Source organism: Streptomyces sp. NBC_01717 (assembly GCF_036248255.1).
Taxonomy (GTDB): Bacteria; Actinomycetota; Actinomycetes; order Streptomycetales; family Streptomycetaceae; genus Streptomyces.
In genome coordinates, this window is the sequence record NZ_CP109178.1 from 7,135,001 (window position 1) to 7,192,671 (window position 57,671).

Annotated in this window: 51 protein-coding genes and 2 rRNA genes (2 of these 53 running past the window's edge); 42 read left to right on the plus strand and 11 right to left on the minus strand. The window is 70.2% G+C overall.

The genetic code is table 11. The features are described from left to right. From OHB49_RS32340 to OHB49_RS32355, 4 genes are all read left to right on the plus strand, one after another. Positions 1-2,902 (plus strand): 23S ribosomal RNA (locus tag OHB49_RS32340); it begins 222 nt to the left of the window's first position. Positions 2,903-3,010: 108 nt separating this feature from the next. Beyond that, positions 3,011-3,127, plus strand: a 5S ribosomal RNA gene (gene rrf, locus OHB49_RS32345). Between the two features lie 254 nt (positions 3,128-3,381). Beyond that, on the plus strand, positions 3,382-4,665 hold the full coding sequence (locus OHB49_RS32350) for a hypothetical protein (protein WP_329166688.1): 1,284 nt from the start codon (positions 3,382-3,384) through the stop codon (positions 4,663-4,665). Continuing rightward, entirely contained in the window at positions 4,602-5,357 is a 756-nt protein-coding gene (locus OHB49_RS32355) for a tetratricopeptide repeat protein (RefSeq protein WP_329166689.1), read from the plus strand. Before OHB49_RS32350 ends, OHB49_RS32355 begins: the two co-directional genes overlap by 64 nt. A 58-nt stretch (positions 5,358-5,415) precedes the next feature. On the opposite strand, the gene OHB49_RS32360 is transcribed toward OHB49_RS32355, so the two are convergent. After that, entirely contained in the window at positions 5,416-6,693 is a 1,278-nt protein-coding gene (locus tag OHB49_RS32360; RefSeq protein WP_329164495.1) for a DUF1015 domain-containing protein, read from the minus strand. A 72-nt stretch (positions 6,694-6,765) separates the two neighbouring features. Between OHB49_RS32360 and OHB49_RS32365 the strand changes: the two genes are divergently transcribed. The 4 genes from OHB49_RS32365 (at position 6,766) to OHB49_RS32380 (ending at position 10,981) form a co-directional block, all read left to right on the plus strand. After that, positions 6,766-7,794: an HAD hydrolase-like protein gene (locus OHB49_RS32365; RefSeq protein WP_329164496.1), complete on the plus strand. Its 1,029-nt coding sequence runs from the start codon at positions 6,766-6,768 to the stop codon at positions 7,792-7,794. Between the two features lie 204 nt (positions 7,795-7,998). Further along, complete coding sequence (locus tag OHB49_RS32370; RefSeq protein WP_052189991.1) at positions 7,999-9,009, plus strand: FecCD family ABC transporter permease; 1,011 nt, start codon at positions 7,999-8,001, stop codon at positions 9,007-9,009. A 5-nt stretch (positions 9,010-9,014) separates the two neighbouring features. Next, positions 9,015-10,085, plus strand: a complete 1,071-nt coding sequence (locus tag OHB49_RS32375) for a FecCD family ABC transporter permease (protein ID WP_329166691.1) — start codon at positions 9,015-9,017, stop codon at positions 10,083-10,085. A gap of 77 nt (positions 10,086-10,162) precedes the next feature. Then, positions 10,163-10,981, plus strand: coding sequence for an ABC transporter ATP-binding protein (locus tag OHB49_RS32380; RefSeq protein WP_030977327.1), 819 nt, complete (start codon positions 10,163-10,165; stop codon positions 10,979-10,981). A gap of 157 nt (positions 10,982-11,138) precedes the next feature. Here OHB49_RS32380 and OHB49_RS32385 read toward each other — a convergent pair whose 3' ends face one another. After that, positions 11,139-11,486, minus strand: coding sequence for an SCP2 sterol-binding domain-containing protein (locus tag OHB49_RS32385; protein ID WP_030977326.1), 348 nt, complete (start codon positions 11,484-11,486; stop codon positions 11,139-11,141). 63 nt (positions 11,487-11,549) lie between these two features. Between OHB49_RS32385 and OHB49_RS32390 the strand changes: the two genes are divergently transcribed. The 6 genes from OHB49_RS32390 to OHB49_RS32415 all read left to right on the plus strand — a co-directional run bounded on the left by OHB49_RS32390 (position 11,550) and on the right by OHB49_RS32415 (position 17,551). Then, entirely contained in the window at positions 11,550-11,849 is a 300-nt protein-coding gene (locus OHB49_RS32390; protein WP_199919287.1) for a hypothetical protein, read from the plus strand. A gap of 7 nt (positions 11,850-11,856) precedes the next feature. Next, complete coding sequence (locus tag OHB49_RS32395; protein WP_030977321.1) at positions 11,857-12,672, plus strand: TlyA family RNA methyltransferase; 816 nt, start codon at positions 11,857-11,859, stop codon at positions 12,670-12,672. Then, positions 12,669-13,574 (plus strand): NAD kinase, encoded by a 906-nt coding sequence (locus tag OHB49_RS32400; protein WP_329164499.1) that lies wholly within the window; start codon positions 12,669-12,671, stop codon positions 13,572-13,574. The genes OHB49_RS32395 and OHB49_RS32400 overlap by 4 nt, the downstream gene beginning before the upstream one ends. 118 nt (positions 13,575-13,692) lie before the next feature. Then, complete coding sequence (gene recN / locus OHB49_RS32405) at positions 13,693-15,438, plus strand: DNA repair protein RecN (RefSeq protein ID WP_199919286.1); 1,746 nt, start codon at positions 13,693-13,695, stop codon at positions 15,436-15,438. An 87-nt stretch (positions 15,439-15,525) separates the two neighbouring features. Further along, a complete protein-coding gene (locus tag OHB49_RS32410; RefSeq protein WP_443079585.1) occupies positions 15,526-16,287 on the plus strand; it encodes a hypothetical protein in 762 nt (253 codons plus the stop codon). A gap of 166 nt (positions 16,288-16,453) precedes the next feature. Continuing rightward, positions 16,454-17,551, plus strand: a complete 1,098-nt coding sequence (locus tag OHB49_RS32415) for a glycosyltransferase family 4 protein (protein ID WP_329164501.1) — start codon at positions 16,454-16,456, stop codon at positions 17,549-17,551. A gap of 90 nt (positions 17,552-17,641) precedes the next feature. Here the strand turns inward: OHB49_RS32415 and OHB49_RS32420 are convergent, their stop codons facing one another. The 3 genes from OHB49_RS32420 to OHB49_RS32430 all read right to left on the minus strand — a co-directional run bounded on the left by OHB49_RS32420 (position 17,642) and on the right by OHB49_RS32430 (position 22,735). Beyond that, positions 17,642-19,285 (minus strand): PucR family transcriptional regulator, encoded by a 1,644-nt coding sequence (locus OHB49_RS32420; RefSeq protein ID WP_329164502.1) that lies wholly within the window; start codon positions 19,283-19,285, stop codon positions 17,642-17,644. A gap of 95 nt (positions 19,286-19,380) precedes the next feature. Further along, the gene (locus tag OHB49_RS32425) at positions 19,381-20,790 is read right to left on the minus strand and encodes an FAD-binding oxidoreductase (protein WP_329164503.1); all 1,410 of its coding nucleotides are present in this window, start codon (positions 20,788-20,790) and stop codon (positions 19,381-19,383) included. 142 nt (positions 20,791-20,932) lie between these two features. Next, entirely contained in the window at positions 20,933-22,735 is a 1,803-nt protein-coding gene (locus OHB49_RS32430) for a glycoside hydrolase family 15 protein (protein WP_329164504.1), read from the minus strand. 408 nt (positions 22,736-23,143) lie between these two features. Here OHB49_RS32430 and OHB49_RS32435 point away from each other — a divergent pair, with 408 nt between their 5' ends. From OHB49_RS32435 to OHB49_RS32500, 14 genes are all read left to right on the plus strand, one after another. After that, positions 23,144-24,817, plus strand: a complete 1,674-nt coding sequence (locus tag OHB49_RS32435; protein ID WP_030917899.1) for a CTP synthase — start codon at positions 23,144-23,146, stop codon at positions 24,815-24,817. Positions 24,818-24,906: 89 nt separating this feature from the next. Further along, on the plus strand, positions 24,907-25,533 hold the full coding sequence (locus OHB49_RS32440; RefSeq protein ID WP_030977305.1) for an NUDIX domain-containing protein: 627 nt from the start codon (positions 24,907-24,909) through the stop codon (positions 25,531-25,533). Between the two features lie 201 nt (positions 25,534-25,734). Further along, positions 25,735-27,795 (plus strand): tetratricopeptide repeat protein, encoded by a 2,061-nt coding sequence (locus OHB49_RS32445; RefSeq protein ID WP_329164505.1) that lies wholly within the window; start codon positions 25,735-25,737, stop codon positions 27,793-27,795. Between the two features lie 144 nt (positions 27,796-27,939). Further along, positions 27,940-29,055: an alanine dehydrogenase gene (ald, locus tag OHB49_RS32450; protein WP_329166693.1), complete on the plus strand. Its 1,116-nt coding sequence runs from the start codon at positions 27,940-27,942 to the stop codon at positions 29,053-29,055. Positions 29,056-29,424: 369 nt separating this feature from the next. Beyond that, entirely contained in the window at positions 29,425-30,543 is a 1,119-nt protein-coding gene (locus OHB49_RS32455; RefSeq protein WP_030917911.1) for a ParA family protein, read from the plus strand. Beyond that, entirely contained in the window at positions 30,540-31,142 is a 603-nt protein-coding gene (locus tag OHB49_RS32460; RefSeq protein ID WP_030977299.1) for a hypothetical protein, read from the plus strand. The genes OHB49_RS32455 and OHB49_RS32460 overlap by 4 nt, the downstream gene beginning before the upstream one ends. A 106-nt stretch (positions 31,143-31,248) precedes the next feature. Continuing rightward, complete coding sequence (locus OHB49_RS32465; protein WP_329164506.1) at positions 31,249-32,442, plus strand: segregation and condensation protein A; 1,194 nt, start codon at positions 31,249-31,251, stop codon at positions 32,440-32,442. Beyond that, the gene (scpB, locus tag OHB49_RS32470) at positions 32,439-33,089 is read left to right on the plus strand and encodes an SMC-Scp complex subunit ScpB (protein WP_030977295.1); all 651 of its coding nucleotides are present in this window, start codon (positions 32,439-32,441) and stop codon (positions 33,087-33,089) included. The genes OHB49_RS32465 and scpB overlap by 4 nt, the downstream gene beginning before the upstream one ends. Further along, positions 33,089-34,204 (plus strand): pseudouridine synthase, encoded by a 1,116-nt coding sequence (locus OHB49_RS32475; RefSeq protein ID WP_030977290.1) that lies wholly within the window; start codon positions 33,089-33,091, stop codon positions 34,202-34,204. The genes scpB and OHB49_RS32475 overlap by 1 nt, the downstream gene beginning before the upstream one ends. 131 nt (positions 34,205-34,335) lie before the next feature. Next, positions 34,336-34,989, plus strand: a complete 654-nt coding sequence (gene pnuC, locus OHB49_RS32480) for a nicotinamide riboside transporter PnuC (protein WP_030977288.1) — start codon at positions 34,336-34,338, stop codon at positions 34,987-34,989. After that, positions 34,986-36,065, plus strand: a complete 1,080-nt coding sequence (locus OHB49_RS32485) for an AAA family ATPase (RefSeq protein WP_329164508.1) — start codon at positions 34,986-34,988, stop codon at positions 36,063-36,065. The genes pnuC and OHB49_RS32485 overlap by 4 nt, the downstream gene beginning before the upstream one ends. After that, positions 36,062-36,796 carry an NUDIX hydrolase gene (locus OHB49_RS32490; RefSeq protein WP_030977285.1) on the plus strand — a complete coding sequence of 245 codons (735 nt, stop codon included), beginning with the start codon at positions 36,062-36,064 and terminating at the stop codon, positions 36,794-36,796. Before OHB49_RS32485 ends, OHB49_RS32490 begins: the two co-directional genes overlap by 4 nt. Further along, positions 36,793-37,815 carry an ADP-ribosylglycohydrolase family protein gene (locus OHB49_RS32495; protein ID WP_030917932.1) on the plus strand — a complete coding sequence of 341 codons (1,023 nt, stop codon included), beginning with the start codon at positions 36,793-36,795 and terminating at the stop codon, positions 37,813-37,815. Before OHB49_RS32490 ends, OHB49_RS32495 begins: the two co-directional genes overlap by 4 nt. A gap of 3 nt (positions 37,816-37,818) precedes the next feature. After that, positions 37,819-38,631 (plus strand): nucleotidyltransferase domain-containing protein, encoded by an 813-nt coding sequence (locus tag OHB49_RS32500; protein ID WP_329164509.1) that lies wholly within the window; start codon positions 37,819-37,821, stop codon positions 38,629-38,631. Between the two features lie 25 nt (positions 38,632-38,656). On the opposite strand, the gene OHB49_RS32505 is transcribed toward OHB49_RS32500, so the two are convergent. Further along, positions 38,657-39,361 carry a nucleotidyltransferase domain-containing protein gene (locus tag OHB49_RS32505; RefSeq protein WP_329164510.1) on the minus strand — a complete coding sequence of 235 codons (705 nt, stop codon included), beginning with the start codon at positions 39,359-39,361 and terminating at the stop codon, positions 38,657-38,659. Between the two features lie 228 nt (positions 39,362-39,589). Between OHB49_RS32505 and OHB49_RS32510 the strand changes: the two genes are divergently transcribed. From OHB49_RS32510 to der, 8 genes are all read left to right on the plus strand, one after another. Continuing rightward, positions 39,590-40,030, plus strand: a complete 441-nt coding sequence (locus tag OHB49_RS32510) for a YidB family protein (RefSeq protein ID WP_329164512.1) — start codon at positions 39,590-39,592, stop codon at positions 40,028-40,030. A 76-nt stretch (positions 40,031-40,106) separates the two neighbouring features. Further along, complete coding sequence (locus tag OHB49_RS32515; protein ID WP_329164513.1) at positions 40,107-40,469, plus strand: DUF1304 domain-containing protein; 363 nt, start codon at positions 40,107-40,109, stop codon at positions 40,467-40,469. 4 nt (positions 40,470-40,473) lie between these two features. Further along, the gene (locus tag OHB49_RS32520; protein ID WP_329164515.1) at positions 40,474-41,067 is read left to right on the plus strand and encodes a TetR/AcrR family transcriptional regulator; all 594 of its coding nucleotides are present in this window, start codon (positions 40,474-40,476) and stop codon (positions 41,065-41,067) included. 140 nt (positions 41,068-41,207) lie between these two features. Next, the gene (aroH, locus tag OHB49_RS32525) at positions 41,208-41,570 is read left to right on the plus strand and encodes a chorismate mutase (protein ID WP_267005931.1); all 363 of its coding nucleotides are present in this window, start codon (positions 41,208-41,210) and stop codon (positions 41,568-41,570) included. Next, complete coding sequence (locus OHB49_RS32530; RefSeq protein ID WP_030977271.1) at positions 41,567-42,652, plus strand: prephenate dehydrogenase; 1,086 nt, start codon at positions 41,567-41,569, stop codon at positions 42,650-42,652. The genes aroH and OHB49_RS32530 overlap by 4 nt, the downstream gene beginning before the upstream one ends. Before the next feature lie 123 nt (positions 42,653-42,775). Further along, a complete protein-coding gene (gene cmk, locus OHB49_RS32535; protein WP_030977269.1) occupies positions 42,776-43,492 on the plus strand; it encodes a (d)CMP kinase in 717 nt (238 codons plus the stop codon). Positions 43,493-43,557: 65 nt separating this feature from the next. After that, positions 43,558-44,145: a lysophospholipid acyltransferase family protein gene (locus OHB49_RS32540; RefSeq protein ID WP_376259814.1), complete on the plus strand. Its 588-nt coding sequence runs from the start codon at positions 43,558-43,560 to the stop codon at positions 44,143-44,145. A gap of 67 nt (positions 44,146-44,212) precedes the next feature. Beyond that, the gene (gene der / locus OHB49_RS32545) at positions 44,213-45,682 is read left to right on the plus strand and encodes a ribosome biogenesis GTPase Der (protein ID WP_030977265.1); all 1,470 of its coding nucleotides are present in this window, start codon (positions 44,213-44,215) and stop codon (positions 45,680-45,682) included. 110 nt (positions 45,683-45,792) lie between these two features. Here der and OHB49_RS32550 read toward each other — a convergent pair whose 3' ends face one another. After that, positions 45,793-46,125, minus strand: a complete 333-nt coding sequence (locus tag OHB49_RS32550) for a hypothetical protein (protein ID WP_329164519.1) — start codon at positions 46,123-46,125, stop codon at positions 45,793-45,795. Positions 46,126-46,262: 137 nt separating this feature from the next. Further along, positions 46,263-47,045 carry a hypothetical protein gene (locus tag OHB49_RS32555; protein WP_329166695.1) on the minus strand — a complete coding sequence of 261 codons (783 nt, stop codon included), beginning with the start codon at positions 47,043-47,045 and terminating at the stop codon, positions 46,263-46,265. A gap of 571 nt (positions 47,046-47,616) precedes the next feature. Between OHB49_RS32555 and OHB49_RS32560 the strand changes: the two genes are divergently transcribed. Next, positions 47,617-48,576, plus strand: coding sequence for a helix-turn-helix transcriptional regulator (locus tag OHB49_RS32560; RefSeq protein WP_329164521.1), 960 nt, complete (start codon positions 47,617-47,619; stop codon positions 48,574-48,576). Between the two features lie 408 nt (positions 48,577-48,984). After that, positions 48,985-49,200, plus strand: coding sequence for an I78 family peptidase inhibitor (locus OHB49_RS32565; protein WP_030977257.1), 216 nt, complete (start codon positions 48,985-48,987; stop codon positions 49,198-49,200). A gap of 127 nt (positions 49,201-49,327) precedes the next feature. Here OHB49_RS32565 and OHB49_RS32570 read toward each other — a convergent pair whose 3' ends face one another. Beyond that, the gene (locus OHB49_RS32570) at positions 49,328-50,341 is read right to left on the minus strand and encodes a phosphatase PAP2 family protein (RefSeq protein WP_329164522.1); all 1,014 of its coding nucleotides are present in this window, start codon (positions 50,339-50,341) and stop codon (positions 49,328-49,330) included. Between the two features lie 496 nt (positions 50,342-50,837). Between OHB49_RS32570 and OHB49_RS32575 the strand changes: the two genes are divergently transcribed. Beyond that, the gene (locus OHB49_RS32575; protein WP_329164524.1) at positions 50,838-52,553 is read left to right on the plus strand and encodes an MFS transporter; all 1,716 of its coding nucleotides are present in this window, start codon (positions 50,838-50,840) and stop codon (positions 52,551-52,553) included. Between the two features lie 73 nt (positions 52,554-52,626). After that, entirely contained in the window at positions 52,627-53,877 is a 1,251-nt protein-coding gene (locus tag OHB49_RS32580) for an acyl-CoA dehydrogenase family protein (RefSeq protein WP_329164526.1), read from the plus strand. Positions 53,878-53,916: 39 nt separating this feature from the next. On the opposite strand, the gene OHB49_RS32585 is transcribed toward OHB49_RS32580, so the two are convergent. Continuing rightward, on the minus strand, positions 53,917-54,363 hold the full coding sequence (locus OHB49_RS32585; protein WP_030917985.1) for a cell division protein SepF: 447 nt from the start codon (positions 54,361-54,363) through the stop codon (positions 53,917-53,919). Between the two features lie 308 nt (positions 54,364-54,671). Between OHB49_RS32585 and OHB49_RS32590 the strand changes: the two genes are divergently transcribed. Continuing rightward, on the plus strand, positions 54,672-55,946 hold the full coding sequence (locus OHB49_RS32590; protein ID WP_329164527.1) for a DUF5685 family protein: 1,275 nt from the start codon (positions 54,672-54,674) through the stop codon (positions 55,944-55,946). A 33-nt stretch (positions 55,947-55,979) separates the two neighbouring features. Here OHB49_RS32590 and OHB49_RS32595 read toward each other — a convergent pair whose 3' ends face one another. Continuing rightward, positions 55,980-56,927 (minus strand): ABC transporter substrate-binding protein, encoded by a 948-nt coding sequence (locus OHB49_RS32595; protein ID WP_329164528.1) that lies wholly within the window; start codon positions 56,925-56,927, stop codon positions 55,980-55,982. 500 nt (positions 56,928-57,427) lie between these two features. Between OHB49_RS32595 and OHB49_RS32600 the strand changes: the two genes are divergently transcribed. Then, on the plus strand, positions 57,428-57,671 hold the beginning of the coding sequence (locus OHB49_RS32600; RefSeq protein ID WP_030977247.1) for an amino acid ABC transporter permease. Its footprint extends 635 nt past the window's final position; the window shows 244 of its 879 coding nt (coding positions 1-244); the start codon lies at positions 57,428-57,430; its stop codon lies beyond the right edge, outside the window.

Sequence of the window (57,671 nt, forward strand, 5' to 3'; positions counted from 1 at the left end):
GAAAACAACCGTGATTCCGGGAGTAGTGGCGAGCGAAACTGGATGAGGCCAAACCGTATGCGTGTGATACCCGGCAGGGGTTGCGCATGCGGGGTTGTGGGATCTCTTTTTCACAGTCTGCCGGCTGTGAGGCGAGTCAGAAACCGTTGATGTAGGCGAAGGACATGCGAAAGGTCCGGCGTAGAGGGTAAGACCCCCGTAGCTGAAACATTAACGGCTCGTTTAAGAGACACCCAAGTAGCACGGGGCCCGAGAAATCCCGTGTGAATCTGGCGGGACCACCCGCTAAGCCTAAATATTCCCTGGTGACCGATAGCGGATAGTACCGTGAGGGAATGGTGAAAAGTACCGCGGGAGCGGAGTGAAATAGTACCTGAAACCGTGTGCCTACAAGCCGTGGGAGCGTCGCTGTTGTTCTTCGGAGCGACAGTCGTGACTGCGTGCCTTTTGAAGAATGAGCCTGCGAGTTTGCGGTGTGTTGCGAGGTTAACCCGTGTGGGGAAGCCGTAGCGAAAGCGAGTCCGAATAGGGCGTTTTAGTAGCACGCTCAAGACCCGAAGCGGAGTGATCTAGCCATGGGCAGGTTGAAGCGGAGGTAAGACTTCGTGGAGGACCGAACCCACCAGGGTTGAAAACCTGGGGGATGACCTGTGGTTAGGGGTGAAAGGCCAATCAAACTCCGTGATAGCTGGTTCTCCCCGAAATGCATTTAGGTGCAGCGTCGTGTGTTTCTTGCCGGAGGTAGAGCACTGGATAGGCGATGGGCCCTACCGGGTTACTGACCTTAGCCAAACTCCGAATGCCGGTAAGTGAGAGCACGGCAGTGAGACTGTGGGGGATAAGCTCCATGGTCGAGAGGGAAACAGCCCAGAGCATCGACTAAGGCCCCTAAGCGTACGCTAAGTGGGAAAGGATGTGGAGTCGCAGAGACAACCAGGAGGTTGGCTTAGAAGCAGCCACCCTTGAAAGAGTGCGTAATAGCTCACTGGTCAAGTGATTCCGCGCCGACAATGTAGCGGGGCTCAAGCGTACCGCCGAAGTCGTGTCATTCCAGCATTAAGGGCCAACGCCTGCTGGGATGGGTAGGGGAGCGTCGTGTGCCGGGTGAAGCAGCCGCGGAAGCGAGTTGTGGACGGTTCACGAGTGAGAATGCAGGCATGAGTAGCGATACACACGTGAGAAACGTGTGCGCCGATTGACTAAGGGTTCCTGGGTCAAGCTGATCTGCCCAGGGTAAGTCGGGACCTAAGGCGAGGCCGACAGGCGTAGTCGATGGACAACCGGTTGATATTCCGGTACCCGCTTTGAAACGCCCAATACTGAATCAGGCGATGCTAAGTCCGTGAAGCCGGCCCGATCTCTTCGGAGTTGAGGGTAGTGGTGGAGCCGACGAACCAGACTTGTACTAGGTAAGCGATGGGGTGACGCAGGAAGGTAGTCCAGCCCGGGCGGTGGTAGTCCCGGGGTAAGGGTGTAGGGCGTGTGATAGGCAAATCCGTCACACATGAGCCTGAGACCTGATGCCGAGCCGATTGTGGTGAAGTGGATGATCCTATGCTGTCGAGAAAAGCCTCTAGCGAGTTTCATGGCGGCCCGTACCCTAAACCGACTCAGGTGGTCAGGTAGAGAATACCGAGGCGTTCGGGTGAACTATGGTTAAGGAACTCGGCAAAATGCCCCCGTAACTTCGGGAGAAGGGGGCCATCACTGGTGATTGGATTTACTCCATGAGCTGGGGGTGGCCGCAGAGACCAGCGAGAAGCGACTGTTTACTAAAAACACAGGTCCGTGCGAAGCCGTAAGGCGATGTATACGGACTGACGCCTGCCCGGTGCTGGAACGTTAAGGGGACCGGTTAGCTGACTTTCGGGTCGGCGAAGCTGAGAACTTAAGCGCCAGTAAACGGCGGTGGTAACTATAACCATCCTAAGGTAGCGAAATTCCTTGTCGGGTAAGTTCCGACCTGCACGAATGGCGTAACGACTTCTCGACTGTCTCAACCATAGGCCCGGTGAAATTGCACTACGAGTAAAGATGCTCGTTTCGCGCAGCAGGACGGAAAGACCCCGGGACCTTTACTACAGTTTGATATTGGTGTTCGGTTCGGCTTGTGTAGGATAGGTGGGAGACTTTGAAGCAGCCACGCCAGTGGTTGTGGAGTCGCCGTTGAAATACCACTCTGGTCGTGCTGGATGTCTAACCTGGGTCCGTGATCCGGATCAGGGACAGTGTCTGATGGGTAGTTTAACTGGGGCGGTTGCCTCCTAAAGAGTAACGGAGGCGCCCAAAGGTTCCCTCAGCCTGGTTGGCAATCAGGTGTTGAGTGTAAGTGCACAAGGGAGCTTGACTGTGAGACCGACGGGTCGAGCAGGGACGAAAGTCGGGACTAGTGATCCGGCAGTGGCTTGTGGAAGCGCTGTCGCTCAACGGATAAAAGGTACCCCGGGGATAACAGGCTGATCTTCCCCAAGAGTCCATATCGACGGGATGGTTTGGCACCTCGATGTCGGCTCGTCGCATCCTGGGGCTGGAGTCGGTCCCAAGGGTTGGGCTGTTCGCCCATTAAAGCGGTACGCGAGCTGGGTTTAGAACGTCGTGAGACAGTTCGGTCCCTATCCGCTGCGCGCGTAGGAATATTGAGAAGGGCTGTCCCTAGTACGAGAGGACCGGGACGGACGAACCTCTGGTGTGCCAGTTGTCCTGCCAAGGGCATGGCTGGTTGGCTACGTTCGGAAAGGATAACCGCTGAAAGCATCTAAGCGGGAAGCCTGCTTCGAGATGAGTGTTCCCACCCCCTTTGAGGGGTTAAGGCTCCCAGTAGACGACTGGGTTGATAGGCCAGATGTGGAAGCCCGGCAACGGGTGGAGCTGACTGGTACTAATAGGCCGAGGGCTTGTCCTCAGTTGCTCGCGTCCACTGTGTTGTTCCCGGGTTGCGAACAGTCGCACCGGTTGAACAGCTTCACTACTTAATTGAAAAGTGTGCTTGTTCGCTAGAACCCGATAGGGTTTCGGTGGTCATTGCGTTAGGGAAACGCCCGGTTACATTCCGAACCCGGAAGCTAAGCCTTTCAGCGCCGATGGTACTGCAGGGGGGACCCTGTGGGAGAGTAGGACGCCGCCGAACAATCTTTCAAGGACCCTTGGTCCCAGCGTTCATGCTGGGACCAAGGGTCCTTTTTGTTTTGTCGAAGCGCGTCGGGTGGCCGACTGCGCGAGAATGTGTGTAGTACCCGAAGACAGGAGTTCCACCCATGTCCACCAACTCTCCCGACGATCGTTCGGAGCGCGAGCCGCGTCGCCGGGACGGTGGTGACCGGGGCGGCTTCCGGGGTGGTCGCGACGACCGGTCCGGCAGCCCGCGTCGGGACAACGACCGTGGTGGCAACCGCCGTGACGACGGCCGGCCGACGAGCGGCGGTGCCGGTGGTGCCGGTGGTGGCTTCCGTCGCGATGACCGTGATCGCGGGCCGCGTCGTGATGACAGCCGTGGCGGTGGCTCCGGTGGTGGGTTCCGTCGCGATGACAGCCGTGGTGGCGGTACCGGTGGCAGGTTCCCTCGGGACGACCGTGGTGGCGGTTCCGGTGGTGGGTTCCGTCGCGATGACAGCCGTGGTGGCTCCGCCGGTGGCGGGTTCCGTCGGGATGATCGTGCGCCGCGGCGTGATGACGACCGTGGTGGGCGTCCCGGTGGTGGCTTCGAGCGCCGTGACGACCGGCCGCGTGGGCCCCGCCGGGACGACGACAGCCGCAGCGGCGGCTTCCGCCGCGACGACAGTCGGCCCTCGAGTGGCGGCGACCGAGGCGGGTTCCGCCGTGACGACAGCCGCGGTGGCGGCGCCGGCGGTGGTTTCCGTCGCGATGACAGCCGTGGCGGTTCCGGTGGCGGGTTCCGTCGTGACGACAGCCGTGGTGGCTCCGCCGGTGGTGGGTTCCGTCGGGATGATCGTGCGCCGCGGCGTGACGATGAGCGTGGTGGGCGTCCCGGTGGTGGCTTCGAGCGCCGTGACGACCGGCCGCGTGGGCCCCGCCGGGACGACGACAGCCGCAGCGGCGGCTTCCGCCGCGACGACAGTCGGCCCTCGAGTGGCGGCGACCGAGGCGGGTTCCGCCGTGACGACAGCCGCGGTGGCGGCGCCGGTGGCGGGTTCCGTCGCGATGACAGCCGTGGCGGTTCCGGCGGTGGCTTCCGTCGTGACGACAGCCGCGGTGGCGGTGCCGGCAGGTTCCCTCGTGATGATCGTGCGCCGCGGCGTGACGACGACCGTGGTGGGTACCGTGGGCCGCGGCGTGATGATGAGCGTGGTGGGCGTCCCGGTGGTGGCTTCGAGCGCCGTGACGACCGGCCGCGTGGGCCCCGTCGCGACGACGACAGCCGCAGCGGTGGTTTCCGCCGCGATGACAGTCGGCCCTCGAGTGGCGGTGACCGAGGCGGGTTCCGCCGAGACGACAGCCGTGGTGGCGGTGGATACCGCGGGCAGCGGGACGACCGTGACCGGAGTGGTTCCCGCGGCCGTGACGACCGAGGTGGCTTCGACCGGCGCGACGACCGTGGTGGCTTCGACCGGCGCGACGACCGCGACCGGGAGCCGATCAAGCGGATTCCGATTCCTGACGACGTCACCGGTGACGAGATCGACAAGGACGTGCGTCAGGAGCTGCTGAGCCTGCCGAAGACCCTGGCCGAGGATGTTGCCAGGAACCTCGTCATGGTTGCCCGGCTCATCGACGAGGACCCCGAGCAGGCCTATGCGTACTCGCGTATCGCGCTGCGGCTGGCCTCGCGGGTGGCTGCTGTGCGTGAGGCGGCCGGCTTTGCCGCGTACGCGACGCAGAAGTACGCGGAGGCGCTGGCCGAGTTCCGGGCGGCGAAGCGGATGACCGGTTCCGTGGAACTGTGGCCCGTCATGGCCGACTGCGAGCGTGGACTCGGGCGGCCCGAGCGGGCGATGGCCATGGCCGGCGAGCCCGAGGTGCAGAAGCTGGACAAGGCCGGGCAGGTCGAGATGCGTCTGGTGGCGGCCGGGGCCCGTAGGGACATGGGGCAGATCGATGCCGCCATCGTCACCCTGCAGAGCTCCGAGCTGGCCTCGAACGCCGTGCACCCGTGGACGCCGCGGCTGCGCTATGCGTACGCGGATGCGCTGCTGGCCGCGGGGCGCGAGGACGAGGCTCGTGAGTGGTTCGCGAAGACCGTGGAGGCCGACAAGGACGGCTCCACCGATGCGTCGGACCGGCTCGCCGAGCTGGACGGTGTCGAGTTCGTCGATGCTCTCGGCGAGGACCACGACGCCGACGACGCCGATGGGACGGCCGGTCTCGATGCCGATGATGAAGGCTCGGCGGACAAGGCCTAGGACATGAGAAGAGGGCGGCATCCCGACAGGGGTGCCGCCCTCCTTTTTGTCTCCGGCCTCAGTCGAGGGTGAGGCTGCGCAGGACCAGGCCCGAGGCCGGCTTGGGGCCGAACGAGGTGGACTTGCGCGGCATGGTGACGCCCTGCCGGGCCAGGTCCCGGACGACTTCCTCCCGTACCGGATGCATCAGGACAGCGGTGGCGTTGTGGCGCTCGGCCTGGTCCACGGCCGCCTCGGTGTCGTGTATGTACGCGATGTGTTCCGGGGTGTCCGGGATCTGCCACACATGGTCGAGAAGGGTCGCGTGCAGCACCGTCGCGTCGAGGGCGCGCCAGGCGGGTGGGCGGTCGGCCGGGACGGTGCGGGTCAGCAGCTCCTTGTCCGGGCGGTCGACGAGGTGGAAGCGGCCGTCACCGGCGAGCAGGAAGGCGTTGCCTTCGGCGGCCGCCTCGGCGAGGGCGTCGAGGGCCACGGGGAGCGGCCCCTCGATGTCCCGGATGCGGAAGGCGCCGTTCAGAGCGGCCAGCGCGTCGGCGACCGGGAGGCGGTGCAGCAGTCGGTGGATGGCGCGGACCCGCAGCGGGTAGCGGGCCGTGTCGACCAGGAGGACCAGGCCGAAGTCCCAGGGGCCGGGAACCGTGTGTTCCTGCTGGAGACGGAGGTACGTGGCCCAGCGGTGGTGGCCGTCGGCGATGAGCGCCTGGTGTCGGGCGAGATCGGTTTCGATCTCGGACCGGTCGGCCGGGTCGGTGACCGCCCAGAGCCGGTGGCAGTAGCCGTCCTCCGTGGTGGTGGCGAGCAGCGGCGGCCGGTGGATGGTGCGCTCGATGACGGCGGTCGCGCCGGTCGGGTGACCCTCGCTGCGGTAGGTCAGCAGGAGCGGTTCGAGGTGGGCGGCTGTGGTCCGCATCAGGTCGGCCCGGTCCTCGACGACATGGGCCATCACGTCCTCGTGCGGCAGCACGATGCCGTCGGCGGGGGCGGAGAGCGCCAGTGCCCCGACGATGCCGCGTTGCAGGATCTCGCCGTTGTGCTGCTCGTAGACATAGAGCGCGGGCTCGGGCTCGGGGGCGAGTATGCCCTCGTCGAGCCAGCGGTTCAGGGTCTCGGCAGCCTGCTCATTGCGTGCGGCGGCCGTGTCGGCCTGCGGCAGTATCAGCCGGACGATGTTGTACGGGTCCGCGGATTCCAGGTGGTGCAGCCCGTCGGGGCGCACGACGACGTCGTACGGCGGTGAGGTCACCGCGGCGAGACTGCCTACCCGCTCGGGGACGTAGCGCAGTCCACGGAACGGGATCAGGCGCAGTCCCTGGTCGGCGGGACCTGGTGTGTTCATTTCTGCATCGTATGTGCGTTGCGGGGATGAGCGATGATCGGGGGAGAAGCATGCAATGAGGAGCGTAGAAATATGAGTCAGGCGAGCAGGACCCGGCCGAGCGGGAGCAGCACCGCGCTGAGCGAGGCGTACGACACGGCTCTGCTCGATCTTGACGGGGTGGTGTACGCGGGCGGCGCTGCGATCGCCCATGCCGTCGACTCGCTGGGTGCCGCGCGGGACGGCGGGATGCATCTCGCGTACGTCACCAACAACGCGCTGCGCACACCGGCCGCGGTGGCGGAGCATCTGACCGAACTCGGGGTACCGGCGGAGTCCGCCGATGTGATCACCTCGGCGCAGGCGGTGGCCCGGCTGATGGCAGATCAGCTGCCGGCCGGGGCTCGGGTGCTCGTGGTCGGGGGAGAGGGTCTGAGGGCCGCGCTGCTCGAGCGCGGTCTGGTGCCGGTGGAGTCGGCGGACGACGATCCGGTGGCGGTGGCGCAGGGATACGGGGGCCCCGATATGACGTGGGGGCGGTTCGCTGAGGCTGCGTACGCGATTGCCCGGGGGGTGCCGTGGTTCGCGTCCAACACCGATCTGACGATTCCGAGTGCGCGGGGGATCGCGCCGGGCAATGGTGCGGCGGTCGAGGTCGTACGGATCGCCACCGGTGCCGAGCCGCAGGTGGCCGGGAAGCCGTTGCCTCCGATGCACCGGGAGACGGTGCTGCGGACCGGGGCGAAGCGGCCGCTGGTGGTCGGGGACCGGCTGGACACGGACATCGAGGGTGCGTTCAACGGCGGTGTGGACTCGCTCCTCGTGCTCACCGGGGTCACGGACGCGAGGCAGCTGGTGGCGGCCGAGCCCAGGCACCGGCCGACATATGTCGATGCGGACCTGCGGGGGCTGCTGACCGGGCAGCCCGAGGTGACCGAGACCGCCGGCGGGTTCGGCTGCGGTGGCTGGACGGCCGCGGTGCGCGGCGACGATCTGGTGCTGGAGGGCGACGGGGAGGTGCTCGACGGGCTGCGGGCGCTGTGCGGGGCTGCCTGGACGTACGCGGGTGAGGGTGCCTGCGGGCTGGACGCGGGGAAGGCCGTCGCCAGGCTCGGGCTGTAGGGCGTCGTTTGGGATCCGCTACTCGGCGGGCGCGTCCGGGAGTTCGCCGGGTGGCCGATCCTTGCGGGATGAATCGGGCGTAACCGGCGACGCGTTGTGTGCGCGGGAAGCCACGCGGCTCGCCGGCTTTGGAGGGTAGGCTAACCTAACCTCGTGTTGGTCGAGAGCCCCCCAGAGCCGAGCGCAGGTCCGATAGCCGCGCCGGTGACATCCGCGTCCCCAGGGCGCCCTGCGATACGTGCCGTGGGACTGCTGCTCGCCGTGGTCGCGCTGGTGCTGGTATGCCTCGCGAGTATCGCGATCGGCGCCAAGGCGCTGCCGCTCGGCGATGTCTGGCACGGTCTGTTCCACGCCTCCGGAACCCATGGCGATGTCCTCGTACGTGACGTGCGCATCCCGCGGACCGTGCTCGGGCTGATCGTCGGTACCGCGCTCGGCCTCGCCGGTGCGGTGATGCAGGCCCTGACCCGTAATCCGCTGGCCGAGCCCGGACTGCTGGGGGTCAACGCGGGCGCGTCGGCAGCCGTCGTATCCGCCATCACCTTCTTCGGTGTCACCTCGCTGACCGGATACGTCTGGTTCGCGTTCCTCGGTGCCGCGATCGTGTCGGCGGTGGTGTACCTCCTCGGCGGCAGCCGGTCCGCGACCCCTGTACGACTCGCGCTCGCCGGTACCGCGGCCAGCGCCGCACTGTTCGGCTACGTCAACGCCGTACAGCTGCTGGACGCGGCGGCGCTCGACCGGCTGCGGTTCTGGACGGTCGGGTCGCTGGCCTCGGCGAACATGGAGACCGTCGGCAAGGTATGGCCGTTCATAGCGGTCGGCGTCGTCCTCTCGCTGCTCATCGCCCGGCCGCTGAACGCCCTGGAGATGGGCGACGACACCGCCAGGGCGCTCGGCGCCCATCTGGTCCGCACCCGCGTCCTCGCGATGCTCGCCGTCACTCTGCTCTGCGGGGCCGCGACCGCCGCCTGCGGGCCGATCGTCTTCATCGGGCTGATGATCCCGCACCTGGTGCGCGCCATCACCGGGCCCGACATGCGGTGGATCCTGCCGTACGCGGCCGTGCTCTCGCCGGCGCTGCTGCTCGGCGCGGACGTGGTGGGGCGGGTGATCGCCCGGCCGTCCGAGCTGCAGGTCGGCATCGTGACCGCACTGCTCGGCGGGCCCGTCTTCATCCATCTCGTACGTCGCAAGAGGATGGCCCAGCTGTGAAGGCTATGAAGACCCGTACGAAGGATGGAACCGGCGCGGTCCGGTCGATGCGGGCCGTGCGGACCCGCGGGGGGTTCTCCTTCCGGGTGGACGTCCGGGCGCTCGTGGTGATCGTGGTGCTCGCCGTGGTGGCGGCCGGAGCCGGGATCGTGCTGATCGGCAGCGGCGACTACGCCATGACGCCCGGCGAGGTCGTGAGCACGCTGTTCGGGCACGGCACCTTCCAGCAGGAGTTCATCGTCACCGACCTGCGGCTGCCACGGGTCCTCGTCGGGCTGCTGGTCGGCGCGGCCCTGGGGGTCGGCGGAGCCGTGTTCCAGACCATCTCCCGCAATCCGCTCGGCAGCCCCGACGTACTCGGCTTCGGTCAGGGCGCCACGGTCGGGGCGCTGGCGGTGATCGTCCTCTTCCAGGGCGGCGCTGCCGTGGTCGCGGGCGGCGCCGTGGTCGGCGGGCTGGTCACCGGGGTCGTCGTCTACCTGCTCGCCTGGAAGCGCGGGATGCACGGCTACCGGCTGGTGCTCGTCGGCATCGGCTCGGCCGCGATGCTCACCGCTGCCGCCCAGTATCTGATCACCAAGGCCAACCTGGTCGACGCGACCCGTGCCGTCGTCTGGATGACCGGCTCGCTCGACGGGCGCGACTGGGCGCAGGTCTGGCCGCTGCTGGTGGTGTGCGGCCTGCTCATTCCACTGGTGCTCGGGCACGGGCGGGCGCTGCGCATGATGGAGATGGGCGACGACGCCGCGTACGCCCTGGGTGTACGGGTGGAACGCACCCGGCTCGTCCTGATGGGCTGCGCCGTACTGCTCGTCGCCGTCGCCACCGCCGCGGCCGGCCCGATCACCTTCGTTTCGCTGAGCGCCCCGCAGCTGGCCCGTCGGCTCACTCGCTCGCCCGGACCCAATCTGGCGCCCGCCGCCTTCATGGGCGCCGCACTTCTGCTTGTCGCCGACTGGATCGCGATGGACGCCTTCGGCGACCGGCAACTGCCGGTCGGCGTCGTCACCGGGGTGCTCGGTGGCTGCTACCTGCTGTGGCTGCTCGTCTCCGAGCGCAAGGCGGGGCGGATATGAGGGCCCGCCGGACAGTGAATCCGCCCCGTGACGCCAGTACATCGACGACCCTTCCCACCGACTCCGGGAGTACGACCATGCAGCGCCTCACCGCGGACTCGGTGACCCTCGGCTACGACCAGCGGGTCATCGCGGAGAACCTCTCGGTCGAGATCCCCGACAACTCGTTCACCGTGATCGTCGGCCCCAACGCCTGTGGGAAGTCCACACTGTTGCGGGCGCTGTCCCGGATGCTCAAGCCGAGCCGGGGACAGGTGCTGCTGGACGGCAGGACGATCCATGGCATGCCGGCGAAGAAGGTCGCGAAGACTCTGGGGCTGCTGCCGCAGTCCTCGATCGCGCCGGACGGCATCACCGTCGCCGACCTGGTTGCGCGCGGCCGGTATCCGCATCAGGGGCTGCTGCGGCAGTGGTCACCGGAGGACGAACGCATTGTCGAGGAATCGATGATGTCCACCGGTGTCGCCGAGCTTGCGGATCGCTATGTCGACGAATTGTCCGGCGGGCAGCGACAGCGGGTCTGGATCGCGATGGCGCTCGCTCAGGAGACGCCGCTGCTGCTGCTGGACGAGCCGACTACGTACCTCGACATCCAGCACCAGATCGATGTCCTCGACCTGTGCGCGGAACTGCACGAGACGCGGGGGCGCACGCTGGTCGCCGTGCTGCACGATCTGAACCACGCCGCGCGCTATGCCACGCATCTGATCGCCATGCGCCAGGGCGAGATCATCGCCGAGGGGGCGCCGGGGGACGTGGTCACGGCGGAGCTCGTGGAGCGGGTGTTCGGGCTGCGGTGCCAGGTGATCGATGATCCGGAGACGGGGACGCCCTTGGTGGTCCCGGCCGCGCGCAGCGCGCGGCGCGCGCGGGTGGTCGATTCGGTGGGCGCCTGAACGGCGGCGGGTGTGGTGCTGCGGTGGTTCGCGCGACCCGCGGGCGTGCTTCGTCGTCGAGCGCCGGACGGGCTTGAGGCCGCCCGGCGTGCGCCGTTGGAGCGGGGTGGGGCCGATGCGGGCGGGGGCCTTCTGCCCTCGACCGCCGGCGCCGGGGTCACAGCAGTGTTCTGAGGCGCAGAAGGTCTCGGAAGCCTGCTTCCAGGCGGACTCTGCCCGAGCCCCAGGCCCGCGCGAAGTTCAGTTCGCCGTTCACCATGGCCACCAGGTCGTCGCCGGTCATCGTGAGACGGATCTCGGCCTTCTCCACCGGTGGGCCCTCGATCGTGTCCAGTACCTCGATCCGGCCATCCTTGAGACGGCCGGTGAAGGTGATTGCGAGGTCCTTGATGTGACAGCTCAGCGAGCGGTCCAGGGCGGCCGCGCTGCGCACGTCGCCCTCGGCCGTCGTGAGGTTGTCGGAAAGTCTGTCGAGTGCGCTGCGGCACTCCGCCATGGTCGCCATCGTGATCGACGGTACCTCAGCCCTTCGCGGTAGCGTTTCCGCCCTTCGCGGTAGCGTTTCCGCATGAGCGACTTGATGCCGGAGCCCGCAGCGGTGCCCGGGGAGCAGGATGGGACGGCCGGGCCCGCTCCCGACCCCGCCGCCCCCGGGCCCCTCGGCGTCGTGCGCACGCCCACCGGAAACGCCGAGGTGGACGCGCGGCTGGAGCGGCTGGCGGATGCGGACCACCTCCCGGCGGACGGACACATCGAGGTGTACGAGGATGTACACAGTGGGCTGCGCGATGCGCTGACCGCGCTGGACGCCCGGCCCGCACCCGCACCGGTACCCGCACCGATGCCCTCGTACAACAACAGGAGCTGAACCGAACGTGGCAGGAGTGGCACGTCGCCGCCTCGACGCCGAGCTGGTACGCCGTAATCTCGCCCGCTCTCGGGAGCACGCGAGCCAGCTGATCGCCGCAGGGCGGGTGACCGTCGGCGGCAACACCGCGACCAAACCCGCCACCCAGGTCGAGACCAGCGCCGCGGTCGTCGTCACCAAGGACGACAGCGACCCCGAGTACGTCTCGCGCGGCGGGCACAAGCTCGCGGGCGCCCTCGCCGCCTTCGTACCCCTCGGGCTGAAGATCGAGGGGCGGCGGGCGCTGGACGCCGGGGCGTCGACCGGCGGCTTCACCGACGTACTGCTGCGGGCCGGAGTCGGCCATGTCGTCGCCGTCGACGTCGGCTACGGACAGCTCGCCTGGTCGCTGCAGTCCGATGAACGCGTCACCGTCAAGGACCGTACCAACGTGCGGGAACTGACGCTGGAGGCGATCGACGGGAAGGCGGTGGACCTGGTGGTCGGCGATCTGTCGTTCATCCCGCTGGGGCTCGTACTGCCCGCTCTGGCGCGCTGCGCCGCCCCCGACGCGGACCTGGTCCTGATGGTCAAGCCGCAGTTCGAGGTCGGCAAGGAGCGGCTCGGCAGCGGTGGTGTGGTGCGCAGCCCGGAGCTGCGGGCCGAAGCGGTACGGGAGGTGGCGCGCCGGGCCTGGGCGCTGGGGCTCGGAGTGCGCGGGGTGACCGCGAGCCCGCTGCCCGGGCCGTCCGGCAATGTCGAGTACTTTCTGTGGCTGCGGGCCGGAGCACCGGAACTGGATCCCGCGGATGTCGACCGTGCAGTGGCGGAGGGGCCTCGTTGACGACGAATGCGGCACGAACTGTCTTTCTTTTGGCACACACCGGCAGGCCGGCCGCGATCCGAAGCGCCGAGCTCGTCGTACAAGGGCTGCTGCGCAGTGGACTCGGGGTAAGGGTCCTTGCCGCAGAGGCCGCCGATCTGCCGCTCCCACCGTCCGTGGAGACGGTCGAGGACGCCACGCCCGGGGCCGTGGACGGCTGTGAGCTGCTGGTCGTGCTCGGCGGGGACGGCACGCTGCTGCGTGGCGCGGAGATCTCCCGGGCCTCCGGGGTGCCGATGCTCGGCGTCAACCTCGGCCGGGTCGGCTTCCTCGCCGAGGCCGAGCGCGACGACCTGGACAAGGTGGTCGACCGGGTCGTCACCCGCGCGTACACGGTCGAGGAGCGCATGACGATCGATGTCCTGGTGCACAGCAACGGGGACATCGTCCACACCGACTGGGCGCTCAACGAAGCGGCCGTGCAGAAGGTGTCGCCCGAGCGGATGCTCGAAGTCGTCCTGGAGATCGACGGCCGGCCGGTCACCGGATTCGGCTGTGACGGGATCGTCTGTGCGACGCCGACCGGGTCGACGGCGTACGCGTTCTCGGCCGGCGGACCGGTGGTGTGGCCGGAGGTCGAGGCGCTGCTGATGGTGCCGATCAGCGCCCATGCCCTGTTCGCGAAGCCGCTGGTGACGTCGCCGACCTCGGTGCTCGCCGTCGAGGTCCAGCCGCACACGCCGCACGGGGTGCTGTGGTGCGACGGACGCAGGACCGTGGAACTGCCGGCCGGTGCGCGCGTCGAGGTCCGGCGCGGCACGGTGCCCGTACGGCTGGCGCGGCTGCACCATGCCTCGTTCACGGACCGGCTGGTGGCGAAGTTCGCGCTGCCGGTCTCGGGGTGGCGGGGCGCCCCCCACTGATCGCTCGTGGTGTGCCGGATGACGGCTCCGGAACCGCAGGTCGTGGCCGCACGGCGCACGGGAGAGTGAATCCGCGGCCGGGGCCCGTCGCACAGCGGGGCCCGGACCTCGTAAGGTCGTGTCCGTGTTGGAGGAGATGCGGATACGGTCGCTCGGGGTCATCGACGACGCGGTGGTGGAGCTGTCACCCGGTTTCACCGCGGTGACGGGTGAGACCGGCGCGGGCAAGACCATGGTCGTCACCAGCCTGGGACTGCTGCTCGGCGGGCGCGCCGACCCCGCCCTGGTGCGGGTCGGAGCCAAAGCTGCTGTCGTCGAAGGACGGATCACGGTGTCCGCCGGTGACACGGCCGCGGTGCGGGCCGAGGAGGCGGGAGCCGAACTCGACGACGGTGCGCTGCTGATCAGCCGTACCGTTTCCGCTGAGGGGCGCTCGCGCGCCCATCTCGGCGGCAGGTCCGTGCCGGTGGGTGTGCTCGCCGAACTCGCGGACGAACTCGTGGCCGTGCACGGCCAGACCGACCAGCAGGGGCTGCTCAAGCCCGCCCGGCAGCGGCAGGCCCTGGACCGGTACGCGGGCGACGGAGTCGCCGTGCCGCACGCCAAGTACGCGGCGGCGTACCGGCGGCTGCGGGCCGTGGTCACGGAGCTCGACGAGCTGACCACGCGCGCTCGCGAACGCGCCCAGGAAGCGGATCTGCTGCGCTTCGGGCTCGGTGAGATCGCCGGGGTCGAACCGCTCCCCGGCGAGGACACCGACCTGGCCGCCGAAGCCGAGCGGCTCGGCCACGCCGAAGCGCTCGCCTCCGCCGCGGCCCTCGCGCACGCCGCGCTCGCGGGCAACCCGGAGGACCAGGAGGCCGTCGACGCGACGACCGTCGTCGCGGCCGCCGGACGGTCGCTGGACGCCGTCCGCGCCCACGACCCGGCGCTGGCCGCGCTCGCCGACCGGATCGGTGAGATCTCCATCCTGCTCGCGGATGTGGCGGGCGAACTGGCTGGATACGCCGATCAGCTGGACGCCGACCCGCTGCGGCTCGCCGCGGTGGAGGAGCGGCGCGCCGCGCTCACCGGGCTCACCCGCAAGTACGGCGAGGACATCGCCGCCGTCCTCGCCTGGGCCGAGGACGGTGCCGACCGGCTCACCGAGCTGGAGGGCGACGACGACCGGATCGGCGAGCTGACCGCGGAACGGGACGCACTGCGGGCCGAACTCTCCGACCTCGGACAGGCGTTGACCGATGCACGGACTGCGGCGGCGGCACTCTTCGCCGAAGCGGTGACCGCGGAGCTGGCCTCGCTCGCCATGCCGCACGCCCGGGTCTCCTTCGACATCCGGCAGACCGACGCGGCGGACGAGGCGTCCGGCATCGAGATCGGCGGCCGGAGCGTCGTCTACGGTCCGTCCGGCGCCGACGACGTCGAGCTGCTGCTGGCACCGCACCCCGGTGCCCAGCCCCGGCCGATCGCCAAGGGGGCTTCGGGCGGTGAGCTGTCCCGGGTGATGCTGGCCGTCGAGGTGGTCTTCGCGGGCTCCGACCCCGTACCCACGTATCTCTTCGACGAGGTCGACGCGGGTGTCGGCGGCAAGGCGGCCGTCGAGGTGGGGCGGCGGCTGGCGAAGCTCGCCAGGTCCGCACAGGTGGTCGTCGTCACGCACCTGCCGCAGGTGGCGGCTTTCGCCGACCGCCAACTGCTGGTCGAGAAGACGGTCGACGGCTCGGTGACCAGCAGTGGTGTCAAGGTCCTGGAAGGCGAGGAGCGGGTACGGGAACTGTCCCGGATGCTTGCGGGGCAGGAGGACTCGGAGACGGCCCGGGCGCACGCCGAAGAACTGCTGGCCGCGGCGCGGGCGGACGGGTAGGGGCGGCGCGACGCCCTGGAGCGCTGGGTCCCGGTGCCCCGGTGCCCCGGTGATTCGGTCCGGGGCCGGGTTCGTAGCCTGGCCCCTATGGGAGCAATGATCAGCGGGACCGTCGCCGCTGCCGTCGCCGCCGGGGTCGCCGGTGGGGTCCACCGGGCGCTACGGGCCCGGCCGCACCAGCGGTGGCAGCGCACCAACTACGCGGGCCGCGCCGTCGATCTGTACGCGGGGCCGGCCACCGCGCTCGGCGCCGCCGCCGGAGCCGCCGTCCTTCCGCTGCCGCCCCGCGCCCGGACCGCCGCCGTGCTTGCCGTGCTGGCCGCCGGGGGATGCGGTGCGTACGACGACCTCGCCGGGGCCGACGATCCACGCCGCGGGTTCCGCGCCCATCTGACCGCGTTGCGGCACGGCGAGGTCACCAGCGGCGCCGTGAAGCTCTTCGGGATCGGGGCTGCCGGGCTCGCCGCCGGTGCGCTGCTCAAGGACCGGCCCGTCGACCGGATCCTCGCCGGCGTCGTGATCGCGGGAGCCGCTCATCTCGTCAACCTCACCGACGTACGGCCCGGAGCCGCGACCGCCACCGTGCTCGCACTGGGGGCCCCGGGACTGGTCCGGGGTGGACTCGCCGCCGCGCCGATGGGGGCTGTGGCGGCCGTCGCCGCGGACGAGCGGGCGGAACGCACCATGATCGGCGACACCGGGGCGCACGCCCTGGGCGCGGCCGTCGGCGTCGCGATCGTCGCGGGCAGCGGCCGGGCCGGGCTCGCCGCCCACGCGGCGGGGGTTGTGACAGCGGCTGTGTACGGGGGCCGGATCAGCGGGCTCGCCGAGGTACTGTCGGGTCGCTGACGCGGCAATATCGCACCGCTGTACTCACCCGTCCGGGTGGTAACGCATGCCCGGTTGTCGCCGCGCACGCCGGAACGGCGGCTCGACGGTCCCGGAACGTGCGTACGGACTGGCATCCTTGGCGGTGCACATACCGCCGACTCGGGAGCTCCGGGAGCCATTCAACGTGTCACAGCTGCGTACGGTCCAAGTCCTGGGCGGCGGCAGTGCCGGCAGCAGCGCTCACGTCGGCTCGCTGGCCGCAGGGCTGGTGGCGAGAGGTGTGCAGGTCACCGTCTGCGCACCGGCCGAACTGGACCGCGCCTACGACTTCTCCGGTACCGGGGCCCGCTTCGTCCCCGTACCGCGACGCAGTGACCCGGCCGCCGTCGCCGCGCTGCGGGCGGGATGCGCGGGGGCGGACGTGGTCCATGCGCACGGGCTGCACGCCGCCGTACGCGCCGGTCTTGCGCTCGGTGGACGGCGCACACCGCTGGTCCTGACCTGGCACACCCGGGCGTATGCCCAAGGTGCCCGCAGCCGGTTGCTCCACCTGCTGGAGCGAAGGGCCGCCCGGGCTGCGGCCGTTGTGCTCGGCACGTCGTCGGATCTGGTCGACCGGGCACGGCACCGAGGGGCGCGTGACGCCCGTCTCGCTCCGGTCGCCGTTCCCGTGCCGCGCGGTCCCGCTCCGCTCCACGGCGGCAAGGTGCGCGCCGAACTCGGTGCGGTGGGAAGGCCGTTACTGATCTCGGTAGGCAGCCTCGTACCGCATCGCGGGTACGGCACGCTGCTCGACGCGGCACGGATGTGGCGCCAACTCGACCCGGTACCCCTGCTGGTCATCGCGGGGGAGGGGCGCGAGCGGAGTGCTCTGCAGCGGCGGATCCGGAACGAGGATCTGCCCGCCAGGCTGATCGGCAGCCGGGGCGACATCGCCGAACTCCTCGCCGCCGCGGATCTGGCCGTGCTGCCGAGCCGCTGGGAGGCGCGGTCGGTGCTGGCGCAGGAGGCGCTGCGGCTGGGGGTGCCGCTGGTCGCCACCGCGGTGGGCGGAGTGCCCGAACTCGTGGGGAACGCTGCGGAACTTGTGCCGTACGGGAACGCGGAGGCGCTGGCGCGGGTCGTTGCACGGCTGCTGGGAGATCCGGCGGCGCGGGAGCGGATGGCTGCTGCGGGGCGGGTGCAGGCGGCGAGTTGGCCCACGGAGGACGACACGATCGCGCAAGTACTGAGCGTCTACGACGAGTTGGCTCATCCGTCGGCGGGGCCGCGGGGGCGGTGACGTGGGGGTGCTACCGGGGGCGTCCGGTGGCCGCTTCGTCCTCGATCGCCGGACGGGCCCGAATTCGGCGTCCCGGTCGCCGTTCCGTTCTCAGTTGCCGGACGTGCCCGATGCGGCGTGGCGACGGGCCCTCAGGGCCAGGCTCAGGGCCAGGACCGTCTGGGGGTCGTCCAGGTCCGTGCCGAGCAGTTCGCCGATGCGGGCCAGACGGTTGTAGAGCGTCTGGCGGTTCAGATGCAGGTCGCGCGCCGTCTCGGCCTTGCGGCCCGCGTGGGCGAGATACGACTCCAGGGTGGGCAGCAGCGGTGGGCGCGACGTGCGGTCGTGGTCGCGCAGCGGGCCGATCGCCCGGTCCACGAACGCCGCCAGGTCCGGATGGTTCCGCAGCCGCCACAGCAGCAGGTCGATGTCGAGCCGCCGGGCGTCGTACCAGGGCCGGTCGTCGAGGCCCTGCGCGGCGGTCGCCGTCTCCGCGGCGTGTCGCAGTCCCGCTCCGGCGGCCGCCCAGCCGCCCGCGACCCCGACCACCACGACCGGTGGATGTGAGCCGGCCCGTTCCAGACCGGCCCGTTCGACGCCTGCCCGCAGCGCCGCTGCCACCCGGTCGGCAACCGCCGTGCGCTCCGTCTCGGACCGCAGCCCGAGCAGCAGCGGAACCCGGCCCTCCACGGGCCGTACGCCGAGCAGCACCGGCACCCCCACCGATGACAGCTCCTCCAGGACCGCGCGCGCCAGCAGCGCCCAGTTGCCCGACGGGGACAGCTCGGGGGCCAGCCGCATCACCACGGGCAGCAACGGCGCATCGCCCGGTCTGAAGCCCAGTACGCGCGCCTGCGCGGGCGCGTCCTCCGGCGTGATCCGGCCCTCCGCGAGATCCGTCAGGAAGTCGCCGCGGCCGCGGGCGGCGAGCTCCTCCTCCTGCCGGGCCTGCATCAGCACCACGGCGAGAATGCCCGCCGCCCGCTCGGCCGCCATCCGGTGCACGGTCACCAGCGGCCCGGACACGGCGAGCAGGACCAGCCTGGCCCGTACCGCACCGGATCCCGGACCGCCGCCCGGCACATCCACCAGCACCGCGCCCGTGGGCGGAGTCTCGCGGGCCGCCCGGCCGCCGCGCATCCCGTCCCAGACCTGGAGCGGATCGGCGGAGACCGGGCCGGAGCCGGGGCCCGCCGCGTACAGCAGCTGACCGTCCGCCGTCTCCAGGAAGACCGGGTTGGCGGTGAAGTCCGCCAGGACGCCGAGTACCTGCGGGATCCCGCCGCCCCCGAGCAGCGCCTCCGTACACCGCCGGTGCACGTCCTCGGCCTGCCGCAGCAGGGCGTAGTGACCGTTGACGATCTCGGTGTGGATCTCCTCGGTGACCGTCACGAACGGCACCTCGCGGTGCAGCTGCACGAGCGGCAGACCGGCGGTCCGCGCGGCGTCCACGATCGAGGCGGGCAGCCTGCTGAACCGCGGCCCGAGCTCCACCACCACGGCGGCGATGCCCCGGTCGGCGAGCCTGCGCACGAAGGCGCGCTGCTCGGCGGGCCGGGTGCCGAGCCCCAGGCCGGTGGTGAGCAGCAGTTCACCGCCTTTGAGCAGCGAGGCGATGTTCGGGACCTCGCCCGCGTGCACCCAGCGCACCGTGCGGCCCAGCCGGTCCGCGCCCGCCACCACCTCGGGGAGTCCGCTGCGCAACCCCGGCAGCTCAAGGGCGCGCTGCACGGTGATGCCGCCTTGGTTCTCCACTGGTTCGGGCCTCGTGCTTCCGTGCGTGTGGGGCGGGCTGTCGCCCTGACCAGGAAGGTACCGGCCGGATGAAGGGAGGGCGTCGTCGGGGGAGTTCATCGGGCGACGGAGGCGGGCTCGACGTTGTGGTTGAGGTGGAACACATTGTCGGGGTCGTACGTGGCCTTGACCGCGGCGAGGCGCGCGTAGTTCTCGGCGCCGAGTCCGGCGACGACCCGGTCCTCGCCCTCACGCCCGATGAAGTTGAGGTAGACGGCGCCGCCGGACCAGGGGCGGACATCGGCGCGCAACCGGCGCACCCACTGCGTGCCCCGCTCGTCGTCGGACGGGCTCTCCCAGGCGCCGAAGGGGTGCACCGCCCAGGGGGCGGCGCGCCACGGCAGCGGGTGGTCGGCGGGGCCCCGGGCCACCGCGCCGCCCATCGGGAACAGGACGAGCTGCGAGTTGGAGGGGACCGGCATGTCGGGGGCACGGGCGCAGAACAGGTCCACCGCCTCGTCGGGGAGACTGTCGAGATACTCGGCGGACCAGTAGTTCCGCAGCCCCGGCGGATCGTCGAGCATGCGCTGCAGCTCCGTGTAGGGAATGCCGGAGATCACCTCCGCCTCGTGGCCGATGTCGAGGGCCGGCCGGGCCACGTCGGCGGCCTCGCCCGGAGGGCCCGTCCAGGTGATCAGGACCGCGCAGATGAGCGAGAGGACCAGGTGCCTCGGTACGAAGTTCTCCGGCGGCGCGGTGAAGTAGAGGAAGGCGCCGCCCGCCCCGTCCGGCGCGGAGGCCATCAAGTCCCGGTACGCGCGCATGACTTCGGGCCCGGCCTCGGGGCTGTACAGCAGCATCACGTAGGACATGGCGGGCAGCTCGTACAGATTCAGTGTGAGGGAGGTGACGACGCCGAAGTTTCCGCCGCCGCCGTGCAGGGCCCAGAAGAGCTCGGGATTCTCGTCGAGGCTCGCGTGGACGGTGCTGCCGTCCGCCGTCACCAGTTCGGCGGCCACCAGGTTGTCGCAGGCCAGGCCGAAGCTGCGCTCCAGCCAGCCGGAGCCGCCGCCGAGCACGAACCCGCCCACGCCGGTGGTGGAGACCCGGCCACCGGTGGTCGCCAGGCCGTACGCCTGGGTGGCGCGGTCCAGATCCCTGATGAGGGCTCCACCGCCGATACGTGCCGCCTGGTCGGCCGGAGCGACGGTCACACCGTTCATGCGGCGCAGGTCGACCACCAGGCCGCCGTCGGTGGACGACATGCCCGCGACGCTGTGGCCGCCGCCACGGACCGCGATCTCCAGACCGTGCTCGCGTGCAAAGCGCACGGACCGTGCCACGTCGGTCTCCGACACACACTGGGCGACCACCGCGGGCCGTCGGTCGATCATGCCGTTGAAGACCGTGCGCGCCTCGTCGTATGCGGAGTCACCGGGGGCGAGGACCACACCGGTGAAGTCCCGGCGCAGACCGTCCAGGGCACTGTCCGTCGCACTGCTGAGGCCGGTGGTGCGGGGCGTCATGATGCCCCCTTCCGAGGGCGTGACAGGTCAGCTCCATCCTAAGGGCTGTCCCTCAGGCCGGGTCCGCGAAGCCTCGCCCGGACCGACCGGTGGCCCGGCCCGCACCGGCCGTCGGACACGGTCCTGCCACGCCATCCGGCGGTCAGCCGACGTACGCCCCGCTCGCGGTCAGCCGCAGCGCCGTGTCGATCAGAGGGACGTGGCTGAACGCCTGCGGGAAGTTTCCCACCTGACGCTGCAGCCGCGAATCCCACTCCTCCGCCAGCAGCCCCAGATCGTTTCGCAGCGACAGCAGCCGCTCGAACAGCTGGCGCGCCTCGTCGACCCGGCCGATCATCGCCAGGTCGTCCGCCAGCCAGAACGAGCACGCCAGGAACGCACCCTCGTCGCCCTCCAGGCCGTCGACGCCCGCGGCCTCGCCCGTGGTCGGGTAGCGCAGCACGAACCCGTCCTCCGTGGACAGCTCCCGCTGGATCGCCTCGATCGTGCCGATCACCCGCTTGTCGTCCGGCGGCAGGAAGCCCATCTGCGGGATCAGCAGCAGTGACGCGTCCAGCTCCTTCGACCCGTAGGACTGGGTGAAGGTGTTCCGTTCCTTGTCGTAGCCGTTCTCGCAGACATCGCGGTGGATGTCGTCGCGCAGCTCGCGCCACCGCTCCAACGGCCCATCGGTGTCCCCGGACTCGATCAGCTTGATGGTGCGGTCGACAGCGACCCAGGCCATCACCTTGGAGTGGACGAAGTGGCGGCGTGGCCCGCGCACCTCCCAGATGCCCTCGTCCGGCTCGTCCCAGTGGTTCTCCAGGTACTCGATCAGCTTGAGCTGGAGCCCCATCGCGTAGTCGTTGCGGGTCAGGCCCGTCATGTGTGCGAGATGCAGCGCCTCGACGACCTCGCCGTACACATCGAGCTGCAGCTGGTTCGCCGCGCCGTTGCCGACCCGGACCGGGCCGGAGTTCTCGTAGCCGGGCAGCCAGTCCAGTTCGGCCTCGCCCAGTTCGCGCTCGCCCGCGATGCCGTACATGATCTGCAGGTTCTCCGGGTCGCCCGCGACCGCCCGCAGCAGCCACTCACGCCACGCGCGGGCCTCCTCGCGGTAGCCGGTGCGCAGCAGGGAGGAGAGGGTGATCGCGGCGTCGCGCAGCCAGGTGTAGCGGTAGTCCCAGTTGCGCGAGCCGCCGATGTCCTCCGGGAGCGAGGTGGTCGGCGCGGCGACGATGCCGCCGGTCGGGGCGTACGTCAGGGCCTTCAGCGTGATCAGCGAGCGCACCACCGCCTCCCGGTAGGGGCCGTGGTACGTGCACTGCTCGACCCACTCGCGCCAGAAGTCCTCGGTCGCCTCCAGCGCGCCCTCGGGGTCCGGCAGCGCGGGCGGCTCCCGGTGCGAGGGCTGCCAGCTGAGGGTGAACTCGATCCGGTCGCCCGGTGCGACGGTGAAGTCGGAGTACGTCGTCAGGTCCTCGCCGAACGTGTCGGCGGGCGTGTCAAGCCAGACGGAGTCCGGGCCGGCCACCGCGACGGTACGGCTGTCGACCCGGTGCACCCACGGGATCACCCGCCCGTAGCTGAACCGCATCCGCAGCTCGGAGCGCATCGACACCCGGCCGCTGATCCCTTCCACGATCCGGATCAGCTGCGGTGCGCTGTCACGCGGGGGCATGAAATCGGTCACCCGGACCGTGCCGCGCGGCGTGTCCCACTCCGATTCCAGGATCAGGGAGTCGCCGCGATAGCGCCGCCGGTCCGCGGAGGGTGGTTCGGATCCTTCCGCGTGCGCGGGGCCCAGGCGCCAGAAGCCGTGCTCCTCGGTACCCAGCAGTCCCGCGAAGACGGCGTGCGAGTCGAAGCGGGGCAGGCACAGCCAGTCCGCCGTTCCGTCCCGGCAGACCAGTGCGGCGGTCTGCATGTCTCCGATGAGTGCGTAATCCTCGATGCGCCCGGCCACGTGCATCTCCAGTCGAACGGCCACGTCGCCCCGTGGGGCGCTTACTGCGGGTAAAAAGGTCGTTTCAAGGGGTTGTTGTGGGGAGCCGAGGGCTTGTGTGGGTCGCCCGGCTGCGAGTGTCCGAGCAGGATACGACGCACGTCCATGATCCGCGCGACGGTCCAGGTAACACATCTGAGCCGAACGGGTGGGGACCGAACACGGTGTGGTGATCTAGCGAGGCTGGTGCGCCGGGTGTGGCCGGAAGCAGGCTCCCCGAGTCGCTGATACCCTGGTAGCCCGTGGACCGGTGGTCGTCAGCAACAGCGGACGAGGCCCCCGAACCGCAGCGACGGCACCTTCGGACTCTCCGAATGGCAACGCCGGTACGCACCTCAAGATCCGCGACCACGGGAGCCCCCTTTGGCTATGCAGCCCACATCCACGACGACCAAGCACATCTTCGTCACCGGGGGTGTCGCCTCTTCCCTCGGCAAGGGTCTGACTGCCTCCAGCCTGGGTGCCCTGCTCAAGGCGCGGGGCCTTCGGGTCACGATGCAGAAGCTCGACCCGTACCTCAATGTCGACCCTGGCACGATGAACCCGTTCCAGCACGGCGAGGTGTTCGTCACCAACGACGGGGCCGAGACCGACCTGGACATCGGCCACTACGAGCGTTTCCTCGACGTCGACCTCGACGGCTCCGCCAACGTCACGACCGGTCAGGTGTACTCGCAGGTCATCGCCAAGGAGCGGCGTGGCGAGTACCTCGGTGACACCGTCCAGGTCATCCCGCACATCACCAACGAGATCAAGCACCGCATCCGCCGCATGGCCACCGATGACGTCGATGTCGTCATCACCGAGGTCGGCGGCACGGTCGGCGACATCGAGTCGCTGCCGTTCCTGGAGACCGTCCGTCAGGTCCGCCACGAGGTCGGCCGGGACAACGTCTTCGTCGTGCACATCTCGCTGCTGCCGTACATCGGCCCGTCCGGCGAGCTGAAGACCAAGCCCACCCAGCACTCGGTCGCGGCGCTGCGGAACATCGGTATTCAGCCGGACGCGATCGTGCTGCGCGCCGACCGTGACGTACCGACCGCCATCAAGCGCAAGATCTCGCTGATGTGCGACGTGGACGAGGCCGCCGTGGTGGCCTGCGTGGACGCCAAGTCGATCTACGACATCCCGAAGGTGCTGCACACCGAGGGCCTGGACGCGTACGTCGTGCGCAAGCTCGACCTGCCGTTCCGTGACGTCGACTGGACCACCTGGGACGACCTGCTGGACCGCGTCCACAACCCCGACCACGAGATCACCGTCGCGCTCGTCGGCAAGTACATCGACCTGCCCGACGCGTATCTCTCGGTCACCGAGGCCATCCGGGCCGGCGGCTTCGCGAACAAGGCCCGCGTCAAGGTCAAGTGGGTCGCCTCCGACGACTGCAAGACCCCGGCCGGCGCCGCCGGGCAGCTCTCCGACGTCGACGCGATCTGCGTCCCCGGCGGGTTCGGCGACCGCGGTGTCAACGGCAAGATCGGCGCCATCCAGTACGCCCGCGAGAACAAGGTGCCGCTGCTCGGTCTCTGTCTCGGCCTGCAGTGCATCGTGATCGAGGCGGCGCGCAACCTCGCCGAGATCCCCGACGCCAACTCCACCGAGTTCGACGCCGCCACCTCGCACCCCGTCATCTCGACGATGGAGGAGCAGCTCGCGTACGTCGAGGGCGCCGGCGACCTGGGCGGCACCATGCGGCTCGGCCTGTACCCGGCGAAGCTCGCCGAGGGTTCGCTCGTCCGTGAGGCGTACGACGACCAGCCGTACGTGGAGGAGCGCCACCGCCACCGCTACGAGGTCAACAACGCCTACCGCGCCGAGCTGGAGAAGAAGGCCGGTCTGGTCTTCTCCGGCACGTCCCCGGACAACAAGCTCGTCGAGTACGTCGAGTACCCGCGCGAGGTCCACCCCTACCTGGTCGCCACCCAGGCGCACCCGGAACTCCGGTCCCGGCCGACCCGCCCGCACCCGCTCTTCGCGGGCCTGGTCAAGGCGGCTGTCGAGCGCAAGACCGCCGGCAAGCAGGGCACCACGTCGGGCAAGTAGCCCGACGGCAGGCAGGCGTTACCGTTGACCGGGGTACGGATCCACTGAGGGTCCGTACCCCGGTTTCTGTTTTTTGTGGGAGGACGTAGATGGGTATCCAGGACACGCCCGAGGAGTGGCCGGTCACCGCGACCGAGACCCCCTTTACGGGCAACAAGACCAGCGTCCGCACCGACGACGTGGTGATGCCCGATGGCTCCGTCGTGCGCCGCGACTACCAGGTCCACCCGGGATCGGTCGCCGTGCTGGCGCTCGACGACGCGGGCCGGGTCCTCGTGCTGCGGCAGTACCGGCACCCCGTGCGGCAAAAGCTCTGGGAGATCCCGGCAGGCCTGCTCGACATCCCCGGTGAGAACCCGCTGCACGCGGCGCAGCGCGAGCTCTACGAGGAGGCGTACGTCAAGGCCGAGGACTGGCGGGTGCTGACCGACGTCTACACCACGCCCGGCGGCTGCGACGAAGCGGTACGGATCTTCCTCGCCCGGAATCTCTCCGAGGCCGACGGCGAGCGCTTCGAGGTCTCCGAGGAGGAGGCCGACATGGAGCTGGCCCGGGTGGAGCTCAAGGAGCTCGTGCGGGGGGTGCTCGCCGGGGAGCTGCACAACAACTGCCTCGTGGTGGGCGTCCTTTCGCTTGCGGCGGTGCTCGCCGGCGACGGGATCGACTCGTTGCGGCCGGCGGAGGCGCCGTGGCCGGCCAGGCCGTTCGAGGTCTGAGGTCCCGTCGGTCCGGCGGTTCGTCGGTCTTGACGGTCTGTTGCGGCGAACAGGGGGTCCTCCGATCGGACAAAATGCTGATCCGATCGGGGGACCTCCCCGCCGCGCTCCACCGTGTTCGCGTACCCGCCTGAACTACGCTCGGAATGCCCTGGCCGGAGTCCCGGCGGGCAACGCGTGCAGCGAAGTGGAGCGTGGCCCGTGACGGATCAGGCGGTGGACACCAGCGGCCCGGCATCGGCGGCGGGGACCGAGGGGCCGTCCGGCGCCGCGCCACGCCAATTCTTCGGCCGCGAACGCGAGTTGAAGGAACTGAAGGCCGACATCGAACGGGCCGGACTGGACACCCTGGCCGGTCGCAAAGCGGCCCGCGCCAGGGTCCTGCTGATTGCCGGACGCCCCGGCTCCGGGCGCACCGCACTCGCCGAGGAACTCACCCGGGCGCTGCTGGACACCGGCGACTACCCCGACGGGCTGCTCCGGGTCAGGCTCACCGACCTCGGCGGCGCTCCCGTCCCCACCGAACGCACCGCCCGGGACCTCCTCGACCAGCTGGGGGTCGCCGGGCCGCCCGGCGCGGACGGGGACGAACTGTCCCAGCTGCTCCGTGAGGCCCTCACCGACCGGCACGTCCTGCTGCTCGAAGACGCCGCCGATGCCGAACAGGTCGACCCGCTGCTGCCGGACAACCCCGGCTGCCTGGTGGTCGCCACCGCCCAGGGCCCGCTCACCGGCATCCCCGGCGTCCGCCCGTGCACCATCGGCGGCCTCGACAAGGGCTCCGCCGTCCAGCTGCTGGCCGGCGCCATCGGCCAGGTCAGGATCACGGTGGACCCGCTGACCGCCGAGAGCCTCGCCGAGGAGTGCGGTGGACAGCCTGCCGCCCTGGTCATGATCGGCGGCTGGCTCGCCGCCCACCCCATGGCATCGGTCGCCGATGTCACCAAGCAGCTGCGCGAGCTGCCGGACGACGCCGAGCAGCCCACCGGTGCCCGCCCGCTGGCCCGCGCCTTCCGGCTGGTCTACGAGTCCCTGCCGCAGACCGCCGGCCGGATACTGCGACTGCTCGCGCTCGCCCCCGCCGGGCTCGCCGACGCCCACGCCGCGTCCGCGCTGGCCGGCTGCTCGGTCTCGGCCGCCCAGTCGACCCTCGACGACTTCGTCCGGCTGGGCCTGCTGCGTACCAACGGCGCGGAGCTGCCGCAGTACGAGGTGCCCGGCTGCCTCGCCCCGCTGCTGCAGGCCCTGCTCGCCGACCGGGACCGGCCGGCCGAGATCCAGCTCGCCAGGGCCCGGTTGCTGGAGCGGACCGTACGCCAGCTCCAGTCCTGCCGGGCGATCACCGATCCGGAGGGTTCCGAGGCCCGCCGGAAGCTCGCCGGACTGCCGCGCTCGCTGCGCTTTCCGCACCCCGAAGCGGCCGCCGCCTGGCTGCGGATCCGCCGGCCGGCCCTGCTCGCCTCCGCCCGGATCGCCGTGGAGGACGGTGAACTGGACACCCTGGCGCGGAGGTTGGTGGCCGCACTGGTGCGGGCACTGGCCGTGCACCAGGGCACCGAGGCCGCGGCATCCGATCTGTACGGACTGCACGGACTGGTCCTGGCCGTCGCCGAGCGGCGCGAGCTGCCCCGTGAGCGTGCCGCCGCACTGCTCAATCTCGCCGATCTGGACGCCAGGACCGGCCGTACGCAGGAGGCGCTGACCCGCTATCGGGCGGCCCTGGACGCCGGACGGGCGGCGAAGGACCCGTACGCGACGGGCAGGGCGATGGAATCCGTAGGCGGCGCCTACGCCGAGCTGGGGGACTTCAACCGGGCCTCCGACTGGTACGGCCGGGCGCTCGCGCAGCGGCTCACCCACGGCGAGCTCGCCGACGAGGCGCGGCTGTACGGGCGGCTCGGCTCCGTCCACACCTACGCCGGGCAGTACGGCGAGGCGCTGCGGAACTGGCGGGCCGCGGCGGCCGTGTACCGCAGGCTCGGCGACCTGGCCGCCCAGGCGCGGGCGCTCAGCGAGGCCGCGCGGGTGCAGGAGTACGCGGGGCGGCCGCAGGAGTCGCTGCGCACCTGCCAGGAGGCCGTCGAGTGGGCACGGCAGACCAAGGACGTACGGCTGCAGGCCGCGCTGGAGCTCCGGCTGGCCGACACACTTGACCGGCTCGGCGACCCGGCTGCCGCGGGGTTGCACCGCGGAATGGCGCAGAGACTGCTGGGCAAGGATGAGCCAGCCTGCGAAATCCGTAGTGGGTCGACTGAAAATTAAGGCTTTGTAAGGCTAGACAGCGAGAAGCCCTTCATTAAACTGGCTCTGCCGCGTACGTTCGCGGTGTCTCCATTTACACTGTGTGTATCCGGGTATGCGCCTCTATGCCCGGAGTAACCCTCTGAGTCAAGGACCGTGATCGACGTGAAGGTCGGCATCCCCCGCGAAGTCAAGAACAACGAGTTCCGCGTGGCCATCACGCCCGCCGGTGTGCATGAGCTCGTCCGCAACGGCCACCAGGTCGTCGTCGAGCAGAACGCCGGTGCCGGGTCCTCGATCATGGACGAGGAGTACATCGCCGCGGGGGCGCGGATCCTCCCCACCGCCGACGAGGTCTGGGCCACCGCCGACCTGCTCCTCAAGGTCAAGGAGCCGGTCGCCGAGGAGTACCACCGCCTCCGCAAGGACCAGACGCTCTTCACCTACCTGCACCTCGCCGCCTCCCGCGAGTGCACGGACGCGCTGCTGGAGTCCGGCACCACCGCGATCGCGTACGAGACCGTCGAGACCGCCAACCGCGCGCTGCCGCTGCTCGCCCCGATGTCCGAGGTCGCGGGCCGGCTGGCCCCGCAGGTCGGCGCGTACCACCTGATGCGCTCGGTCGGCGGCCGCGGCGTGCTGCCGGGCGGCGTCCCGGGTACCGCGCCCGCCGAGGCCGTCGTCATCGGTGGCGGTGTCTCCGGCTGGAACGCCACGCAGATCGCCGTCGGTCTCGGCTTCCACGTCACGCTGCTCGACCGGGACATCAACAAGCTGCGCGAGGCCGACAAGGTCTTCGGCACCAAGGTGAAGACGATCGTCTCCAACGCCTTCGAGCTGGAGAAGGCGGTCATCGAGGCCGACCTCGTCATCGGTGCCGTGCTGATCCCCGGCGCGAAGGCCCCGAAGCTGGTCACCAACGAGCTCGTCGCCAAGATGAAGCCCGGAAGTGTACTTGTCGACATTGCAATCGATCAGGGTGGCTGCTTCGAGGACTCGCACCCGACGACGCACGCCGAGCCGACCTTCATGGTCCACAACTCGGTCTTCTACTGCGTCGCCAACATGCCGGGCGCGGTGCCGAACACCTCCACGTACGCGCTCACCAACGCCACGCTGCCGTACATCCTGGAGCTCGCCAACCGCGGCTGGACCGAGGCGCTTCGCCGCGACGCCGCACTCGCCAAGGGCCTCAACACCCATGAGGGCCAGGTCGTTTACCGCGAGGTGGCGGAGGCGCACGGTCTGGAGCACGTCGAGCTGAGCACGCTTCTCGGCTGACGGGTCAACATCTTTCGTCAACCTCACGCGTCCGGCCGGACCTTGCCGAGCAAGGTCCGGCCGGACGCATGTCGGGCCACTGTGAGAGCCTTGCGCAACTTGCCTTGAACGTAACCCTTTACCCGTTTCGCGCACCGGCGAATTGTGCGCCGGAGTGACCGTGCACCCTTGACAGGGGGGTGTTCGATTGCCGACACATCGGGCCGGGTCCGGCGGATTGTGTTGCTGCGAACCGGTGACACGCCATAGAGTCGCCAATCGTCGGCATGGTGTCACGCTGACCTATCGATAAGTTTCCTGGTCACGTCCAAGGAGGTAAGACGACTTGTGAATGAGTCGACATTTACTCCCGGGGGTGTTCAACCAGGGATGCCTGCACGGGGCCAGAGCCCGATCGGGCTGGAGGCTGTCGGCTCCGTCGCTGTCCGCACCTTCGCCACCCACCAGCACATGACGACAGCCCCCCAGATGATGGACGGCCTAAACGTGAACGCCATGGCCGGCAACGAGAGTGGCCGAGAGACCGCCCACTTCGCCGACTTCGACGAGGTGCCCCAGGGGCACTTCTACGACCCCGACGCCGAGTACGAGCCCGATCCGGAGTACGCGGCCACCCTCGCGCCCGACGCTGCCCGCCAGCGCCGCGAGCGGATCGGCCCGACCGGCCGGCCCCTGCCCTACTTCCCGATCCCGGGCCCGCTGACCGACCACGGTCCCGCGAAGATCATCGCGATGTGCAACCAGAAGGGCGGCGTCGGCAAGACCACGTCGACCATCAACCTCGGTGCCGCGCTCGCGGAGTACGGACGCCGTGTCCTGCTCGTCGACTTCGACCCGCAGGGAGCCCTGTCCGTCGGCCTCGGCGTCAACCCGATGGAGCTCGACCTCACGGTCTACAACCTGCTCATGGAGCGGGGCATGTCGGCCGACGAGGTCCTCCTGAAGACCGCCGTGCCCAACATGGACCTGCTGCCGAGCAACATCGACCTGTCGGCCGCCGAGGTGCAGCTGGTCAGTGAGGTGGCCCGGGAGTCGACGCTGCAGCGCGCCCTGAAGCCGCTGATGGCCGACTACGACTACATCGTGATCGACTGTCAGCCCTCGTTGGGCCTGCTCACGGTGAACGCCCTGACGGCTGCTCACAAGGTGATAGTGCCGCTCGAGTGCGAGTTCTTCGCGCTCCGTGGTGTGGCACTGCTCACCGAGACCATCGAGAAGGTTCAGGAGCGGCTCAACCCGGAGCTGGAGCTCGACGGCATTCTCGCCACCATGTACGACTCCCGTACGGTGCACAGCCGCGAGGTCCTCGCGCGGGTCGTCGAGGCCTTCGACGAGCACGTCTACCACACGGTGATCGGGCGCACGGTGCGCTTCCCGGAGACCACGGTCGCCGGCGAGCCCATCACCACGTACGCCTCCAACTCGGTCGGTGCAGCCGCCTATCGCCAGCTCGCCAGGGAGGTGCTCGCCCGGTGTCACGCCGAGTGAGTCTGCCCGGGGCCGACGAACTGTTCCGTACCACCGGGGGGATGGGGCTGCAGTCCTCGTCCCCCGCGGACCGGCGGCGCAAGGCGAACGGCGAGGCGCGGGTTCCGGCTCCGGCCGGTGAGAGCGATTCCGCGGCGGACGGATCCGGGGCGGCCGAGGCCGGTGGATCCGGGACCCTGACGTCCGGCGAGGAACATTCGACGGCGGACGCCGACGCGGGGGACTCCCGCAGCCGGGGCGGGGAGAACGACCGGGCGGCGGCCGCTCAGGCTGGCCGTCGGCCCCAGTCCTCGTCCGGGACGCCGTCCGGCACGCAGCAGGAGGCGGCTCCGGCCGTCCAGCAGCAGCGCAGGCGCGGAGGCGGACGCGGGGCGAACCGGCGGCCGAGCGGCCGGGAACGCCACGACGAGAAGATCACCGTCTATGTCTCGGCCGAGGAACTGATGGACCTCGAACACGCGCGGCTCGTCCTGCGCGGCGAGCACGGGCTCGCCGTCGACCGTGGGCGGATCGTCCGCGAGGCGGTCGCCGTGGTCCTCGCCGACCTGGAGTCGCGGGGCGACGCGAGCATCCTCGTACGGCGGCTGCGCGGCCGCTGACCGGTACGGCGGGCCGGTAGCCTGCCCGGGGGGCCGCCGCCGAGCGGCCCGGCCGTCTCCGTACGGCACACCGCCCGCCCGTATCCCCGCCGCACCCTGGACCTCCATGCCGACGACCGACGAGCCCGCCCGCACGCCCCGGCGCCCCCTGGGGCGCGGTCCGGGGGGCCGGCCTGCGCCGTCCGCGGCCGGGGCCGCGGTGGTGGAGGGCGCCGCTGTCGGTGTGTCCCCCATCCCGCCCCTTCCCGGAACCGGGGAGGCGCCCCCGGAACCCTCGACCGCCATCACGGACGCTGCCGCGGCGCTTGCGACCCCCGCCGATGCCGTCGCCGCCGCCCCAGCGGATACCGCCGGCCCTGCGGTGCCCGTCGACGCCGCTGACACCGACTCTGCCGCCTCGTCCGGTTCTGCGGTCCTCGCCCTCACGGACGCCGCCGCGGCGTCTGCAGCCCCCGCTGACACCGCCGCCTCCGGGGCACCCGCCGACGACGGACGGTTCACCGTTCGGCTGGCCAACTTCGAGGGGCCGTTCGATCTTCTTCTGCAGCTCATCTCCAAGCACAAGCTCGATGTGACCGAGGTCGCCCTCTCCAAGGTCACCGACGAGTTCATGGCCCACATCCGGGCCATGGGGGTGGACTGGGATCTCGACCAGACCACCGAGTTCCTCGTCGTCGCCGCGACCCTGCTCGATCTCAAGGCCGCCCGGCTGCTGCCCGCCGCCGAGGTCGAGGACGAGGCCGATCTCGCACTGCTCGAAGCGCGGGACCTGCTCTTCGCGAGGCTCCTGCAGTACCGCGCGTACAAACGCATCGCGGAGATCTTCAGCGCCCGGCTGGAGTCCGAGGGGCGGCGCTTTCCCCGGACCGTGGGGCTGGAGCCGCACCATGCCGAGCTGCTGCCCGAGGTGGTGATCAGCATCGGCGCCGAGGGGTTCGCCCGGCTCGCCGTGAAGGCGATGCAGCCGAAGCCCAAGCCGCAGGTGTACGTCGATCACATCCATGCCCCGCTGGTCAGCGTGCGTGAGCAGGCCGAGATCGTCGTGGCGCGGGTGCGGGAAGCGGGGGGAATCACATTCCGTGAGCTCGCTGAGGACGCTCCGGACACCCTCACCGTCGTCGCCCGGTTCCTGGCGCTGCTGGAGCTCTACCGGGAGAAGGCCGTCACCCTCGACCAGGAGGAGGCGCTCGGCGAGCTCATGGTGCGCTGGGCCGGGGGCGAGGGGGCGGAGCCCGCGGTGACGGACGAGTTCGATCAAGAGGTGCAGGACATGGACGTACAAGAGGATGTGCAGGCATGAGCGAGCAGCGCCCCACCGGTGCGAGCACCGTCGCGGATCTTGAGCTCAAGCCCGCCCTCGAGGCCGTTCTCATGGTCGTCGACGAACCCGCCACCGAGGAACACCTCGCCAAGGTGCTGGAGCGGCCCCGGCGGGCCGTCGCCGACGCGCTGCGGGAGCTGGCCGACGAGTACACCGTGCAGCGCCGCGGTTTCGATCTCCGGCTGGTCGCGGGCGGCTGGCGCTTCTACACGCGCCCGGAGTACGCGGAGGCCGTCGAGGGCTTCGTGCTGGACGGCCAGCAGGCCCGCCTCACCCAGGCGGCTCTGGAGACCCTCGCAGTGGTCGCGTACCGCCAGCCGGTCAGCCGCTCGAGGGTCTCTGCCGTACGCGGCGTGAACTGTGACGGCGTGATGCGGACGCTCCTGCAGAGGGGCCTGGTCGAGGAAGCGGGCGCGGAACCCGAAACAGGTGCGATCCTGTACAGGACGACGAACTACTTTCTGGAGCGGATGGGCCTGCGCGGCCTGGATGAGCTCCCGGAGCTCGCGCCCTTCCTCCCCGAGGCGGACGCGATCGAGGCTGAGACGCTAGAGGGTGTGCCGTCGTTCGATCCGGACGCACCGGACACCCCGGATACTCACGCAGACGACAAGACGGAATTTTGATGCGAAGCAGTGGCAGGAACAGCGGAAGCGGCAGCGGCAAGAGCGGCGGCAACCGGAACCCCCGGGGTGGCGGCGCCGGGCGCGACGACAGGCAGGACAAGCGTCCCCGCAGGCCCCGCCCCGAGGAGCGCCGCTACGACGTGGGCGGCACCGGGGCCGGCGAGAAGAGCGGCGACGGCCCCCGCAAGGGCCGCGGCGCCGCGGCCCGCGGTGGCGCCAAGGGCGGTCCGAAGCCCCCGCAGGGCGGCGCGAGGAGCGGCGGCCCGCGGCGTGGCCCGCAGGGTGCCCCGTCCCGCTCTCGCGAGCTCGACGCCAAGATCGAGCAGCGCAACCGGGACAGGTACGCGAACAAGCCCGACATCAAGACGCCCAAGACCCACCCGGGCGCCGAGCAGGAGGGCGAGCGTCTGCAGAAGGTCCTGGCCAGGGCCGGCATGGGCTCGCGCCGTGCGTGCGAGGAGCTGATCGAGCAGTCCCGCGTCGAGGTCAACGGCGAGATCGTCGTCGAGCAGGGCATGCGCGTCGATGTGCACAAGGACGAGATCAAGGTCGACGGTCTGACCGTCGCCGCCCAGTCGTACCTCTTCTTCGCGCTGAACAAGCCCGCCGGTGTCGTCTCCTCGATGGAGGACCCGGACGGCCGCCAGTGCCTCGGCGACTACGTCACCAACCGGGAGACGCGGCTCTTCCACGTCGGCCGGCTGGACACCGAGACCGAGGGCATCATCCTGCTCACCAACCACGGCGAGCTGGCCCACCGGCTGACCCACCCGAAGTACGGCGTGAAGAAGACCTACCTGGCCGCCATCCAGGGACCGCTCCCGCGCGACCTGGGCAAGCACCTCAAGGACGGCATCCAGCTGGAGGACGGGTACGCCCGCGCCGACCACTTCCGCGTCGTCGAGAACACCGGTAAGAACTACCTGGTCGAGGTGACCCTCCACGAGGGCCGCAAGCACATCGTCCGCCGGATGCTGGCCGAGGCCGGCTTCCCGGTCGAGCGGCTGGTGCGGACGTCCTTCGGGCCGATCCCGCTGGGCGACCAGAAGTCCGGCTGGCTGCGCCGCCTCACCAACACCGAGGTGGGCATGCTGATGGGCGAGGTCGGTCTGTAGTCCGCCTTCGGCGTCCGCTGTACGGCCCGCGGCCGGTTCCTGGTTTCGATTTTCGAACAGGAAACCGGCCGCGGGCCTTTTGCTGCCATCGAATCGCCTTTATAGTCAAGGTGACTATTAAGGAGGCGGGTGTGAGTCTCGCGGACATCATCGATCCCCTGCAGCAACCTCTGGTGACAGTCCTGGACACCCCGGTCGGCTGGACCGAGGTGCTCGGCTTCGGCAGTGGCGCGCTGTGCGTCTGGCTCGTGGCCCGCCAGCATCTTGCCAACTGGCCGATCGGCATCGCCAACAACCTCCTCTTCATCCTGCTGTTCACCCAGTCCGGTCTGTACGCCGACGCAGGCCTGCAGATCGTCTTCATCACCCTTGCCGCGTACGGCTGGTGGACCTGGACCCACGGGGGTGGACCGGGCTCGCCGGACCTGCCGGTGCGGAACACCGGCCGCACCGAATGGGTCCGGCTGTGCGCGGCAGGGGTGCTGGGGACCGCCGGTCTGACCGTTCTCCTCGACCACGCCACCGACTCCACCGTGCCGTTCTGGGACGCCCTGACGACCGCGCTGTCCTTGGCTGCGACGTACGGGCAGTGTCGGAAGCTCGTCGAGTCGTGGTGGCTGTGGATCGCCGCCGATGTCGTGTACATCCCGCTGTACGCGTACAAGGAGCTCTATCCGACCTCCCTGCTGTACGTCGGCTTCCTGGCGCTGTGCCTGGTCGGACTGCGCAACTGGAAGCGTGATCTCCAGGTTCCGCAGCGGGAGTTGGCGGAGGTGACAGGGTGAAGCGGTTCAGGCACGGGCTCGTGCTCGGTAAGTTCTATCCGCCGCACGCCGGCCATCACCACCTTGTCCGCACCGCTCAGGACCGCTGCGAGCGGCTGACCGTCCTGGTCTGCGCGGCCTCCGTCGAGTCAGTCCCCCTCGCTGGCCGGGTGGCCTGGATGCGGGAGGTGCACCCGGACGTACGGGTCGTCGGCGCCGTCGACGACACCCGGATGGATCTCCATGACCCGGCGATCTGGGATGCCCATATGGCCGTCTTCGAAGGGGCCGTCCCGGAGAAGGTCGATGCCGTCTTCACCTCGGAGCCGTACGGGGACGAACTGGCCCGCCGGTTCGGTGCCGAATCCGTCTGCGTCGACCCCGACCGTACGGTCTTCCCGGTCTCCGGCACCGCCGTCCGCAAGGATCCGATCGGCTGCTGGGACTTCCTCGAACCGCCCGTACGGGCCGCGCTCACCCGCCGCATCGTCGTCCTCGGCGCCGAGTCCACCGGCACCACCACGATGGCTCGCGCCCTCGCCGACCACTACCGCCGGCGCGGCGGCGTCTGGGCACAGACCCGGTATGTCGCCGAGTACGGGCGGGAGTTCAGCGAACAGAAGCTGGCCGCGCTGCGTACCCGGTGGCCCCGGGCCCAGTGGGAGGACGTGGCGTTCACCACCGACGACTTCCCGCTGATCGCCGCGGCCCAGAACGCCAAGGAGGAGGCGGCCGCCCGGACCGGGTCCCCGGTGCTCTTCTGCGACACCGACTCCTTCGCCACCACCGTCTGGCACGAGCGGTACATCGGCGGTCGCAACCCGCGCGTCGAGGAGACCGCCGACCGGGTCGCCCACCACCTGTGGCTGCTCACCGACCACGAGGGCGTCGCCTTCGAGGACGACGGGCTGCGCGACGGCGAGGAGCTGCGGCCCTGGATGACCGACCGCTTCAGGGCCGAACTCACCCGCACCGGGCGGCGGTTCGTCGAACTCGCCGGACCGCACCGGCAACGCCTGGACACCGCGGTCGACGCCGTCGACGCTCTGCTCGCGACGGGCTGGGACTTCGCCGCACCCCTCCCGGAGCGACGATGAGCACCGGCGCCCCCGAGGGCTACGACCCGTACGCCTTCGAACCGTTCGCGGTCACCGTCGACCTCGCCGTCTTCACGGTCCGGGACGGCCGGCTGCACGTCCTGCTCGTCGAGCGCGGTGAAGACCCGTACAAGGGCCACTGGGCCCTGCCCGGCGGCTTCGTACTGCCCCGAGAGTCCGCCGAGGACGCCGCCCGCCGGGAGCTCGCCGAGGAGACCGGGCTGACCGAGGCAACCGTTTCCGCACTCCACCTGGAGCAGCTGCGCACCTACAGCGATCCGGACCGCGACCCCAGGATGCGGGTCGTCTCCGTCGCGTACACCGCACTCGTTCCCGATCTGCCCGAGCCGCGTGGCGGCGGGGATGCGGCCAACGCCCGCTGGTGGGACGCCGGAGCACTCGGCGCGCTCGCCTTCGACCACGACCGCATCCTCACCGACGCGCACGACCGGATCGGCGCCAAACTTGAGTACACCTGCCTGGCGACGGCCTTCTGCCCGGCCGAATTCACCCTGGGCGAGCTCCAGCAGGTGTACGAGACGGTCTGGGGCGTCGAGCTCGACCGCCCCAACTTTCGGCGCAAGGTCCTCACCACGCCCGGTTTCGTCCAGGCCGTGGAGGGATCACCGCGCCGCACCGGCGGACGCGGCAAACCGGCTGCTCTGTACCGGGCGGGTGCCGCGACCGCCCTGCACCCTCCACTTCTGCGACCGGAAGGACGAAGCGCATGATCGTGACCCGCACCATCACCAAACAGGCCGCCACCGGCGCGCTGACCGGGCTCGCGCTCGGCGACGCGCTGGGCTTCCCGACCGAGTTCAACAATGTGCCGTCGATCCTCGCCAAGTGCGGGCCGTGGCGGCAGATGCGGCTGCCGAACCCCGCGTTCGTCAGCGACGACACCCAGATGACGCTGGCCCTCGCGCGGGGCATCCGCACCGCCATGGACCGCGGACTGCTCACCCCGCTGCGGCTGGTCCGGCCGGTACGCGAGGAGTTCGTCGACTGGTACCACTCGCCGGACAACAACCGCGCCCCCGGCCGCACCTGCATGAGCGCCTGCCGGCTGCTCGACGGCGACCGGCCCTGGCAGGAGGCCAGTCAGACCGGCTCCAAGGGCTGCGGCGCCAATATGCGGGTGGCGCCGGTCGGGCTCGTACCGGGGCTGAGCGAGGAACAGCGCTCCGGTGCGGCGCAGTTGCAGGCCGCCCTCACACACGGCCATCCCACGGCGCTCGCGGCCTCCGACCTGATGGCGCGCGCGGTGTATCTGCTGGCGCAGGGTGCCGAGCCGACGGGGCTGATCGGGCAGCTGCGTTCGTACGCGTACGAGAACAGCAGCCGCTACCTCACACGCTGGCTCGGCGACCTGTGGCGGTACGCGGGTGACGACTCGGGCGAGAGCTACATCCAGCGTGGCTGGGACGAGTGCCTGACCGCATTGGCCCGCGTCCAGGACGCCCTGCGCGACCCGTCACCGGAGACCGACCCGTGCGAGGCGACCGGCGACGGCTGGATCGCCGAGGACGCCCTCGCCACGGCCCTGCACTGCTTCCTGCTCTTCCCCGACGAACCGGTCACCGCGCTGCGCCGGGCCGCCTGCACCCGCGGCGACTCGGATTCCATCGGCTGCCTGACCGGGGCACTGGCGGGGGCGCATCTCGGGGCCGGGGCATGGCCCAAGGAGTGGTCGGAGCGGATCGAGTACCGGAGCGATCTGCTGTCGCTGGGGGCGCTCTGGGACTCTTGACCCATGCGTACGGAAACGATCCACCTCCACGGGGCCGGGCTGCCGGTCACGGACTTCGGCCCGGTCCTCGCCGAAGAGCCGGGCCCGCTGCTGTTCGCCACGGTCTCCGGGGCGCATCTGTACGGGTTTCCGTCGCGTGACTCGGACGTGGACCTGCGGGGGGTCCACCTCCTGCCCGCCGAGGACCTGGTGGGGCTGCGCGAACCGGACGAGACGCGTTCGCGGATGTGGGACCGGGAAGGGGTCGAGATGGACCTCGTCACCCATGACCTGCGGAAGTTCGTCCGGTTGATGCTGAAGCCGAACGGCTATGTGCTGGAGCAGCTGTTGTCGCCGCTGGTCGTGCACACGAGTGAGCTGCACGCGGAACTGGTCGCGCTGGCGCCCGCGGTGGTGACGCGCAACCATGCGCACCACTACCGGGGGTTCGCCGGCACGCAGTGGCGGCTGTTCGAGAAGACCGGCGAACTGAAACCGCTGCTCTACACGTTCCGGGCTTTGCTGACCGGCATTCATCTGATGCGCAGTGGCGAGGTGCTCGCGCATCTGCCGACGCTCCTGGGCGAGGTGGCGGCGCCCGCGTATCTGCCGGAGCTGATCGAGGCGAAGGCCGAGGCCGAACACGGGGGAGCGGGGGGCGTGGACGGCGCGGCGGTGTCCCGGGACGTCGAAGCGCTGCACCGGGTGCTGGACGAGGCGCAGCAGGAGTCGGGGCTGCCGGATGGGGCGGGAGGGTTCGACGGGCTGCACGAGCTCCTGGTGCGAGCGCGGCTGAAAGGGCCCGGGTTCCTGTCCCCGAGCTCCGAACGGGCTTGATTTCTGCGTTGGCCGAGGCGGCCGGTCACCCCTTGCCGGGCCACGACACGGACGCCCGGCGGGTGCGGATCAGGAAGTCCTCCACCCGGGCCCGGTCCGGCTCCGGTGGGAGCGGGGAGCTCGGTGCCGACTCGTCGTTCTCCGCGGCCAGCCGTGTCATGCGGCGCTCCACCTCCGGCCACGGGACCTCGCCCCGCTTCACCGCGAGCAGTTCGTCCCTGGCGTCGCCCACCTCGATCGTCAGCCGGCCCGTTCGCAGCAGATCCCGGCCGCTCGCCAGCAGCCGCAGCAGATGCATGGCGTGCTTCCAGCGCGGCGAACCGTACTGCCGGACATCCGCCTCCAGCTTCCTGCGCTGCCCCAGTGCGTAGCGGACGAAGGTCTGGTGGGCGAGCCGGGACAGGAACGCGCCGCGCAGGGAGAGGAGTTCATGGCCGACCGCGTCGGCCTGTTCCACCAGCGGCGAGTGGAGGCACTCCAGCACATTGGGGTTGGCGCGCAGCGCCAGTTCGCAGAAGCGCTCCAGCTCCCAGGAGAACTGTTCCTGCGCCGGGCCCTCAACATGCGTGGGCGGCTTGTCGAACCGCCAGAACAGCGGGGTCGGCGCCAGGAAGACACCGCGCCGGTCGGTGTCGCTGTCGTCCGTGGCGAGCCCGAACGCACGTGAGCCCATCACACAGGAGTAGACCGTGTGATCGCGTACGAGAGTCTCGGCATCGGGGGTGATCATGCGGGTGAGGGTACGCGAGGGGGCCTCGTGTGCCTCGTCGTCCTGGCAGCGGACAGCACGGGCTGCGGGGCGGCGCGTACGCGGAGGCCGCTGAGGCCGCGTGGCCGGCGGATGTCCGTAGCCGTCGGTCCGAAGGCTACGGACATCCGCCGGCTGGGCCCCGAGTGGCAGAAGCCCTGGTTCTGATCGACATTGTCGATAATCCATCCCCTTCGGAAGGGCAGAACCATGGCAGGAAACGACCTCGGCAGTCTGCTGGGCAGCTTGCTGGGCGGCGGAAGCCAGGGCGGGGGTTCCGGCAACGCCGGGAACATCCTCGGAGCGCTGCTGGGCGCGCTGGGTGGCAACGCGAGCGCCGGTGGCGGTGGCGGGGGCGGCGCGAACGCTCTTGAGGGCCTGATCGGGATGCTCGCCAAGTCCGGCCTTCTCGACCAGGCCCAGTCCTGGGTCGGGACCGGTGAGAACAAGCCGGTGAGTGGCGCCCAGATCGCCCAGGCGCTGCCGGACGAAACCCTGCAGAAGGTCGCCCAGGACGCGGGGGTGTCGACGGAGCAGGCGGCCGACGACATCGCCAGGTCGCTGCCCGAGGCGGTCGACAAGCTGACCCCTGCGGGCGAGGTCCCGAAGGGCGGCTCGCTCGAGGACCTGATCCGGGCGCAGGCGCTCTGAGCGCTCATGGCCGGCGGAACTCCGTATCGATTTCCTGTACAGTTGTCCAGGAAATCGATACGGGAGGCCGTCCGCCATGCACATCGCAGCCCAGTCGCTGGTCGCGCTCGTCGCGCTGATCCACGCCTATTTCCTGGTGCTCGAAATGTTCCTGTGGGACACCGCGCGCGGCCGGAAGGTCTTCGCCACCACCCCGGCGTTCTCCCGTGAGAGCGCCCCGCTCGCCGCGAACCAGGGCCTGTACAACGGGTTCATGGCCGCCGGACTCGTCTGGAGTCTGATCGCGGGCGACCCTGTCGCGTACCAGGCGCAGATCTTCTTCCTCGGCTGCCTGATCGTCGCCGGGGTGTACGGAGCGGCCACCGTGAACCGCAAGATCCTGCTCGTCCAGGCGGTCCCCGCCGCCGCGGCACTCCTCCTCGTCCTGCTCGCGGGCTGAGCCCATGACGCGCGCCGCGACGACGGAAGGCAGCGGAGACCCCCGTACCGCACGCACCCGCGGCAAGCTCCGCGAGGCGCTCCTCGCGGCCTGCGAGGAACAGCCACTCGACCAGGTCAGCGTCTCCGACGTGGTGCGCAGGGCCGGAGTCGGCCGGGCCACCTTCTATCTGCACTACGACGATCTGCGCGCGCTGGCCGTGGACGCCTGCGCGGAGATCGTCCGGCAGGCGGTCGACGCCCTGCACGCCTGGGACGAGGTGCCGCCCGGTCCCGACGCACCCCCCGCCGAGCTCGTCGCCCTGCTGGAGGCGGTACGCGCCCGGGCCGACGTCTACCGGAGCCTGCTGCGCACGGGCGGCGGAGGGCCGCTCGGCGAGCTGCTTCACCAGGAGCTCCGGCAGCGCAGCATCAGCGAACTGCGCCGTCGCCGCCCCCCGGGCTCCGCGGAGGACCTGATCGCGAGCGCCGTCGCCGGACTGTTCACCGGCGTCCTCGCCGACTGGGTGCACGGCCGGACCGACGCCACACCGGCTCAGCTGGCGGGCGGGATCTGGCGGATGCTGCTGGCCGTGCACACCGCCGCCGCTCCCCGCTGACCTCGCGTCTCACCCACAGAGCACCCCGGCCACCCGTCGCCCCACCCCTCTAGGCTGAAATCGCGCAGGAGGGCACGGAGCAGGCGCGACAAGCCCGAAGCGGTATGTAGAGCAGTGCACGAAGAAGTGAGGAGCCAGACGTGGCGGTACGAGCGGTCCGTGGAGCGGTCCAGCTGGAGCGGGACGAGGCCGGACACATGGACGAGCAGGTCAGCGCCCTGCTCACCGCCGTCCTGGAGCGCAACGGACTCGTTGCCGACGACCTGATCAGCATCTGGTTCACCGCCACCCCCGATCTGCACAGCGACTTCCCGGCCGCGGCCGCACGGGGCATCGGCATCGTCGACGTACCGCTGATCTGCGCCCAGGAGCTCGACATCGTGGGGGCGATGCCCCGCGTGGTGCGCATCCTCGCCCATGTCGAGACGTACCTTGCCAAGTCCGAGATACAGCATGTCTACCTCGGCGCCACCGCCGCCCTCCGCAAGGACATCGCCCAGTGAGAACCGCCGTCGTCATCGGAACCGGCCTGGTCGGCACCTCCGCAGCCCTCGCCCTCGCCGGGCGCGGCGTCCATGTCCACCTCGTCGACCACGACCCGGCGTCGGCCCGCACGGCGGCCGCGCTCGGCGCCGGTACGGACGAGGCACCCGCGGGCCGCGTCGACCTCGCGATCGTCGCCGTACCGCCCGCGCACGTGGCGTCGGTGCTCGCCACCGCCATGCGGGACGGCATCGCCCGCGGCTACCTCGACGTCGCCAGCGTCAAGGGCGGCCCCCGCCGCGAGCTGGAAGCCCTCGGCGTCGACCTCACGCCGTACATCGGTACGCACCCGATGGCGGGCAAGGAGCGTTCCGGCCCGCTCGCCGCCACCGCCGACCTCTTCGAGGGCCGTCCCTGGGTCCTCACGCCGACCCGGGACACCGACACCGAGGTCCTCAACCTCGCCCTGGAGCTGGTCGCGCTCTGCCGCGCCGTTCCGGTCGTCATGGACGCCGACGCCCACGACCGGGCCGTCGCCCTCGTCTCCCACACCCCGCAGCTGATCTCGTCGATGGTCGCCGCCCGCCTGGAGGAGGCCGACGAGACCGCCGTTCGCCTCTGTGGCCAGGGCATCAGGGACGTCACCCGGATCGCGGCCTCCGATCCCCGGATGTGGGTGGAGATCCTCTCCGCCAACCCCGGACCGGTCGCGGACGTGCTCGCCGGGGTCGCCGCGGATCTCGAGGAGACGGTCCGGGCGCTGCGCAGCCTCCAGTCCGGCGACGACGACAAGCGCCGCGAGGGCACCGACTCCATCGAGGACGTCCTGCGCCGCGGTAACGCGGGCCGGGTCAGGGTCCCCGGCAAACACGGGGCGGCCCCGGCGGCGTACGACATCGTGGCTGTGCTCATCAGCGACCGGCCGGGCGAGCTGGCCGGGATCTTCGCGGACGCGGGCAAGGCCGGGATCAACGTCGAGGACGTCCGTATCGAGCACGCCACCGGGCAGCAGGCCGGCCTGGTGCAGCTGATGGTCGAGCCGAGCGTGGCCCCGGCACTCGCCGCTTCGCTTCGCGAGCGGGGCTGGTCGATCCGCCAGTAGGCCCCGGAGGCCGGGGTCCGCGGGAGTTGTCCACAGGGGTGCAAAGGACCGTCCCGACACTCGGTAACCTTGTGCGGGGCGGGTTCGCGCGCCCTTGTCCCGCCCACCCCGTGTACCAGGAAGGTGTCCACCACCGTGGAAACCGTAAGCGCCGCAGCCCGGACGGCCCCGGCCGCAGTGATCGTCGCCATCGACGGGCCCTCCGGCACCGGCAAGTCGAGCACGTCGAAGGCCGTCGCCGCCAAGCTCGGCCTGAGCTACCTGGACACCGGCGCCCAGTACCGGGCGATCACCTGGTGGATGCTGAACAACGGCATCGACGTGCAGGACGCCGTGGAGGTCGCGACCGCCGCGGCGAAGCCGGTCATCGTCTCCGGCACTGACCCGGCCGCCCCGACGATCACGGTCGACGGCGAGGATGCCGCGGGCCCGATCCGTACGCAGGAGGTCACCTCGAAGGTCAGCGCCGTCAGCGCGGTCCCCGAGGTGCGTGCCCGGATCACCGAGCTGCAGCGGTCCATCGCCGCGGCCGCCGAGATCGGCATCGTCGTCGAGGGCCGTGACATCGGCACCACCGTGCTGCCCGACGCCGACCTCAAGATCTTCCTGACCGCCTCGCCGGAGGCCCGCGCGGCCCGCCGCAGCGGAGAGCTGAAGGGCTCCGATCTCGCCACCACCAAGGAGGCGCTGATAAAGCGGGACACTGCGGACTCCAGCCGCAAGACCTCGCCGCTCGCCAAGGCGGACGACGCGGTCGAGGTGGACACGACCGACCTGACCCTGCAGCAGGTCATCGAGTGCGTCGTCACCCTTGTCGAGGAGAAGCGGGCCGCGAAGTGACCGCAGCCTCGGGCACGCCCACGCTGCGCGGAGCGGCGGTCGGGCGCGGGATCGGCATCGGGCTGATGTACGGGCTGTGGAAGCCCCGCGTCCTCGGTGCATGGCGGGTACCCGCCTCCGGACCCGTCATACTCGCGGTGAACCACTCCCACAACATCGACGGGCCGATGCTGATGGGCACCGCGCCCAGGCCCGTCCACTTCCTGATCAAGAAAGAGGCGTTCGTCGGCCCCCTCGACCCGTTCCTGCGCGGAATCGGTCAGCTGAAGGTGGACCGTAAGAGCGCCGACCGCACCGCCATCACCCAGGCCCTCGGTGTACTGGAGAACGGCGGGGTGCTCGGGATCTTCCCGGAGGGCACCCGGGGCGAAGGAGACTTCGCCTCGCTGCGGGCCGGGCTCGCGTACTTCGCGGTACGCAGCGGGGCGCCGATCGTGCCCGTGGCCGTCATGGGAAGCACCGAGCGCCGCGGACGGTTGATATCGGCACTGCCGCCGTTGCGCAGCGGGGTCGATGTCGTCTTCGGTGATGCCTTCGACGCGGGCGACGGAAGTGGCCTGCGGACCCGGAAGGCGCTGGACGAGGCGACCGTGCGGATCCAGGCACGGCTGACCTCGCACCTGGAGAACGCCAGGCGTTTCACCGGGCGCTAGGTAAGACTTGAGTAGTGGGCCGCGTGATCGTGGTCCATCGATGATGATGCAAAGAGGAACGGACTTCATGAACGACCAGATTCACTCCGACGGCTCGGACCACGAGCACGGAGCACTTGGCGACGCCGAGTACGCGGAGTTCATGGAGCTCGCCGCGCAGGAGGGCTTCGACGTCGAGGACGTCGAGGGCGCGATCGACGAAGCGGGTCACGGCCCGCTGCCCGTCCTTGCCGTCGTCGGCCGCCCCAACGTCGGCAAGTCGACCCTGGTGAACCGGATCATCGGCCGCCGCGAGGCGGTCGTCGAGGACAAGCCCGGCGTCACCCGGGACCGTGTCACGTACGAGGCCGAATGGGCCGGCCGCCGCTTCAAGGTCGTCGACACCGGCGGCTGGGAGCAGGACGTGCTGGGCATCGACGCCTCCGTCGCCGCCCAGGCGGAGTACGCGATCGAGGCCGCCGACGCGGTCGTCTTCGTCGTCGACTCGACCGTCGGCGCGACCGACACCGACGAGGCCGTCGTCAAGCTGCTGCGCCGGGCCGGCAAGCCCGTCGTGCTGTGCGCCAACAAGGTCGACGGCCAGAGCGGTGAGGCCGACGCCACCGCGCTCTGGTCGCTCGGTCTCGGCGAGCCGCACCCGGTCTCCTCGCTGCACGGCCGTGGCACCGGCGACCTGCTCGACGCCGTCCTCGAAGCATTGCCCGAGGCCCCGGCCCAGCGCTTCGGCACCGCGCTCGGCGGCCCGCGCCGCATCGCGCTCATCGGCCGTCCGAACGTCGGCAAGTCCTCGCTGCTCAACAAGGTGGCGAACGAGGACCGGGTCGTCGTCAACGAAATGGCCGGCACCACTCGTGACCCGGTCGACGAGCTGATCCAGCTCGGCGGCATCACCTGGAAGTTCATCGACACGGCCGGTATCCGCCGCCGCGTCCACCTCCAGGAGGGCGCGGACTACTACGCCTCGCTGCGTACCGCGGCCGCCGTCGAGAAGGCCGAGGTCGCCGTCGTCCTGATCGACGCCAGCGAGTCCATCAGCGTCCAGGACCAGCGCATCATCACCATGGCCGTGGAGGCCGGGCGTGCGCTCGTGGTCGCGTACAACAAGTGGGACACCCTCGACGAGGAGCGCCGCTACTACCTGGAGCGCGAGATCGAGACGGAGCTCGCGCAGATCGCGTGGGCCCCCCGGGTCAATGTCTCGGCCCTCACCGGCCGCCACATGGAGAAGCTGGTCCCGGCGATCGAGACCGCGATCGAGGGCTGGGAGACCCGGATCCCGACCGGTCGGCTGAACGCCTTCCTCGGTGAGATCGTCGCCTCCCACCCGCACCCGGTCCGCGGCGGCAAGCAGCCCCGCATCCTCTTCGGCACCCAGGCCGGCACCAAGCCGCCGCGGTTCGTGCTCTTCTCCTCCGGCTTCCTCGAGCACGGCTACCGCCGCTTCGTCGAGCGCCGGCTGCGCGAGGAGTTCGGCTTCGAAGGCACCCCGATCCACATCTCGGTGCGGGTCCGCGAGAAGCGCGGCCGCAAGAAGTGACACCGGCCTGATCCGCCGCGTCCGGCGATGGCGCCGGAGATGACGAAGCCCCGTACCGTCCCTGCTGTGAACGGTGCGGGGCTTCGTCGTGCCAGGGCTTCGCCGTGCGGTCAGGCTCCCCGGGATCCCGGGGGCAACGCCACCGGCTGGGGGCGCCCGGCGTGCCGGCCGACCCGCTGCCAGGAACCGAGGCTTCCGGTGTGCGTGCCCGGGCTCGAGTGGCCGGAGTGGCTCGAGTGCCCCGAGTGGCTGGAGTGGCTGGAGTGGCCGCTCAGCGGGGCCCGGCTGCCGAACATGCCGGTCCCGAACGCCACGAAACCCAGGTTCTCCTCGCCGCTCCGATCACCTGGCAGCGCCCGGAACGACCGGCGGTACTCGGAGTACAGCGCGTCGTAGATCGGGGTGTGGGTCTGACCGCCCGAGCGGTCCTGCGACGGACGCATGGCAGGGATCGGGCTCGGGCGCTGGTGGAAGGGGTCGTATGAGTGCACGTATGTGCCAACGACCCCGTCGGCCGACGGATGCGGGCCCGACGGAGAAATAGCTGTTCGCCGGGGGTGCGAGGAGCGTACGGACATGATCAGGTCCCGGCCAGCGGCATCGCGGCCGCGACCAGGAGGCCGCTCGCCGCGGCCTTCTCCAGGGCGTCGCGCAGCAGGTCCTCGCGGGGCTGCTGGCCGATCGAACCGACCGGAGCGGCGAAGACGAGCACGGTCCGAGACTTGTTGGCCGCGGCTCGCCAGCCCTCGGTGACCTGCAGCGGTGCATGGGCCTGCCACCAGGCGACCGGGGCGCCGCCGCCCGTCCCCGGCTGGAGCACGGCGTGCAGCTGGCCCATGGCGAGCAGGATCGACCAGCCGTGCAGCACGGCGGGCACCTGGTCCATCCGGTGGACCGGGTGGAAGCCCTGCTCCAGCAGGAGCTGCAGGAACTCGTCGCCCCCGCTGCCGTACGTGCCGGGGCGGGTGATCGCGCCGGTCGGCTCGACGACCAGCGCCGGGTGGAGCTCGTCATCGATCAGGACGAGTCCGCTGGTGATGCCCAGAACGGCCTGCTCGGGCATGAGGCCCTGCGGGGTCTCCGGCTCGTTGCCGGTGATGCTGCGCACGGCGCCCTGCAGCTGCTCCTCGGAGACCTGGACGACCTGGGAGGGGATGCAGGTCGCGTGGGCGAAGGCGAGCACGGCGGTCTCGTCGCCGACGAACAGCACCGTGCTGGTGCGCTCCTGCTCCGAGTCGCCCGGGGTGCGGCAGGAGGTGCAGTCGTAGCTGCCTGGGGCGTTGTCGCCGACGAGCAGCCGATCGGCTTCGGCGTCGCCGATCTCGGCGCGTACGTCCTCGCTGACGTCGAGCATGCGCGGCACGGGTGGCTCCTCGAACTCGGTGCGTGCGCCGGGCGGTTCCCGGCTCATGAACAGACAACGGGTGAGCCGCGGCCGGGGTCACGCGGGAAAGGGAACGGAATCGAACCATCCGACGCAGAGGGTGAATAGGGGGACCGATGCGTTTACTCCCGGTCGATACCCGCTGATCGAACGCGCATGGGCGAGACGGGCGAGGGAGGGGAGGGTGCGACGACAGGTCGACAAATCAGGAAAACAAGGAACGTATCCAGTGGCTGAAAGTCGTCCATGCGTCGAGTGGAACGGCAGCCGGTTCTCACCGTTTCGCCAGGTGCAACCCGCAGCACATCGGTCGAACCGGGGGCACGGCGGCTCATGCAGGCGGTCATCCGTACGACGTTCCACCTCGCCGGTGCGCCGGCGGAGCACCATGTCAACGGGACCACGGTGGTTTTCCGTCACCGCGACGATCCCGCGCCGGGGCACCTGCTCGGCCGGCAACGACCTCTGCGCACGGCCGGAGCCGGGCACCGCAGTGGGCCGAACCGGATCGCGGACGGTAGCTGTCCGCAACCGCTGGCAGACTCGTCCCATGTTGGAGACCTCGGCACGACTGCTGCGCCTGCTCTCACTGCTGCAGGCCCACCGGGACTGGTCCGGCGCCGACCTCGCCGAGCGGCTCGGCGTCACCCCCCGGACCGTCCGGCGCGACGTCGACAAGCTGCGCGAGCTCGGCTACCCGGTCAACGCGAGCCCTGGCACCGGCGGCGGCTACCAACTCGGTGCCGGGGCCGAGCTGCCGCCGTTGCTCCTCGACGACGAGGAGGCCGTCGCCGTCGCGGTCGGGCTGCGTACGGCGGCCGGCCACGGCGTGCAGGGCATCGGGGAGACCTCCGTACGCGCACTCGCCAAGCTCGAGCAGGTACTGCCGAACCGGCTGCGCCGGCGGGTGAGCGCGCTGGGCGCCTTCACCGTGCCCATGCTGCGCGGACCCGACGCGTCGACCGCCGACCCGGGGGTTCTCACCGAACTGGCCGGGGCCTGCCGGGACAGCGAGCGGGTGCGCTTCGCGTACCGCGCCCATGACGGCTCCGTATCGCGCCGGATCGTCGAACCCCACCGGCTGGTGTGCACCGAGCGCCGCTGGTACCTCGTCGCCTGGGACCTGGACCGCGCGGACTGGCGTACCTTCCGGGCGGACCGGATCACCCCCACGCCACCGCACGGCCCCCGTTTCGTCCCGCGCCGCCCGCCCGCCGACGACCTTGCCGCGTATGTCTCCCGGGGCGTCTCCACCGACGCGTACGCGGCGCGTGCCGTGATCCGGCTGAAGGTGCCCGTCGAGCGGGCGGCCGAGCGGATCTCGCCGTCCTCCGGTGTGCTGGAGCGCATCGACGCGGACAGTTGCCTGCTGCGCACGGGGGCGGCCGGTCTGGACGTTCTGGTGATCCATGTGATGCTCATGGGCTTCGACTTCGAAGTCGTCGAGCCGCAGGAGCTCACCGACGCGATCAGGACCGCCAGGGACCGGTTGTCCCGGGCGCTCGACTGAACCGTGCCGTGCTCTTTCGTCTGTCAACTCGCTGTGTCCGGTATACGGGTGGATGTGGGCGGCCGTCCCGGTCCGATGGTGTGGATATCGTGTCCAAAAGATAAGGCCGCCATAAGGAAGCGTGAATTCCCGGTGCCCGGTGCATTTTCCGGGAACCGCCCGGGAGGGGAATTTCGACTACCTGGGATGCCGTAATCCGCGTGGTTTCTCCGCCTGTTCGGAGATCATTCTTCGGCGCCTTCGATTACTGTGCGTCGACTTACGGATCGCACGTTCGAGTGAAGCAGTTCGAGTAAACGCGTGTGGTGATCCTGTGACACAAGCGTGACCGGTGGCGTACATGAGGATGCCGCGCCGCCGCCGGGGTCAGGCTTCCGTACCCGTCCGGGGCCGCCTACGGTGAGAGACATGGCACCTATACCGACTCCTCCCGTACAGCCCGACGACACACCCGGCGCGTACGTCGGCCTCGCCGCCGAGGCCGCCGAGCGGAGGGCCCGTGCGCGTGGCTGGAGCAGCGTGAGATCCCTGCCGCCGGGCGCGATCATCACCATGGAGTACCGAGCCGGACGGATCAATTTCGAGGTCGACGACGCCGTCGTGACCCGCTGCTGGGTGGGCTGAGACCGCACCGGCGCCGGACGGCTGCGACAGGGCCCGCGACACGAGCAAGGCCCCGACCTCGGTCGGGGCCTTGCTCGTGCGGGGTGAGGCCTGTGCGTACCGTCCCCGATGAGTGGGGTGCGGTCCGTCAGCCGCCGCTCACCGGGCGGGCCGGGCTGGTGCCGCCGCGCGGCGTACGGTCCGCGTGCGGTGGACGGCGGCTGCCGGCCGGGGTGATGGGCGTCCGCTCCGAGCGCACCGCGTGGGCCCGTGGCCGGGTACCCGCCGCCGCGGCTGCGGCCGCCGTGCGGCTTCCCGCGGCGACCGGTTCGAGCGCCGGGTCCTCGTCCGTGGCGTCCGCGCCGGCCCGCTGCGGCAGCAGCACGGTCCGGGGGCCGCCGGCCGCGACAGGCACCGAAGGCACTGCCCTGCCCCGCGCGCGCCACTGCTCGCGCACCGCGAAGATCCAGTCCTCGGCGCGGGTGATCAGCGGCTCGACCCACGGCAGGCCCAGCAGGATCAGCAGCCCGGCTGCCCAGCCCAGCAGCACGTCGCTGAGCCAGTGCGTGCCGAGATAGACGGTTGTGAGCCCGACCCCGAGCGAGACCACTGCCGATACGGCCGACAGATAGCGCCTGGCCCTCGGGGTGGTGGCCAGGTACGCGAGGATTCCCCAGGTCACGACCGCGTTGGCGGTGTGCCCGGACGGGAATATATCGCCGCCGGCGAAGAGCTCCGCGGAGCCGATCTGGGTCGCGTAGTGCGGGCCGAGCCGGCCGAGGCCGAGCTTGACCGCACCCACCGTCAGGTTGAGCAGCAGCAGTGAGGCGCCCAGCGTCAGCAGGGGCCGCAGGGTGTGCTGCCGCCAGGAGCGCCAGCCGAGCCAGCAGGCGACCATCACAGCTGTGGGGCCTCGCTGGCCCAGCACGACGTAGTAGTCGAGGAAGGCATGGATTCCGGGCCACTGCTGGTAGGGCCGGAACAGCATGACCTTCCAGTCCAGGGTCACCAGCCAGGAGCCGATCAGTACGGCAATGACGATGGCGAGATAGAACGCCAACGTCCCGCCGAAGAGAGCGATGCGGTGACGACTCATCCGCGGTGGCTCTATCTTCGGCGGTTCCGGCTCCCGGTCCAGCCGGGCAAAGATGTCGGTACGCACCCAATCGACGTTACAGCGAGTGAGTGCGCGTTCCGGTCGATCCGGCCGCTTTGTGATGACGATGTGATGTGGACTATGTCTCAGCCGGGCATCTTTTCCTGACCGTTCGACGAATCCCGGCGACCTTCCGATCTGTTTTTCCCGCAGTCATTTCGGAAGGGTGTTTGAGTATCCGTGAATAACAAAGATCGGTGCCGTATGCATTTCTGCGGCCGTCGCGCCCGGGTGAACGGACGGTGTTGGGCCGGTCACGGGGCGGGTCCGATGTGCGTCCACGGCGGTGACGGGCGCCGTCCGACGGGGGCCGGGTGCTGGGTCCGGCGTGGCGTACGCCACACTCCGTGGTCCGCCGAGGTATGAGATGGACCACGTGTGGCCACGCCGAACTCGCGTACGCTGACGGATCACTCGCCCGTCGATGCCGGGCCTGGAGGGGCAGCAGACGCTGCATCCCCGGTTGGCCTGCCGAGCGCGAGGCCTTTTGGGAGGTACATGCATGTCCGGGACGACCACAGCCCGACTCCGGCTGCGCGCAGCCGCCGACGGTGCCAACCGATGGGTCGTCCTGGTCGTCCTCTGCCTCAGCCTGTTGCTCGTGGCGCTCGATGCCACCGTGCTGCACGTCGCCGTCCCGGCCGTCACCGAGGACCTGCGGCCGAGCGCCGTCGGTCTGCTGTGGATCGTGGACGCCTATCCACTGGTCTGTGCCTCACTGTTGATCCTTTTCGGCACCCTCGGTGACCGGGTCGGCCGCCGCCGCATACTGCTGCTCGGCTACGCCCTCTTCGCGGTCGCCTCCGCGGTTGCCGCGATGGCCGACAGCCCGGGCGTCCTCATAGCGGCGCGCGCCCTGCTCGGGGTCGGCGGCGCGATGATCATGCCGGCGACGCTGTCGATCCTCCGCCAGGTCTTCCCCGACCGGCGTGAGCGGGCCGTCGCCATCGGAGTGTGGACCGCGGTCGCCGCGGTCGGCGCGGCCATCGGACCGGTCATCGGCGGTTTCCTCGTCGAGCACTTCTGGTGGGGCTCGGTCTTTCTGATCAACATCCCGCTGATGGCCCTGATCCTTCCGCTCGGCCGGCTGCTGCTGCCCGAATCGCGGGGCAGCGATGACGGCCCCTGGGACGTGTTCGGCGCACTGATGGCCGCTGCCGGAGTACTCGGCGTGGTCCTCGGTGTGAAGCGCGCGGGCACCGGCGAGGGCGTTTTCGTCCTCTCCACCCTCGTACCGCTGTTCCTGGGCGGTGCGCTGATCGTCGCGTTCGTACGCCGGCAGAAGCGCCGTACGCATCCACTGATCGACATAGGGATGTTCGCCAGACCCGCCTTCTCCACCGCGGTCGGCTGCATCGTCCTCGCCATGCTGGCCCTGGTCGGTCTCGAACTGATCGCCGTCCAGTACCTCCAGCTGGTCCTGGGCCTCAGCCCGCTGGAGACCGGTCTGCGGCTGCTGCCGCTCACCTTCGCCGCGATGGCGGCGGGCGCCACCGGCTCGTACACCCTGCGCCGGATCGGCCCGCGCCGGATGGTCGGCTGGGGCTTCGTGCTCACGGCGGCCGCGGTGCTGCTCCTGACCCTGATGGGGCAGCACGACCGGCCCGGTCTGCTGACCGTTGCCTTCGTCGTGCTCGGCTTCGGGCTCCAGTCCACGCTCTTCGGTGCGTACGAATCGATGCTCAGCGAGGCTCCCGCGGACCGGGCCGGTGGTGCGGCGGCCATCGGCGAGACCTCGTACCAGCTGGGGGCGGGCATGGGAATCGCGCTGCTCGGCAGCGTGATGAACGCCGCCTACACCCCCGGGCTGGCCAAACTCTCCGGGGCGGGCGTCCCCGCCGAGGCCTCCACCGCCGCCTCCCACTCGCTGGGCGAGGCATATCAGGTGGCGTCCCGGCTGGGCGGTCCACTGGGTGAGGTGCTGCGGAGCACCGCCCGGCACGCCTTCGTCAACGGTCTGCATGTCACGCTGCTGGTCAGCGCTGGGCTGCTGCTGCTCGGCGCGCTCGCCGCGCTGCGGCTGCCGCGGGTGATGGAGTGCCCGCCGCGGGCTCTCTGCGATCCGCGCGATGTGCAGGACGACCATGAGTCCCGTGACGCCCGGGCGTTCCACGGTCCCCAGGGAGCCCCTGGGCAGGACCGTCGGAACCGGCCCCGTCCGCTGCCTGTCCGGCGGCAACCCGCCGAGGCCGCCGGCTCTGGACGAGCGGCACACTGAGTCGTAACGTCAGCACGACGCCATAACTAACACTGCTAGTTTTAGTACCGTGCGAGCCGCCGGAGGCACTCTCATGTCCACCACCGAGTCCGCTGAGTCCGCGAAGCCGTCGAAGCTGCCGCCCTTCGACCCCGCCGACCCGATCGGCATCGACGATCTGCTCGGCCCCGAGGACCTCGCGATCCGCTCCACCGTCCGCGCCTGGGCCACCGACCGGGTCATGCCGCACATCGCCGAGTGGTACGAGAACGGCGAGCTGCCCGGCATCCGTGAGCTGGCCCGCGAGCTCGGTTCGATCGGTGCCCTCGGCATGTCCCTCCAGGGGTACGGCTGCGCGGGCGCCACCGCCGTCCAGTACGGACTGGCCTGCCTGGAGCTCGAGGCGGCGGACTCCGGGATCCGCTCGCTCGTCTCCGTCCAGGGCTCCCTCGCCATGTACGCCATCCACCGCTTCGGCTCGGAGGAGCAGAAGGAGCGGTGGCTGCCCGGGATGGCGGCCGGCGAGATCATCGGCTGCTTCGGACTCACCGAGCCGGACCACGGCTCCGACCCGGCCGGGATGCGGACGTACGCCAAGCGCGAGCCGGGCGGCACCTCCCGCTCGGGTGAAGTCGAAAGCGGGGGGGACTGGGTCCTCAGCGGCCGCAAGATGTGGATCACCAACGGCTCAGTGGCCGGGGTGGCCGTCGTCTGGGCACAGACCGACGAGGGCATCCGCGGCTTCGTCGTGCCGACCGACACCCCAGGCTTCTCGGCACCCGAGATCAAGCACAAGTGGTCGCTGCGCGCCTCCGTCACCAGCGAGCTGGTACTCGACGAGGTACGGCTGCCCGCCGATGCCGTACTCCCCGGGGTCACCGGTCTGCGCGGCCCGCTCAGCTGCCTCGGCCACGCCCGCTACGGCATCGTCTGGGGAGCCATGGGGGCCGCACGGGCCAGCTTCGAGGCAGCGGTCGACTACGCGAAGACCCGGGAACAGTTCGGGAGGCCGATCGGCGGCTTCCAGCTCACTCAGGCCAAGCTCGCGGACATGGCCGTCGAACTGCACAAGGGCATCCTGCTCGCCCACCATCTGGGCCGTCGGATGGACGCGGGCAGGCTCCGCCCCGAACAGGTCAGTTTCGGAAAGCTCAACAATGTGCGGGAGGCGATCGAGATCTGCCGTACCTCACGCACAATTCTCGGCGCCAACGGGATCTCGCTCGAATACCCGGTGATGCGGCATGCGACGAATCTGGAGTCGGTGCTCACCTACGAGGGCACCGTGGAGATGCATCAGCTGGTGCTGGGCAAGGCGCTCACCGGTCTGGACGCTTTCCGGTAGAACGGGACGCAGGCCGGACCGATCCGGCGAGCGCCCTGCTCAGCTCTGGTTGAAGAAGCCGTCGGCCGGTCGGCCGGCGGCTTCGCCGCTGACCACGTGGGTGTCGGCCGGGGTCAGCAGGAAGACCCGGGTGGCGACGCGGTCGATCGACCCGCGCAGTCCGAAGATCAGCCCCGCGGCAAAGTCCACGACACGCTTCGCGTCCGAGGGGTCCATGGCCGTGAGGTTCATGATCACCGGGACGCCGTCCCGGAAGAGCTCGCCGATGCCGCGGGCGTCCCGGAAGCTGTCCGGGGTGACTGTGGCGATCCGGCGGCCCGTCTCCTCGGCCGCCTCGGAGACCACCTGCACCCGTGGGTCGGTCACCCAGGCATTGCCGGTCCCGGTCCGTGCACCCTCGGCGTACTCGTCATCGTCGTCGTAGTAACGCTCGTCGTTGTCCTCTACGAGGCCCAGCCAGGCACTCGCCTTGCGCACCGATCCCATGGACGCCTCCTCTCACCGCGGTTCCTTGGTGTTCCGCATCTCATTCGTATCCCTATGGTCGACCATGATGCGGATCGTGCGCCAAGTGGATAGTCGGCGCGCAGGGGATTCGTGACGTTACTGGTGCAGAAGATGTGGCGATTCGTCAAGGTTCCTCCTGCATAGGGCCTCTGGTGAAAAGAAAATATGATGTCCCGGTCCGTACGGGTGACGTGGGGTGCGTACGGGTGAACGGGTCACTCGATACGATGCCCGTCGCGCACACGCACGAGTGCGGCGCACAACGGAACGACTCTCGGGGGATCGTCGTGTTCGGAATAGTCAGGCCCTGCGCCCATCGGTTGTCGGAGGGCCTCAGGGCCGAGTGGATGGCCCATCTCTGCGGGCTCTGCCTCGCACTTCGCTCGGACCACGGGCAGTTCGCCCGGATCGTCACGAACTATGACGGCCTGATCGTCTCGGTTCTGACGGAGGCTCAGGCAGAGCGCAGCACCGGATGGCGACGCACCGCGGGGCCCTGTCCGCTGCGCTCCATGCGGACCGCTCCGGTCGCCCGCGGCGAGGGGGCCAGGCTGGCAGCCGCCGTTTCACTGGTGCTCGCCTCGGCGAAGGTACGGGACCACATAGCGGACCGGGACGGGCTGTTGAGGCGCCGCCCGGTCGCCGCGGCCGCCCGCCGGGTCGCCGCGGGCTGGGACCGGGCCGGGGCGCGTGCCGGCGCGGAGCTGGGATTCGACACCGCCGTTCTCGTGGACGCCGTCGACCGGCAGACCGGCGTCGAGCGGCTCGCCGGACCGGGCACTCCGCTGCTGACGGTCACCGAACCCACCGAGACGGCCACCGCGGCGGCCTTCGCCCACACCGCCGCGCTCGCGGGCCGGCCGCAGAACGCCGAACCCCTCGCCGAGGCCGGCCGGCTCTTCGGGCGACTCGCACATCTGCTGGACGCCGTGGAGGACCAGGAAGCTGACGCCGCGTCGGGTGCCTGGAACCCGCTCACTGCCACCGGCACCTCGCGCGCCGAGGCCCGGCGGTTGTGCGACGACGCACTGCGTGGTGTACGGCTGGCGCTGCGCGACGCCGAATTCACCGGCGACAAGCTGACGCATGTGCTGCTCGTGCACGAACTGCGCCGTTCGGTGGACCGGGCCTTCGCCACACAGACGTGCTCGCACCAGGCGGATGCGCGGCGCCCCGGCGGGGATCTGACGGACAGGCAGCAGACGGATCCCTCCGCGAAGGGCGACGCGGCGGGGCTCCGGCAGACCGGGTCCTTCGGGCCGCCGCCGGGCAATCCGTACGCGCCGAACAACCCCGGCAGCCCGTTCGGCCCGCCGCAGCCCCCGCCGGAGCCGCCGCGCGACCGGCGTGGGCTGATCACGGGCTGTCTGGTGTGGGCGGGCCTCGCCTGCACCTGCCAGATGTGCTGCGGGACCTTCGAGGACCCGTGGAGCCGGCAGCGGCGCGAGGGTCTGTGCAGCCAGTGCGACTGCAGCGACTGCTGCGATGCGTGCGACTGCTGCAGCAACTGCGGGGACTGCTGCAGCTCCTGCGACTGCTGCGACTGCGGGTGCGACTGCTGAGCCACGCCTCGGGCCGGCTCGGCGTCCCCGGGGTCAATTGATCTCGGGCGGCGAGATCCGGGAGGACTCGATCGCCGACGCGCCGATGCCCCACTTCTTCAGGATGCGGTCGTACGTCCCGTCCGCCTTGAGCCCGTTGACCGCCGACTGGAAGGCGGGCGCCAGCGGAGTGCCCTTCTTGAACGCGAAGCCGACATCGAGCCGCTTGAACTCATTGAGGAAGCGCACGCCCTCCTGCTGCTCGACCGCATAGCGCAACCCGTTGATGGTCGACATCACCACGTCGCTGCGGCCCTGCTGGAGCGAAGCCCAGACGGCCGCCAGGTCGGAGTAGGTCTTCACGTCGTACGGCTTCCTGCCCGCCTCGGCGCACCGGTGCTTGTTCTCCTCCAGCGTCACCTCGAAGGTGGTGCCCGCGGCGGTGCCCACGGTCAGGCCGCAGAGCTGGGTGAGATCGGTGACCTTCGACAGCTTGCTGTCGTCGCGGACCGCGAAGCCCTGCCCGTCATTGAGGTACGTGACGAAGTCGATCGTCCGGCGGCGCTCGTCGGTGACCCCGAAGTTTCCCGTCCCCAGGTCGTACTTCCCGCTGCCCAGCGCAGGCAGGATCGCCTCGAAGGCGGCCACCTCGCGCTTCAGCTTCAGCCCCAGCGCCCTGGCCACGGCGTCCGCGACGTCGATGTCGGTGCCCGCCACGGTCTTCCCGTCCGGCAGATAGGTGGCGCCGGGCGGTGTGCCGACGCTGGAGGCGATGGTCAGCGTGCCGGAGGCTCGGACATCGGGGGGCAGCAGCGCGGCCGCGGCCTTGTTCTTCCTGACCGACGACACGACGTCCTGTGTCGGAATCTTCCCCTTGGCGGAGGTGGCCGGGCCGGCCGCGCCGGCCGGAGCGGCTGCCGGATCGCCGGACCCGCACGCGGTGAGAGCGACTGCGGCGACGGTGATCAGCGCGAAGGCGGCGGTGCGCCGGGTACGGGGCATGAGGTGTGGTTCTCCAGGTTCGTCGACCGTGCGCGGGCAGCCGGGCAGCGCCGGGCGGCGCGCCACGGCAGCACGGCCACGGGCGGGGCGAAGGAAGAGCGGAGGAAGCTCGGATCGGTGAACAGCCTGAGGGGAGGGTGCAGCGATGTTGTGTACGTGAAGACGCGCAGGGAACGGTGCTCAGGCGCCGGACACGGCGCGAGGCACGGACGCGAGAAACCGCAGGGGGTCAGCTCAACAGGAGGAGGACCACACGCGACCGAAGTCGATGTGGGAGCGCTTGACCAGCCACTGCTGCGAATGCATGGCCCAAGTGGAACAGGCGATCCACTGGTCCGTCAACTGACCTGAGACGTATGACTCACAGTGTGGACAGGCTTGACAATATGTTGTGAACAGCGCTTACCTCGGAAGCGGACCGCGCTGAGGGGCCGGTCCGCGTTGTGTTCTTCCGTGAAGGCACGTCCCGTGTTCGATCTCTGCATCCACGGAGCCTTCGCATGTCTGCGCAGACAGATGCCTTTCCTCAATCACGCCCGGCCCCGCTCTCCGAGAACAGCGGCAAGGACAATGACGCCGACCGCCTGCGGATCGTCCCGGTGCGCCGAACAGGGCAGTGGGCAGCGGCCGTTGTGGTCCTGCTGCTGCTCGCCCTGGCGCTGAACTCGGTCATCCGCAACGACGCCTTCCAGTGGGACGTCGTCGGCGACTACTTCACCACCGCCTCCGTCCTGCGCGGCCTCG

Bases quoted from the DNA above. Each gene is read 5' to 3' on its own strand.
- OHB49_RS32360 (WP_329164495.1), bottom strand. From the start codon at position 6,693: ATGAACACACCAGGTCCCGCCGACCAGGGACTGCGCCTGATCCCGTTC.
- OHB49_RS32365 (WP_329164496.1), top strand. From the start codon at position 6,766: ATGAGTCAGGCGAGCAGGACCCGGCCGAGCGGGAGCAGCACCGCGCTG.
- OHB49_RS32375 (WP_329166691.1), top strand. From the start codon at position 9,015: ATGAAGACCCGTACGAAGGATGGAACCGGCGCGGTCCGGTCGATGCGG.
- OHB49_RS32380 (WP_030977327.1), top strand. From the start codon at position 10,163: ATGCAGCGCCTCACCGCGGACTCGGTGACCCTCGGCTACGACCAGCGG.
- OHB49_RS32385 (WP_030977326.1), bottom strand. From the start codon at position 11,486: ATGGCGACCATGGCGGAGTGCCGCAGCGCACTCGACAGACTTTCCGAC.
- OHB49_RS32390 (WP_199919287.1), top strand. From the start codon at position 11,550: ATGAGCGACTTGATGCCGGAGCCCGCAGCGGTGCCCGGGGAGCAGGAT.
- OHB49_RS32410 (WP_443079585.1), top strand. From the start codon at position 15,526: ATGGGAGCAATGATCAGCGGGACCGTCGCCGCTGCCGTCGCCGCCGGG.
- OHB49_RS32425 (WP_329164503.1), bottom strand. From the start codon at position 20,790: ATGACGCCCCGCACCACCGGCCTCAGCAGTGCGACGGACAGTGCCCTG.
- OHB49_RS32435 (WP_030917899.1), top strand. From the start codon at position 23,144: ATGCAGCCCACATCCACGACGACCAAGCACATCTTCGTCACCGGGGGT.
- OHB49_RS32440 (WP_030977305.1), top strand. From the start codon at position 24,907: ATGGGTATCCAGGACACGCCCGAGGAGTGGCCGGTCACCGCGACCGAG.
- OHB49_RS32455 (WP_030917911.1), top strand. From the start codon at position 29,425: ATGCCTGCACGGGGCCAGAGCCCGATCGGGCTGGAGGCTGTCGGCTCC.
- OHB49_RS32465 (WP_329164506.1), top strand. From the start codon at position 31,249: ATGCCGACGACCGACGAGCCCGCCCGCACGCCCCGGCGCCCCCTGGGG.
- scpB (WP_030977295.1), top strand. From the start codon at position 32,439: ATGAGCGAGCAGCGCCCCACCGGTGCGAGCACCGTCGCGGATCTTGAG.
- OHB49_RS32475 (WP_030977290.1), top strand. From the start codon at position 33,089: ATGCGAAGCAGTGGCAGGAACAGCGGAAGCGGCAGCGGCAAGAGCGGC.
- OHB49_RS32490 (WP_030977285.1), top strand. From the start codon at position 36,062: ATGAGCACCGGCGCCCCCGAGGGCTACGACCCGTACGCCTTCGAACCG.
- OHB49_RS32495 (WP_030917932.1), top strand. From the start codon at position 36,793: ATGATCGTGACCCGCACCATCACCAAACAGGCCGCCACCGGCGCGCTG.
- OHB49_RS32500 (WP_329164509.1), top strand. From the start codon at position 37,819: ATGCGTACGGAAACGATCCACCTCCACGGGGCCGGGCTGCCGGTCACG.
- OHB49_RS32505 (WP_329164510.1), bottom strand. From the start codon at position 39,361: ATGATCACCCCCGATGCCGAGACTCTCGTACGCGATCACACGGTCTAC.
- OHB49_RS32510 (WP_329164512.1), top strand. From the start codon at position 39,590: ATGGCAGGAAACGACCTCGGCAGTCTGCTGGGCAGCTTGCTGGGCGGC.
- OHB49_RS32515 (WP_329164513.1), top strand. From the start codon at position 40,107: ATGCACATCGCAGCCCAGTCGCTGGTCGCGCTCGTCGCGCTGATCCAC.
- OHB49_RS32520 (WP_329164515.1), top strand. From the start codon at position 40,474: ATGACGCGCGCCGCGACGACGGAAGGCAGCGGAGACCCCCGTACCGCA.
- OHB49_RS32540 (WP_376259814.1), top strand. From the start codon at position 43,558: ATGTACGGGCTGTGGAAGCCCCGCGTCCTCGGTGCATGGCGGGTACCC.
- der (WP_030977265.1), top strand. From the start codon at position 44,213: ATGAACGACCAGATTCACTCCGACGGCTCGGACCACGAGCACGGAGCA.
- OHB49_RS32550 (WP_329164519.1), bottom strand. From the start codon at position 46,125: ATGCGTCCGTCGCAGGACCGCTCGGGCGGTCAGACCCACACCCCGATC.
- OHB49_RS32560 (WP_329164521.1), top strand. From the start codon at position 47,617: ATGTTGGAGACCTCGGCACGACTGCTGCGCCTGCTCTCACTGCTGCAG.
- OHB49_RS32565 (WP_030977257.1), top strand. From the start codon at position 48,985: ATGGCACCTATACCGACTCCTCCCGTACAGCCCGACGACACACCCGGC.
- OHB49_RS32575 (WP_329164524.1), top strand. From the start codon at position 50,838: ATGTCCGGGACGACCACAGCCCGACTCCGGCTGCGCGCAGCCGCCGAC.
- OHB49_RS32580 (WP_329164526.1), top strand. From the start codon at position 52,627: ATGTCCACCACCGAGTCCGCTGAGTCCGCGAAGCCGTCGAAGCTGCCG.
- OHB49_RS32585 (WP_030917985.1), bottom strand. From the start codon at position 54,363: ATGGGATCGGTGCGCAAGGCGAGTGCCTGGCTGGGCCTCGTAGAGGAC.
- OHB49_RS32595 (WP_329164528.1), bottom strand. From the start codon at position 56,927: ATGCCCCGTACCCGGCGCACCGCCGCCTTCGCGCTGATCACCGTCGCC.